General features: G+C 55.9%; 37 protein-coding genes. 19 read left to right on the forward strand and 18 right to left on the reverse strand.

The genetic code is table 11. The annotated features are described in order from the left end of the window. Positions 1–567: 567 nt before the first annotated feature. The 11 genes from AN476_RS19430 to AN476_RS19480 form a co-directional block, all read right to left on the reverse strand. A complete protein-coding gene (locus tag AN476_RS19430; RefSeq protein ID WP_054463443.1) occupies positions 568–1,704 on the reverse strand; it encodes an alpha-hydroxy acid oxidase in 1,137 nt (378 codons plus the stop codon). An 8-nt stretch (positions 1,705–1,712) separates the two neighbouring features. Further along, positions 1,713–2,267: a sulfopyruvate decarboxylase subunit beta gene (gene comE / locus AN476_RS19435; protein WP_009810899.1), complete on the reverse strand. Its 555-nt coding sequence runs from the start codon at positions 2,265–2,267 to the stop codon at positions 1,713–1,715. Next, positions 2,264–2,770 carry a Sulfopyruvate decarboxylase subunit alpha gene (locus AN476_RS19440; protein WP_009810900.1) on the reverse strand — a complete coding sequence of 169 codons (507 nt, stop codon included), beginning with the start codon at positions 2,768–2,770 and terminating at the stop codon, positions 2,264–2,266. The genes comE and AN476_RS19440 overlap by 4 nt, the downstream gene beginning before the upstream one ends. Positions 2,771–2,796: 26 nt before the next feature. Further along, on the reverse strand, positions 2,797–3,201 hold the full coding sequence (locus AN476_RS19445; RefSeq protein ID WP_009810901.1) for a universal stress protein: 405 nt from the start codon (positions 3,199–3,201) through the stop codon (positions 2,797–2,799). A gap of 3 nt (positions 3,202–3,204) precedes the next feature. After that, positions 3,205–4,203, reverse strand: coding sequence for a zinc-binding dehydrogenase (locus tag AN476_RS19450; protein ID WP_054463444.1), 999 nt, complete (start codon positions 4,201–4,203; stop codon positions 3,205–3,207). Beyond that, a complete protein-coding gene (locus AN476_RS19455) occupies positions 4,200–4,961 on the reverse strand; it encodes an SDR family NAD(P)-dependent oxidoreductase (protein ID WP_054463445.1) in 762 nt (253 codons plus the stop codon). The genes AN476_RS19450 and AN476_RS19455 overlap by 4 nt, the downstream gene beginning before the upstream one ends. After that, positions 4,954–6,261: a histidinol dehydrogenase gene (gene hisD, locus AN476_RS19460; protein ID WP_054463446.1), complete on the reverse strand. Its 1,308-nt coding sequence runs from the start codon at positions 6,259–6,261 to the stop codon at positions 4,954–4,956. The genes AN476_RS19455 and hisD overlap by 8 nt, the downstream gene beginning before the upstream one ends. A gap of 9 nt (positions 6,262–6,270) precedes the next feature. Then, a complete protein-coding gene (locus tag AN476_RS19465) occupies positions 6,271–7,599 on the reverse strand; it encodes a TRAP transporter large permease (protein ID WP_054463447.1) in 1,329 nt (442 codons plus the stop codon). An 11-nt stretch (positions 7,600–7,610) separates the two neighbouring features. Continuing rightward, entirely contained in the window at positions 7,611–8,123 is a 513-nt protein-coding gene (locus AN476_RS19470) for a TRAP transporter small permease (protein WP_009810906.1), read from the reverse strand. 99 nt (positions 8,124–8,222) lie between these two features. Beyond that, a complete protein-coding gene (locus AN476_RS19475) occupies positions 8,223–9,371 on the reverse strand; it encodes a TRAP transporter substrate-binding protein (RefSeq protein WP_054463448.1) in 1,149 nt (382 codons plus the stop codon). 21 nt (positions 9,372–9,392) lie between these two features. Beyond that, positions 9,393–9,584 (reverse strand): hypothetical protein, encoded by a 192-nt coding sequence (locus tag AN476_RS19480; RefSeq protein WP_054463449.1) that lies wholly within the window; start codon positions 9,582–9,584, stop codon positions 9,393–9,395. Positions 9,585–9,762: 178 nt separating this feature from the next. Here AN476_RS19480 and AN476_RS19485 point away from each other — a divergent pair, with 178 nt between their 5' ends. Then, on the forward strand, positions 9,763–10,770 hold the full coding sequence (locus AN476_RS19485; protein ID WP_054463470.1) for a LacI family DNA-binding transcriptional regulator: 1,008 nt from the start codon (positions 9,763–9,765) through the stop codon (positions 10,768–10,770). Positions 10,771–11,201: 431 nt separating this feature from the next. Here AN476_RS19485 and AN476_RS19490 read toward each other — a convergent pair whose 3' ends face one another. The 5 genes from AN476_RS19490 to AN476_RS19510 form a co-directional block, all read right to left on the reverse strand. Next, positions 11,202–12,065: a DMT family transporter gene (locus AN476_RS19490; RefSeq protein WP_054463450.1), complete on the reverse strand. Its 864-nt coding sequence runs from the start codon at positions 12,063–12,065 to the stop codon at positions 11,202–11,204. Next, positions 12,065–12,403, reverse strand: coding sequence for a tRNA-binding protein (locus tag AN476_RS19495; RefSeq protein WP_054463451.1), 339 nt, complete (start codon positions 12,401–12,403; stop codon positions 12,065–12,067). The genes AN476_RS19490 and AN476_RS19495 overlap by 1 nt, the downstream gene beginning before the upstream one ends. Positions 12,404–12,427: 24 nt before the next feature. Beyond that, positions 12,428–13,492: a tartrate dehydrogenase gene (locus tag AN476_RS19500; RefSeq protein ID WP_054463452.1), complete on the reverse strand. Its 1,065-nt coding sequence runs from the start codon at positions 13,490–13,492 to the stop codon at positions 12,428–12,430. 12 nt (positions 13,493–13,504) lie between these two features. Further along, complete coding sequence (locus tag AN476_RS19505; protein ID WP_253279941.1) at positions 13,505–14,428, reverse strand: aldehyde dehydrogenase family protein; 924 nt, start codon at positions 14,426–14,428, stop codon at positions 13,505–13,507. Positions 14,429–15,132: 704 nt separating this feature from the next. Next, the gene (locus tag AN476_RS19510; RefSeq protein WP_054463453.1) at positions 15,133–16,278 is read right to left on the reverse strand and encodes an acyl-CoA dehydrogenase family protein; all 1,146 of its coding nucleotides are present in this window, start codon (positions 16,276–16,278) and stop codon (positions 15,133–15,135) included. Positions 16,279–16,448: 170 nt separating this feature from the next. Between AN476_RS19510 and AN476_RS19515 the strand changes: the two genes are divergently transcribed. Both AN476_RS19515 and AN476_RS19520 read left to right on the forward strand, forming a co-directional pair. Then, a complete protein-coding gene (locus AN476_RS19515) occupies positions 16,449–17,435 on the forward strand; it encodes an AraC family transcriptional regulator (protein WP_054463454.1) in 987 nt (328 codons plus the stop codon). A 226-nt stretch (positions 17,436–17,661) separates the two neighbouring features. Continuing rightward, positions 17,662–19,044 carry a DUF3179 domain-containing (seleno)protein gene (locus AN476_RS19520; RefSeq protein WP_054463455.1) on the forward strand — a complete coding sequence of 461 codons (1,383 nt, stop codon included), beginning with the start codon at positions 17,662–17,664 and terminating at the stop codon, positions 19,042–19,044. A 77-nt stretch (positions 19,045–19,121) separates the two neighbouring features. Here the strand turns inward: AN476_RS19520 and AN476_RS19525 are convergent, their stop codons facing one another. Further along, on the reverse strand, positions 19,122–21,347 hold the full coding sequence (locus AN476_RS19525; protein ID WP_054463456.1) for a tetratricopeptide repeat protein: 2,226 nt from the start codon (positions 21,345–21,347) through the stop codon (positions 19,122–19,124). Positions 21,348–21,606: 259 nt separating this feature from the next. Between AN476_RS19525 and AN476_RS19530 the strand changes: the two genes are divergently transcribed. The 13 genes from AN476_RS19530 to AN476_RS19590 all read left to right on the forward strand — a co-directional run bounded on the left by AN476_RS19530 (position 21,607) and on the right by AN476_RS19590 (position 38,950). After that, entirely contained in the window at positions 21,607–22,689 is a 1,083-nt protein-coding gene (locus AN476_RS19530) for a GSCFA domain-containing protein (RefSeq protein WP_054463457.1), read from the forward strand. Further along, positions 22,676–23,467 carry a hypothetical protein gene (locus AN476_RS19535; protein WP_054463458.1) on the forward strand — a complete coding sequence of 264 codons (792 nt, stop codon included), beginning with the start codon at positions 22,676–22,678 and terminating at the stop codon, positions 23,465–23,467. Before AN476_RS19530 ends, AN476_RS19535 begins: the two co-directional genes overlap by 14 nt. Before the next feature lie 72 nt (positions 23,468–23,539). Continuing rightward, positions 23,540–23,737: a preprotein translocase subunit SecE gene (secE, locus tag AN476_RS19540; RefSeq protein WP_054463459.1), complete on the forward strand. Its 198-nt coding sequence runs from the start codon at positions 23,540–23,542 to the stop codon at positions 23,735–23,737. A gap of 296 nt (positions 23,738–24,033) precedes the next feature. After that, entirely contained in the window at positions 24,034–24,567 is a 534-nt protein-coding gene (nusG, locus tag AN476_RS19545; protein ID WP_054463460.1) for a transcription termination/antitermination protein NusG, read from the forward strand. A 330-nt stretch (positions 24,568–24,897) separates the two neighbouring features. Beyond that, positions 24,898–25,710 carry a class I SAM-dependent methyltransferase gene (locus tag AN476_RS19550; RefSeq protein ID WP_157063817.1) on the forward strand — a complete coding sequence of 271 codons (813 nt, stop codon included), beginning with the start codon at positions 24,898–24,900 and terminating at the stop codon, positions 25,708–25,710. Between the two features lie 208 nt (positions 25,711–25,918). Further along, the gene (gene rplK / locus AN476_RS19555) at positions 25,919–26,344 is read left to right on the forward strand and encodes a 50S ribosomal protein L11 (RefSeq protein ID WP_009810689.1); all 426 of its coding nucleotides are present in this window, start codon (positions 25,919–25,921) and stop codon (positions 26,342–26,344) included. Position 26,345: 1 nt separating this feature from the next. Continuing rightward, positions 26,346–27,044, forward strand: coding sequence for a 50S ribosomal protein L1 (gene rplA / locus AN476_RS19560; RefSeq protein WP_054463462.1), 699 nt, complete (start codon positions 26,346–26,348; stop codon positions 27,042–27,044). A 409-nt stretch (positions 27,045–27,453) separates the two neighbouring features. Then, entirely contained in the window at positions 27,454–27,972 is a 519-nt protein-coding gene (gene rplJ / locus AN476_RS19565) for a 50S ribosomal protein L10 (protein WP_039966257.1), read from the forward strand. Between the two features lie 81 nt (positions 27,973–28,053). Next, on the forward strand, positions 28,054–28,428 hold the full coding sequence (gene rplL / locus AN476_RS19570) for a 50S ribosomal protein L7/L12 (RefSeq protein ID WP_054463463.1): 375 nt from the start codon (positions 28,054–28,056) through the stop codon (positions 28,426–28,428). Between the two features lie 257 nt (positions 28,429–28,685). Then, complete coding sequence (gene rpoB / locus AN476_RS19575; protein WP_054463464.1) at positions 28,686–32,822, forward strand: DNA-directed RNA polymerase subunit beta; 4,137 nt, start codon at positions 28,686–28,688, stop codon at positions 32,820–32,822. 54 nt (positions 32,823–32,876) lie between these two features. Next, positions 32,877–37,118 (forward strand): DNA-directed RNA polymerase subunit beta', encoded by a 4,242-nt coding sequence (gene rpoC, locus AN476_RS19580; RefSeq protein WP_054463465.1) that lies wholly within the window; start codon positions 32,877–32,879, stop codon positions 37,116–37,118. A gap of 156 nt (positions 37,119–37,274) precedes the next feature. Further along, on the forward strand, positions 37,275–38,081 hold the full coding sequence (locus tag AN476_RS19585; protein ID WP_054463466.1) for a glycosyltransferase: 807 nt from the start codon (positions 37,275–37,277) through the stop codon (positions 38,079–38,081). Between the two features lie 2 nt (positions 38,082–38,083). Next, positions 38,084–38,950 carry a DMT family transporter gene (locus tag AN476_RS19590; protein ID WP_054463467.1) on the forward strand — a complete coding sequence of 289 codons (867 nt, stop codon included), beginning with the start codon at positions 38,084–38,086 and terminating at the stop codon, positions 38,948–38,950. On the opposite strand, the gene AN476_RS19595 is transcribed toward AN476_RS19590, so the two are convergent. Beyond that, a complete protein-coding gene (locus AN476_RS19595) occupies positions 38,947–39,756 on the reverse strand; it encodes a putative rhamnosyl transferase (protein ID WP_054463468.1) in 810 nt (269 codons plus the stop codon). The two genes, AN476_RS19590 and AN476_RS19595, sit on opposite strands and share 4 nt — an antisense overlap. A 365-nt stretch (positions 39,757–40,121) precedes the next feature. On the opposite strand from AN476_RS19595, the gene rpsL reads away from it, so the two are divergent. The 3 genes from rpsL to fusA are packed head-to-tail and all read left to right on the forward strand — an operon-like array spanning position 40,122 to position 43,118. Further along, the gene (gene rpsL / locus AN476_RS19600) at positions 40,122–40,493 is read left to right on the forward strand and encodes a 30S ribosomal protein S12 (protein WP_009810698.1); all 372 of its coding nucleotides are present in this window, start codon (positions 40,122–40,124) and stop codon (positions 40,491–40,493) included. 15 nt (positions 40,494–40,508) lie between these two features. Then, positions 40,509–40,979: a 30S ribosomal protein S7 gene (gene rpsG, locus AN476_RS19605; RefSeq protein WP_009810699.1), complete on the forward strand. Its 471-nt coding sequence runs from the start codon at positions 40,509–40,511 to the stop codon at positions 40,977–40,979. 21 nt (positions 40,980–41,000) lie between these two features. Further along, the gene (fusA, locus tag AN476_RS19610; protein WP_054463469.1) at positions 41,001–43,118 is read left to right on the forward strand and encodes an elongation factor G; all 2,118 of its coding nucleotides are present in this window, start codon (positions 41,001–41,003) and stop codon (positions 43,116–43,118) included. Positions 43,119–43,181 lie beyond the last annotated feature (63 nt).

Below are 43,181 nucleotides of genomic sequence, written 5' to 3' on the forward strand. Positions count from 1 at the left end.
TTTCGGGGGGCAGGTCACCACGGGTGACTGAAGCTTTTGATCTCGATTAGCGCAGCGTTGTTGTCGACGCTGTTCTTACACAAAAAATGTCCAATCATCTCACCCTTGCCGTCTATGCGCCGCCCACCGACATAGGACTGTCCATTGATTGACACAAACCACGGGATAGCCAAACGCGAAAGACAGCAAGAACGGATCATCCTCGAAGAACTTCTGCCACTTGTTTTCGTTGTGGTTCTGCGTCATCAGCTTTTCGAACTCGTGGATGGCAATCTCAAGCCGGGTCCGTGCTAGCTCTGAAATCAGCTGCTCCGTGGCTTCAGGATCGATCCCGGCTTTGGAAAGACATTTGCGTAGTACCGTTGATGCCGCATCCGCGCGCAGGGGGTCAAACTGCGCACTGTCGAAGTTGACTGGTGATCTGTATTGCTGCAGTGTGGCCCGTCATTCCGGACATTTACGCAGATCAGCAGCTTTCCTGCAGTGAGTTTGATAAAGAGTTCTTCTATTGGTATGATCACAAAAGAAGCTGTCAAAATGAACAAATGGAGCTGGTGTGATTAGCTGTTACCCGGCGTTTTCTGGAGACCATAAATGATAGGAATTCTTCAGTTCTGCGATGGTTTTGACACCCAGTTGAGCCATTGTAAGACTGACTTCTTGGCTTAGAATTTCCCAGAGCGCACGAAGTCCTTCAATACCGCCTGCTGCGATTGCAAATAACAAGATCCGGCCGAGGAAAACAAAATCTGCCCCCATCACATAGGCTTTGACGATGTCTTCGCCTGTGCGAATGCCAGAATCGAAGAAAAGTGGGAATTCTGGACCTAGTGTTTCGCGAATTTTTCGCAGGGCAAAGATCGCAGGTGGTGCGCTTTCCAGTTGGCGGCATCCATGGCTGGAAACCTGGATTGCGTCGACACCAGCATCGCGTAGTCGCAAGGCGTCCTCAGGGTTTAGGACGCCTTTGACAACCAGTTGGCCGGGCCAAGCCTGACGGAGGGTATCAAGATATGCCCAATCTGTTGCTGCGCGGCTTTCTGTACGGTCAAAGATGTAGTTCTTGCCATCAAAGTTGGCCAATTTTGGGCTGCCCTTTGCAAGCGATGAAAGAGACCAGCCTGGATGCATTGCGAAATCCACAAACTGCCGAGGCCCGATGCGAAAGGGCATCTTGAAGCCATGGCGCAATTCACGCGGACGTCGCCCGACTTCGGGAACATCTAGCGTTAAGATCAGTGTCCCATATCCAGCCTTTTGGGCGCGTTCTACAAGCTTCATTGTGCCGCTGCCGTCGCCACTGAAATACAACTGGAACCAAGCGGTGCCGCCGGACGCTTTGTGGAGGGTCTCGAGGTCGGTAGACGCCACTGTCGATACCCCATGTGGCACCCGGTATTCGCGGGCGATTTTGGCCAGCATCAGATCAGCCCCAGGAGCGGCGAGGTTACACATGCCCATTGGGCTTATGCCAAAGGGACGCAACATCAGCCTGTCAAACTGGGTCACTGACAGTTCTCTCTGAACCACATTGCATAGGACACGTGGGGTAAGTCTGATATCTTGCAGCGCCCTTTTGTTCAAAGTTGCGCCATGCTCTTGCCCCGCCGCTCCGTCTATATAGTCAAATACCATCCAAGGAAGACGTTTGCGCGCCAATCGGCGCGCATCCGCAGATGAGTGAATACCAGTGTCAAACAGCATGTGGTGCCCTAGGCCCGCACTGTTTTCATAAACCTGTCTCGGATCACCACTGGATCCATGGTGATCACCGGCACCGGTATATTTCCGCTTTTGCATTTGGCTACGATGATTGTCATCTGGTTGCCCTTGATGGCCTCCTGCAGAGCTTTTCCGGTATCTTCGGCAGCCACTTCAACGACGTTTTCGCAGCCACAGGCACGGGCTACAGCTGCGAGGGAGGTCTTTTTCCCCGCATAGGTTGGCTGATCGCCAGTCGATCCATAGCTGCCATTGTCGATGATCAAGAGGATATAGTTGTCTCGAGCGTTATTGGCTATCGTCGGTAGAGTGCCAAAATTGGTCAGAACCGAGCCATCCCCGTCGATAGAAATCACCTTTTTGTCTTGTGCCAATGCCAACCCAAATCCGATTGAGGATGAAAGGCCCATGGTGCCAAGCATGTAAAAGGTGCTTGGCTGATCGTCGATCATATGCAGCTCCTGGCTTGGCAGGCCAATGTTGCAGACCACTAGTTGGTCGCGCAGAATGGGGGCAATGTCTTTCAGAATATCAGAACGGATCATTGGTCGCCGTAGCCTCCCCAGAAATTGGCATCGGTCAGAATTGCGACCGGCTTGTTGCACATGAATGTGTACTTCAGGATGTTGTCGAATTCATCCGCATCGGATTGCTTGTGAAAATGATAAGTTGGGATATTCATCTGGGCGAGCAACGCCTTGGTGTGCACGGCCATTTCAACCTGGCAGGCGACGGGCTCTCGCAGCTCACCGCGATATGAGATCAGCATAGGCAGGGGCATCCGGTAGTACTGGATCAGGGTGGCCAGCGTATTGATGGTTACGCCGATGGCGGTGTTTTGCATGATGATGGCAGGTCGCTTTCCTCCCATCCAGGCCCCTGCACACAACCCCATGCCCTCGTCTTCTTTGTTTGAGGGGACGTGAAGAACACCTGGGCGGGCTTCGATCTCGTCGATGACGCCTGCTAATTGCTTACATGGGACTGTCGTGACGAAACTGATGTCATTTGCGACCAGATCATCAACAAGTTTTGTGTTGATAGACAAAAGGGGGTCTCCTTTGGGGTGAAAAATCAACGCAGTACAATGACCGCGCATGATGCTTGGCGAACAATTCGGGCGGCGGTGGTGCCCAGAAAATAGTCTCGCAAGCCAGGTTTATGGGAACCAACAATGATTGCATCGGCGCCTATCTCAGCGGCATAAGCCGTGATGGTGCGACTTGAATGCCCTTTGAGGATTACAGGCTTTACGTTTGCGACCCCATTGACCCGTGCCGCCAACATGCGCTTGGCGTCATTGTAAGCCTTTTGAACGAGATCGTCGTCGAGGTAGGTGCTGACAGATCCGCTGAGCGGCTCGTAGACATGCAGGGCAATGATTTCAGCGCTTTTGCCACCTAGGCGTTGTGCTGTCTCAATTGCCTGTTCGGCAAATCCATGTTCCAGAGACAGGGCGAGGATTATCTTGTCATACACGGGTTAGCTCCTTTCCGGCGCGGTTTCAGGTTGCAAAAGAACCTTCGGTGCAGCAACAACATCGCTGCGAATGTCCGAAAAGGCGTTTGCGCCATCCGCAAGCGGTCTGATTTCGGTCCAATCCAGAGACCCAAGGCGTCCATCAAAAATGGCCTGTGCAGTCTGTTCAAAATCTTTGGCGGTGTAGGTATAGGTACCGATAAAGGTGATTTCCTGTAGGGTCATCCGGCGAATATCCAAACCGCCGCCATCCTCTCCCAATCCGATATGTCCGATCACCCCGCCGGGACGAACACAGGAAGATGCGGTGGCCCGTGTTGCGGCATATCCGACACCATCTATGACGAGATCGAACAGATCACTATCCGGCGCGACAGCCAGGACAGACTGTGCGCAGACATCAGCCAGGTAAGCGCGTCGAAGCGGATTTGGTTCGACGATTGTGACGCTATCAACCCCCTGCGCTTTCAGGCTCAACGCTGCGCCCAGCCCAATGGCGCCGCCGCCCAAAACCAGAGCCGTGCTGCAGGAGCCAGAGAGGGTAGCCAAGGACAGTTTCACTGTATGCCATCCACAGGCGATGGGCTCGGCTAGAGCCGCTTTTGAAAGCGCAATGTCTTCCGGAACCGTCACCAGGTTTCTGTTTGGTATTGCAACCAGATCGGCAAATCCACCTTCGCGCGGCGGCATGGAGATAATTTGCCGCTCTGGGCAGAGGTTGTCGCGTCCCTCCATGCAGGCAGCGCATGAACCGCAAGTCACCAGAGGATTTACTGTTACCCGCTCACCATTGCGCGCTCCGCCCTCAATGACTCCCGAAACTTCGTGGCCAAGGATTAAAGGCGCTGGCCGACGATTATCATGGCCAAGATAGGCATGCATGTCCGACCCGCAGATCCCCACACAGGCAATTCTTATCAGCTGGTTTCCCAGCTCAAGCGCAGGTTCCTGAACGTCTTGATAACTCAGCGCCTCGGGGCCTTGATAAACTAAAGCCTTCATTTTGCTGTAAAACCTCCATCCACCATCAAAACTTGACCAGTCACATAGGCCGAGGCATCAGAGCATAAGAAGATAAGAGGTCCGTCCAAATCATCTAGCTCACCGTTACGACCAATACAGGTCTGTGCCGCATTGCCAGCCGCACGTGTGGGGTCTTCGAAAACAGCCGCTGTCAGTTCAGTCTGAAAGAAGCCGGGACCTATTGCGTTGGCGGTAATGCCAAATGGCGACCAAGCCTCTGCCATAGCGCGGGTCAATTGCCCGATCCCTGCTTTGCTGGCCCCATAGGCAATACCACCGGGGAAGGCCCGCGTGGTTTGTAACGATGCGAAGTTGACAATCCGACCCCAGCCCTTGTCCTTCATCGATGGAACCAGATGTTGGCTCAGGAAAAATGGGGACGTAAGATTCAAATTCAAAGTGGCATCCCACCCTTCGTAGGTGACGTCATCGGCGGCTTGTCGGGTGTTGACCCCGGCTGCATGAACCAAGATATCCGGGGCACCGAAGGGTTTAATCAGCTCATCCGCCAGGTCCGCCAATCTGTCACGGTCGGAAACATCGAATGTGATCGCTGCGGTGTCACCGTCAGCGCTTGCCCGCCAATCAGCCAGCGCAACCGATCGGCGGGCCACGCCGATCACACGTGCGCCTGCCTGAGCCAGAACCGTAGCTGCCTGACGACCTAGCCCCGAACTGGCTCCGGTCACGCAGGCGACTTTACCGCGCACAGAAAACAGATTTTGCAGCTCAGCCATTTGCGGTCAGATCAAAAGTTTCACCTGGGAAGTATTTTGCCAACCGCACGTCGGCAGCGCGGGCATGTCCTTCCATGCCTTCCAGCCGGGAAATTCGCGCTGTGGCTTCGGCTACCGGTTTGGAGCCTTCGCGGGTGGCTCGCTGCCAAGTAACGATTTTCATATACTTGTGGACAGACAGGCCTCCCGTGTAGTTGGCCGCACCAGAGGTGGGTAATACATGGTTGGTCCCTGCTGCCTTGTCGCCATAAGACACCGTCGTTTCTTCACCAAGAAACAATGAGCCATAGCATGTCAGACGGTTTAGCCACCAATCCAGACCGTCAGCCTGAACCGTCAGATGTTCGGGAGCGTAATCGTCTGACGTGGCGGCCATCTCCTCGCGATCCGCACAGACGATGACCTCAGCATAGTCGCGCCAGGCTGCCGTGGCATTCTCACGGTTCACCTGGGGTAAATCGTCAATCAGCTCTGGTACACGGGACATAACGTCTTGGGCTAGGTCCCGATCATCCGTGACCAACCAGACGGGTGAGTTGTAGCCGTGTTCTGCCTGACTAACGAGATCGGTGGCAACGATATGCGGGTCAGCAGTTTTATCCGCCAAGATGAGGCTATCTGTGGGTCCAGCGATCATGTCGATACCAACCCGACCAAAGAGGATGCGCTTTGCTTCCGCCACAAACTGGTTGCCTGGTCCAACCAGAATATTGGCCTTGGGCAGACCAAACAAACCAAAGGTCATTGCCGCCACGCCCTGTACGCCACCCATGGCCATAATCTTATCTGCCCCACAGATATGCGCGGCATAGACAATTGCCGGTGCAATCCCAGTGCCGGGACGAGGTGGAGAACAGCACGTGATATGCTTGCAGCCTGCGACTTTAGCAGTCGTCACTGTCATAATTGCGCTGGCCACATGGCTGTAGCGTCCTCCGGGCGCGTAACACCCGGCAGCATCCACAGGGATTGCCTTTTGACCTGCGACAAGCCCCGGCACGATCTCGTATTCCACATCTGCGACAGTGGATTTCTGTTTCTCTGCGAACCGCTTAACATTGTCGTGGGCGAACTGGATGTCAGCCTTCAGTTTGTCCGGAACCAAGGCGCAGGCGGCTTCGATCTCTTCCGCTGACAGCAAGACACTGCCGTTGTATTTGTCGAACTTGGCCGCATAGTCCAATGCAGCGGCATCGCCGCCTGTCTCGATGTCAGACAGGATCTTTACCACTGTGTCATGCACATCCGACGCATCGGATTTCGACGTCAAGGTTGCTCTTTTGAGGTATTCACGAGCCATTTTTGGATCCTATTTGTAGATATCGGGAAGCAGAGTTGTCGAAATCGCGGGCACATAGGCGATCAACAGAACAACCAAGAGCATGAAGAAGACAAAGGGGACTGCGCGTGCGGCAATCTTGAGGATCGATTCACCAGTGATCCCGGACACAACAAAGAGATTAAGTCCAAGCGGTGGTGTGATAAAACCGACACCCAGTGCAGTGATCATCATGATACAAAACTGAATCTCATTCATCCCGATGTTGTCGGCCAAAGGCTTAAGGATCGGTGCGAGGATCACGATATTCGGTGTGGTCTCCATCACACAGCCAGCGGCTATCAATATGCCGATCATCAGCAAGATCAGTAGATAGGGATCCTCGGTCAACGAAGTTACTGCGGTCACAAACCCCTGTGGCACCCCCATGATCGCAAGGGCCTCCGCTAAAGGCGCAGAAAATGCGATGATCGGCAAAATGATCCCGTTCACCTTTGCTGAACTCACGAGCATTGCCGGGAAGTCTGCCAGTTTTAACGTGCCGAGTAGGAACCCCATGATGATTGTGACGACGACTGCAGTTGCACCTGCTTCCGTGGGGGTCAGGCGGCCGGAAAAGATGCCATAGAAAATGATGCCGGGCACAATGAAGGCATACCAGTCCGAGGCCAGTGCTCGGCGGAGGTTCGTAAACCATTCGCCGATTCTTATGTTGCCGCCCCCTTCATATCCGTAGATCCGGTTCACCACGATATTGGTCACAAGGATTGAGATCAGGATGGCCAAACCTGGGATCACAGCCGCCAGAAACAGGGTTGATGCTGAAATGCCCAACACAAGGCCGATGATGATATAGGCGATGGAGGGCGGGATGAGGATGCCGGTGCAGGCCCCTGCTGCCACCAGGGCACAGGCATAGGGACGCGGGTAGCCGCTTTCGACAAGGCGGGCAATCGTCATCCTCCCAACAGCAGCTGCACCCGCTGCGTCAGAGCCAGAGATCGCCGCAAACATACCGCACACGAGAACTGTGGCCGAACCAAAGCCACCTTTGGCCCAACAGGTCAGCGCCTCGGCGACATTCAGGAATTTTCGACTTAGACCAGTGCGTACTAAAACGTCTCCGGTCAGGATAAACAGAGGAACGGCAGTCAATGCAAAGGCGTCGATGCCGGTGAACAGGCTCTCACCTACAAGGCTGAGCGGCAAATCACCTGACATAACCAACATCAAGATTGCCGCGGCTCCGATGGAGGCCCAGACCGGCACGGCCATTGCGATAAGCCCGACGAAAAGCAGAACAGGCAGATAAAAGTCCCAGCCGAGTTCGACCGTTTGTTGAAGATTGTTCCAGAGCATTGTGTCGTCCCTCAATCAAACAGCTTGTCGCCTTCGTAGACGGGGGTGCCGTTACGAAGAGATCTGAGGTCCCGCAAAAGGGATTGCGAAAGCCGGAAAATCATCAAAGAGAAACCCAAGGGAACTGCCGCAAGGAACCAGACTTTTGAGATCCGGAGGCCATCCGTTACCGACCCAAATTTGGCCGAGACCAAAACGGTTTCGAAGGACCAGTACAGCGCCACCAAAGCTACTGCGAACATCACCAGATCACCGAAGATATAGACAATCGCCTTAGGACGATTTCCGAGGTAATGCAGCAAGACGTCAATACGGATATGGGCCCGTTCTTTTACCGCAGCGGCCGCTCCGATCCAGGCTAGATAGATAAAGGAATACCGGACGATTTCTTCGCCCCATATCGAAGAATATGAGAAAACCTCGCGCCGCAGCACTTCGATCGCCATGGTGACGACAAGCATCACGTAGAAGACCAAGAGGAGCCAGCGCTCGGCGTTCTCATCAATATTTCTCAGAAATGACATAACAGGCCTCGACGACTATTGCTCAAAGGGTCGGGGTCTTCACCAACGCCGGTTGTGGGAAAAAAGTGGGAGCCCAATGCGGGCCCCCAAGGGAGTGACTTAGGCGTCGTGGACGAAGTACTTTCCTTGCGTACCTGCGGCCTCTTCCAGCTTTGCAAACGCATCCATGGATCCTGCGAGTTCTTTTTTGAACTCATCCCATTCAGGTCGCTGATAACCACCTGCCGCCTGCCATTCCGCCAGTTGATCAGCACTAAGGGAATGGAACTCCACACCAGATTTAGCCAATTCAGACATCGCATAGGCCCGCGCTGATGGGACTTTGGAAAGGTTCTGATGTGCGGTCATTTCAGAGCCCCACATCACGCCCTCTTGTACCTCTGCAGGCAGGCTGCTGAACCATTCCAGATTGCAAGAATAAACTTGGCTGTCAGGCACGGCTTGGGTGAAGGTCACATGGCTGAGGATGTCTTTGAAGCCAAAGACGTAGAGCGCGCCAACTGAAGGGTCGAGCGCATCTGCCACACCCTGTTTGATCGCCGAGGGTGTCTCGCCCCAGGCCACCGGAGTTGGGTTCGCCCCCACAAGGCGGTAGTATTGCTGCAGCATCTTGGATCCGGGGACCCGGAATTTTACGCCGCTCAGATCTCCGGGAGACAAGACTGCACCAGCCCCACCTTTGCGGACAGCCACTACACGGGGGTCAATGTTCACATAGAACAGCGCCTTAAACCCAGCGGCTTCGACCTTGGGGTGGACTTCGGTTTTCCAATGGTCAGAGTTCACTAGGTTGGTAAAGCGCTGATTGGAACCGCACAGATAAGGCATGTTGATTAGATCAACCGTAGAGGCGAAGGGTGCAAAATTGGAAAGCGAATGCTGAGCAGCCTGAATGGTTCCACCTTGCACTTTTTGCACCAACGCCCCGCCAGCACCCAACTGCCCACCCGGAGCCAGTTTCACGTAAACCTTGCCATTGGTGGCGTTTTGAATGTTCTCTTTGAGATCCAGCTGCATGATCGGATAGCTGCGTGATGCTCCTAACACATAGGCCGTGGCCAAGGTCATAATGTGATCAGCTGCCTTCTCGCGCTCGCGTTCTTCTTTATTCGTCTGCGCAACGGCCTCGGTAGACCAAAGCGTACCAGCTGCCCCAGCGACCAATGCTGCTGTAAAGCTGCCCGTCCCGGCCAGTTTTAGAAAATTCCGGCGTGACGCCGAGGCAAGTTCTTTGTTGTTCCGGTCCATGTTTTCCTCCCGATGGACAGTTCAGCGCTGTTGCTCTTTGGCAATTTTTTCAGCAGCTTCTCTTTGCAAGATTGCTGCGACAAATGAGATCGAGGCAGCGAGCAAAAATAGCATTTCGGACACATCCCCCAGGAATCCGCCCATACCCATCGACCCCAAGGCCACATTTGTTCCGAACAGGGCAAACAGACAAAGTGCTAGGATCAAGAGCATTGGTTTCTCCGGGCAAACAGCGAAAGGCTCGATTCGCACATGTAATGTAAGCGCTTACATGTGCGCAATGCAAGCGCTTACATTGACGGCAACCAACCTAGACACTTAGGCTTTGGGATGGGGTGTAAAAATCTAAGAAATGCGATACTGAGCCAAAATGACGACTGACGACAATAATATGGGCCGAACCCCAACCCTGGCTGATGTAGCAGGGCTGGCCGGTGTCTCGACAGCCACAGTGTCCCGCTGTCTGAACTCTCCAGACCAGGTTGTCGAAAGAACGCGTAAAAAGGTCGAGGATGCCGTTCTCAAATTGGGATACGCTCCAAATTTTAACGCACGTGCTTTGGCGGCCAAACGTACCAACACCATTGGTGCGATCATTCCAACGATGGAAAACGCCATTTTTGCGCGCGGCCTACAGTCGTTTCAAGAAGAACTGGGATGCAGCGGGGTAACTCTTTTGGTCGCGTCCTCTTCATATCGCACTGATTTGGAGGAAGAACAAATCCGCACCCTGGTTTCACGCGGTGCCGACGGAATTCTGTTGATCGGCTTGCATCGAGACCCAAAGATTTATGAGTTTCTCAAACGTCAAAATGTCCCCGTTGTTGTCGCTTGGGTGTTTGATCCGAACGCCAAGGTTCCAACAGTTGGCTTCGACAATTTCTCAGCAATGAAGGCTTTGGCGGACAGGGTGATCAGCATGGGTCATCGTCGCCTTTCAACAATCACAGCTAGCCCTCAGGATAACGACAGGGCCAGTGAGCGTTTAAGGGGCATTTATGCCTCAATGATGGAAGCAGGCATTCCTAAAACGGAGTTGTCGATCGTTGAAGCCGAATATGGGATAGACGAAGGAGGTGCGGCGCTGGAACAGCTTTTGTGCCAGACGGTTCGGCCATCAGTAGTTATGTGCGGCAATGATGTTCTTGCTGTTGGGGCCATCGCCAAAGCACAGGAATTAGGATTGTGCGTCCCTGACGATATTTCGGTGACTGGATTTGACGATATTGAGATCGCGAAAATCTCATCGCCAGCGCTTACCACTGTTCATGTCCCGCACCGGCGAATGGGCAAGGAGGCAGCCAAAATGCTTATCAATCTAGTTAATGCTGCTAAGAACCAAAACAGCATTTTGATCGAGACATCTCTGGTAGTTCGTGCCTCATTGTCTGGTGCCTGAGGGGAGATCAAGGATTGAGAATTTAACGCCCTTGAAAGGCCGCTAGTTTGGCGAAGTTTCTATGGTGTGCACTAGCATCGAATGTCGGTTCTCCGCCCCTCATGTAGGGTAACGAAAACGGCCCTGACCGGCCATTGCAAAGAACTGCCGCAAAAGTCCCCTTTTCATAAAAACACCGCCTTCATCGAACACTGGCAGACTACATAGACATGATCTGTTTTTTTTGTGGAGGCTAAACAACCGCCACGGCGGCAAAAACTGCCACAATAACCATAGTGCAGAAGCCGATTAAGAGCACATTTTGAGTCTTGGCAGGCAATGGATTTTTGTTCCTTGTCACATCTAGCCGTTGTTCCATAGTCCAAGTCTTCCAAAAAATTGAGACCAACACGCGCCCAAACAGGCCGCCACCTGCCGACGCACACGAACACTCATCTCTTTACGCCAAGCTGAACGACTACCCCGCCAAGGGTAATGAATGCGATCGCCACAAAGATTTCCCAACCAGGAGCGCCCATACCGAGTCCAAGCATCAGGAGTGTGGAAAGAACAGGGGCGGAATACCCAAGGATACCCAACAAAGCGGCATGCCCTTGGCGCATTCCCAGATCCCATAAAAAGAAGGCGCCACCCGCAGGGCCAACTCCAAGAGCAATAATAACCCCTATGTCGCGCAACGACAATTCAGGCCAATGAGCATCCGTCGCAACCCACCATACTCCGCAGAGTAATGACGAACCAAAACAGATTGTAGTGAGCGAGGCGATGGCATCGAACTGCTCATGCCGTCGAAGGTTCGAAAACAGAGCCCAGAGAACGGCACCAACAAAAGCAAGACCATAGCCCAGAGCCTCGGACGCTTGCAGCACCAGGCCGTCTTTCCCGACCAGCACCCCCACTCCGATAAACCCGAGTGCGGCCCCCAGATAGCCCGACCAACCACTGTGCAGCCGGAAGAATAGGTTACCGAGAACAATCAAGCATGCAGGCCAAAGGTAATTGATCAGTGACACAGGGATCGGATCAGCGTGATGGAAAGCCTCCAAGTAAACAAGATGGTAGGCAGACAACAGGACTGAGAATAGAGCCACATGTTTCGTCAGCAGGCGGGCGGGCGTTCTGCCGGTTAGTCGACAAATAGTCCAACCCATTGCAGCGGCAATGGCAAAACAGAAAGTTAGAACAAGATGCGGGGGCATCGAGGCCGACAGCGCGCCAAGCGCCCCCAGCGTACCCCAGGAGAGGATGGCCAGTGCGCCAAAGCCCGTGTGTCGCATTGAAAACAAGGCCGGCATCAGAAGACTTCGCTGCCCAGAACGGCATCGTCGGAAGGTTGCAACAGGATGGTATCGCCCGCTTCATTGGGCACACCCATGATCAGGATTTCAGATTTGAACCCGGCGATGTTTCGGGGCGGCATGTTGACAACGCAGACCACTTTGCGCCCCATCAGCTCTTCTTCGGAATAGTTCTTGATCTGGGCGCTGGACCAGCGTTGGCCCAGTTCCCCAAAGTCTACACAGACCTTGTAGGAGGGATTGCGGGCGCGGGGGAAATCCTTGACCTCGACGATCTTGCCCAGGCGCATTTCGATCTTGGCAAAGTCGTCATAGACGATCTGGTCTTTGTTCATTTCTATGTCCTCACTTTACAGCGTTCATGTCAGTGCGTTCAGAATGGCGTCTTCGGACCCTTTGGTATCGGCGGTGCCACCCAGATCTCGGGTCTTGGTGTCGGGGGTTTCCAGCGAGACTTCAATGGCCCGCTCGATTTCGGCAGCAGCCTCTGCCTCACCCAAATGCTCCAGCATCATGGCGGCGGTCCACACGGCGGCAACCGGGTTGGCGACGCCCTTGCCCGCAATATCCGGGGCCGATCCGTGCACAGGTTCGAACATCGAGGGGTATGTGCCCTCGGGGTTGATTTTGGCCGAGGGTGCGATGCCGATGGACCCTGCGACCGCAGGCCCGAGATCCGACAGGATGTCACCAAACAGATTCGAGGCCACCACCACATCGAACCAGTCGGGGTGCAGCACAAAATGCGCCGTCATGATGTCGATATGGAACTGGGCGGTGTCGATGCCGGGGTGCTGATCAGCGGCGGCGGCAAAGCGTTCGTCCCAGAACGGCATGGTGTGGATGATGCCGTTGGATTTGGTGGCAGACGCGACATGTCCCCGCTTGCGGGTCTTGGCCAATTTGAACGCATAGTCCATGATCCGGTCGGTGCCGCGCCGGGTCAGGATGCTTTGCTGAACGGCGGCTTCGTGTTCGGTGCCCTGATAGACACGCCCGCCGATCTCGGAATACTCCCCTTCGACATTTTCGCGCACGACAATCATGTCGATATCTTCCGGCCCACGCCCTGCCAGCGGCGAGGTGATACCCTTGAGCAGCCGCACCGGGCGCACATTGGCATATTGATCCAGCTCGCGGCGTAGTGGGATCAGCAGCCCCCAGAGCGAGATATGATCCGGTACGCCGGGGAAACCAACCGCGCCCAGATAGATGCTGTCGAACGCTTTTATCTGCTCAATCCCGTCCTCGGGCATCATCCGCCCGGTCTGGTGATAGCGTTCGCAGGACCAGTCAAATTCGGTCCACTCAATCAAGAACCCGTGTTTTACAGCCATGCGATCAATCACACGTTGGCCAACTGGCAGAACTTCTTTGCCGATCCCGTCACCGGGGATGGCTGCGATGCGATAGGTTTTTGTCATGGATGGACTCCTTCAGGCGATGCCGCCGAAATGCAGGGTTTTGACCTCGAGGTATTCGTCGATACCGTGATGGGCACCTTCGCGGCCCAGACCGCTTTCCTTGATGCCGCCAAAGGGCGCGACCTCGGTGGCAAAGCCGCCGACATTGATGCCGATCATGCCGGTCTCGAGCTCTTCGCTGACGCGGAAGGTGCGAGTCAGATCGTTGGTGTAGAAATATGCAGCCAGCCCGAATGGTGTGGCATTGGCCGCCGTCAGCACCTCTTCTTCGGTCTCAAACCGGAATAGCGGCGCCACCGGACCAAAGGTTTCTTCCCCGGCGACGATCATGTCGGAAGTCACGCCGGTGACCACAGCAGGGCTGATGAAGCGGGTGCTTTCATCCTGCTGTTCGCCGCCAACAATGACACGACCGCCTTTGGCCGTGGCATCGTCGAGATGCGATTTGATTTTGGCAATGGCGGCCTGGTTGATCATCGGGCCGATCTCGACCCCGTTTTCGAACCCATCGCCCAGTTTCATCTTTCCAACCACAGCCGCCAGTTTTTCGGCAAAGGCATCATAGACGCCGGCCTGAATGAAAATCCGGTTGGCGCAGACACAGGTCTGGCCGCCATTACGGAACTTCGAGGCCATGACGCCCTCAACGGCCAGATCCAGATCGGCATCGTCAAAGATGATGAAGGGAGCATTGCCGCCCAGTTCCAGGCTGAGGCGTTTCATGGTGCCAGCGCATTGCTCCATTATCAGTTTGCCTACTCGGGTCGAGCCGGTGAAGGACAGTTTGCGCACCGCTGTGCTTTGGGTCAGGGCGCCGCCCACACCAGCGGGATCGCCTGTGACGATGTTAATCGCACCCTTCGGGAACCCTGCGCGCTCAGCCAGCACACCCAAGGCCAGCGCAGTAAAGTGGGTGACTTTCAGGCCGAAAGGCACTGTAAAATGACGGCTTCAACCTCGTCACTCAGGTAAAGCGATTCATGTTTCTCTCCATCGGCGGAGAATACCTTCGCTCCTGCGGATCGCAATTTCTTAAGAAAGTTTATCCGGTTTTGAGAGAACTGACTTTCCAGGGTTGCTGGCGAGAATAATCGGTTATGAAAACTCTAGGCATCCTTTGGTGAGACATAGACACCTCGGGGTGTTGCTCTTGAGGTTTTTTGAATGTCGCTGGTGTGTGGTCCGCAAGCGTCCGTCGTCGCCCCTCCCCTTGAGTTCGCACACCAACCTGTCAGCCAAAGGCTAAGTTTGTCTGTGAACACCATGGCGAGAACTGCATCGGCGCTCAACCCTGTTCGAATTTTGGCTTGCAGCATTCCTACCGTCTGTGTGCCAGCCTCCCCTATAGGAAGAGCTTTCTTTTGCAATTGGGGAAGCAAATCGAGCCCGTCTGATAGTTGCCACGGAAATCTGATAGACGCAGTTATCACGGAACATGCAGTGGCGTTAACCCGTCGCGGTGCCCTCTAGCGCCAAGGCCCGTCCCTCGGGTGACTGCGCAGCTTTTCAAGACCTAAAAGCTGCGCAGTCATCGCACTGAAGCATCTGAAGCAAGAGGGATGCATCAGAAATTTTACAAGGAGCGGCCCCTGAGTATAACAACTTGGATTGGCCTTAAAATTTCGGTTCTTAGGCGCTGGCTAGCGCGGGCCCGGGTTGGCGATGAGATCGCGAGAGATGACAAGCCGCTGAATATCGCTGGTGCCCTCATAGATCTGACTGACGCGTACATCGCGGCACAGCCGTTCGACCTGGTAATCCCGCAGGTAGCCATACCCGCCAAAGGTCTGCATCGCGGCGGAGCAGACCTCTTCAGCCATTTCCGTTGCAAAGAGTTTCGCCATTGAGGCTTCGCGCAGCGCAGGCAGGTCTGCATCGCGACGTCGGGCGGCGTGATGGACCAACTGACGCGCGGCTTCGACCTTGGTGGCCATATCCGCAAGACGGAAACCAACAGCTTGATGCTGGGCGATTTCCTTGCCAAAGGCTTTGCGCTCTTGGGCATAATCGATGGCCAATTCCATCGCTTTGCGTGCCATTCCGACAGCCTGGGAGGCGATGCCGATGCGGCCTCCTTCCAGGTTTGCCAGGGCGATCTTATAGCCTTCGCCTTCGGCCCCCAGCAGATTTTCTTTGGGCACGCGCATATTCTCAAAGGACAGTTGGCAGGTGTCCGAGGAATGCAGCCCCAGTTTTTCTTCCACTCGGACCACTTCATAGCCGGGGGTGTCGGTTTCAACGATAAAGGCGCTGATGCCCTTAGCTCCGGCCTCTTTGTCGGTCACGGCAAAAACGATGATCAGCTTGCCGTTCTTGCCGGATGAAATGAACTGTTTGGAGCCGTTCAGAACATAGTGATCACCATCGAGCACCGCAGTTGTGCGCAGCTTTGACGCATCCGATCCCGCCTGAGGCTCTGTCAGGGCAAAGCCGCCGATCCATTCCCCGCTGGCCAGTTTGGGCAGGTATTTTTCCTTTTGTGCGTCGGTTCCGTATTTCACGATCGGGCCACATCCCACGGAACTGTGCACGGATAGGATGGTGGAACAGGTGCCATCGCCAGCGGCGATTTCTTCCACCACGCTGGCATAGGTCACGGTGTCCAGTTCGATGCCGCCATAGGCCTCGGGGACAAGCATGCCCAAAAAGCCCAGATCGCCCATTTCGCTCAGCTGTTCGCGAGGGAAGGCGCCGCTGCGATCGCGCTCTTCGGCGCCGGGCCACAAACGGTCCTGGGCAAACTGAGCGGCCATGTCACGAATGGCGGTTTGGGTATCGTCAAGCATCTTGGGTCTCCTGTCTGCCTGGGAGGGCATGTCAAATCCTTACCTGCGCGCGCTGAGGCGAGGTGCAGGCCCTAGCCTCAGCTGAATCCGGGTAGGTTCACGCAGGAGTGTAGTGTTGAAATCAATTGCAGACGATGCCAGTTTGTTTCAAATAGCTGACAGGAAATACCATGTCTGAGGTTGCCACCATCCCGCCTGCCTTTGTGAATGAGGCGATCGAGTCCGGGCGCATGGCCGGGGTGGACATGAGCGCATTGCTTAGACGGCTCGGCATACCAAACGATGATCTGCAACAATTGACAGCAGCGCAATTTGGCCAGATCTGGCTGGAGCTGTCCTTTTGCATGCAGGATGAGTTCTTTGGGCTAGCTGCGCGGCCAATGCGCCCCGGTAGTTTTACCATGCTGGGCCATGCCACCCGCCATGCACCCAATCTGGAAGTGGCCATGGCGCGGGCGCTGCGGTTTTTGACCCTTATTCTGGAAGACCCGGCCGGCCAATTGCGCATCGAGGGCCGACAGGCCACTGTGGTGCTGTCGGAACAGGGACCGGCAAAATCAGCCTATTCTTACCGGTTGTATTTCACCATTCTGCATGCGCTGAATTGCTGGCTGATTGGCACACGTATTCCCATACGCCAAATTCAGTTTCCCTGTGCTGAACCTGCCTGGACCAACGATTATGGCGACTTTTTTGGTGTCCCTGTTCAGTTTGAGGCCGCCTGCGCCCAGATGACCATCGAGCGCAAATATCTGCGAAAACCGATCAACAGGTCCGATCGCGCGCTCAAGCGGTTCCTGAAATCCGCGCCCACCTCCTTTTTGACCGGGTATCGTCACGGTGATGGCATCAAGGCACAGATCGTCGAAGAGCTGTCGACAGGCACAATCGAGGCCTGGGGCAATATTGACGAGATGGCGCAAAAGCTGGGTATGTCGACGTCGACCCTGCATCGCAGGCTGAAAGACGAAGGTCAGAGTTTTGGCGAGATCAAGGAAGAGCGCCGCCGCAACCTGGCGATCTCGCTCCTCAAAAAAACCGATCTGCCGATTGCCGAGATCGCTCGCCAGGTTGGCTATGCGGAGCCAAGCGCGTTCTTCCGCGCCTTCAATCGCTGGTTTGGTGTGACACCGAATTCAATCCGCAGTCGCGGCTGATCTCTTGGACAGTCGGGCAGAGATATGCGCCCCTGACCGATCTGTCAGTCTAGGGGCTGGGGGCTCCTGCAGGCGCCTGTCACGGTATTGAGAGGCTGCGCCAAAAGCCGCGCTGCAGGCTGCAGCAGGAGTTAAAGCAAACGTGACTCGCGCCGCCCCGTCGACGGCTGTCATAGTGAACGGGCTGAAACTGTGGTGTTCAGCCTGGCACTCAAGGAACGCGATTATGACACGGAAACCTGTTGCATTTCGATACTCTGGCATGGTTGCGGCTCTGGCCGGCTGCGCCTTGGTCGCGGGATCTGTCGTGCAGGCGCAGACATCGGCTCTGCCCAGCTATGTCATCAGCGAATATGGATCTTCGCCGCAATCCCCCTCTGGCGCGCTTTCCCCTGCGCTGGAGGCGGCGGTTCAATCGGTTTTTGTCACCAGTATGGCCAACAGGACATGGAGAGAGGATCAGACCGAAGCGCTGGCGCAGATCGCGGCGTCTAAGGATCCGCGCTTGGTCTGGCTGATCAGTGACCTGATGCGGTTTGTGCCGGATCCCCGTCTGAGTGCAGAGCTGTCCGGTGCCGCCTCGGAGTTGCTGGGGAAGAATTTTGGCTCTGGCAACAGTTGGGGCAAGATAACCGATCATCTGATCGCCTGGGACATCCCGGCCCCACCGGATTATCTGCAGGCCAAACGGGCAATGTTTGTCACTGTCTTTGACGGTTGGGATAGGATTTTTGTCAAAGGCGATGTGGACTGGCGGCTGGTGTCCTGGGGGGGGGTGCTGATCGATGATCGTGCCTATGACACCACCGATGAGCCCTGCAATTGCATCCCAGCGGCGGATAATCCGCCGGTGACAACTGCACAGGAGGCCAGCTGGCTCGATGATGATGACATCGTGTTTGGCATCGAGGTGAATGGAGAGTATCGCGCCTATCCCCGGCAGATTATGGAAGTGCGGGAAATGGTGAATGATACGCTTGGCGGCCGTGATCTTGGAATCCCCTATTGCACACTTTGCGGAGCCGCCCAGGCTTATTTCACCGATCAATTGCCGATTGGGGTGGATCGACCGATCCTGCGAACCTCGGGGCTTTTGAGCCGGTCCAACAAGGTGATGTACGATCTGAATACTTATTCAGTCTTTGACACCTTTCGCGGAGAGGCTCTGACGGGGCCGCTGGCGGAGAAGGGGCTGACGTTGGCCCAGGCCAATGTCATTACCAGTGATTGGGGCAGCTGGAAGGCGGCGCATCCTGAAACAACCGTATTGGCCGAAGAGCTGGCGCTGGGGCGCGATCCTGATTTTCGCAATGGTCGGGATGCAAACGGTCCGATCTTTCCCGTCGGCGATGTTGATCCGCGCTTGCCGATCCATGAGGATATCATTGGGGTGATCACAGGCAGCGGCCAGCCGGTGGCTTTTCAGCGCAGTGCCGCGCTGGTCGCGCTGCGCCAGGGCGCTAGCATTTCGGTTGGGGATATTCAATTGGAATTGGATGCGGGTGGTATCAAGGCGGTGGATGCCAAGGGGGCAGGGGTCGGAAGCCATCAGGCTTTTTGGTTTGCCTGGTCACAATTCCATCCGCAGACAACGCTTTGGCCGGAATAGGCATAAGCAGAAAGGCTTAAAAATATGGATCGAAAAAAGGGCTCATGCGCAGGGCGATGCCCTGCGCCTGCTTTTGATCAGGGGGCCAAATGGGGCTGGGCATGCGATGCCACGGGCGGAACCGCATGCGGAATATACAGATCTGCGCTGGTCGACTCCGAGACCTCCAGATGGGCGGGGGGCAGCCCCTGCAGGTAGCGCGCATAGGCCATGTCAAAGCCCTGTTCCAGAGATCGGGTGAACCCCTTGGTATCAAACAGAGGGGTCGAAGTTCGATTGCGCTGCAGCTTGCCGCGTAGAGAGGCCAGCGCGTCCGGATCCGAGGCCAGTTCCAGTGCGCGTGCCTCATAGTTGGCGGCGGATTTGGCGATCAGTTCCGGCAGTCCCATCGCGCTGACCAGGCTGGCGCCAACCCGAGAGGCAAATTGGCGCCCCGGTAGGGTCAGCACAGGCACGCCTGCCCACAGCGCGTCGCTGGCAGTTGTATGGGCGTTGACCACAAAGGTATCGAGAAACAGATCGGCGACCTGGTGGCGCGCGAGGTGATCTTCTTGGGCGACGCGGGGCGCAAAAATCAAACGGTCAGGGTTCTGCCCGCGTTTGGCCGCCTCTTTGCGCAGATTTGCTTTGGAGGTTTCGCTGCAATCCAGCAGCCAGAGCACGCTGTCTTCAACCTGATCCAGCAAGCGCATCCAGATGTCGAATTCCACAGGCGTGATTTTGTAGCTGCTGTTGAAGCAGCAGAACACAAATCCATTGTCGGGCAGGCCGCAGTCCTTGCGGGTGTATTGGCGACCTGACAGGGCCCGCTTGTCATCATTGACCTGATAACTATGCGGCAGGCGCAGCAGATGTTCTTCAAAATAGCGCTCGCTGCCAGAGGGGCAGGTGACATGGTCGCCAATTAAGTAATCTATGGCGGTACTGCCCAGGGTGGCGGGAAAGCCGAGATAGGACATATGCAGCGAGGCCAGACGGTTGGCAAACAGCGGTGTTCGGTTTTCTCCGGTAAAGCCTTTTAGGTCGACTGCGATATCCAGGCTGTCCTGTTTGGCCAGGGCCGTTGCCTCGGCGTCGGAAAGCTGGCTGATGTCCTTGAAGCTGGTGACCGCCTGACGGACCCGGGCGCGCATCGCGTCTTCGGGCGCTTTGTCATAGGAATAGGCAATGATGTCGAACCGGCTTTGATCATGAGCTTCAAACAGCCCGGCCATCAGTCGCATGGTTGCATGATCGTGGAAATCAGAGGAGAAATACCCAATCCGAAGCCGCTCGGGCCGGTCTGCTCCCTGCTGTTCACCGGAAAGGGCGCGCGCAGGCTCTACCTTGGGCAGGGCTGCATTTGCATAGGCTTGAATGCGCAGACGCAACAGGTCTGGATTATCCTCAAAGGTGAGAGAGGCAAAAGGCGAGCAGGGCTTGCCGGTGAGGCCAAGCTGACGGCGGGCCTGCTGATATTCATCCAGCCAGTTCCAGTCATTCAAATGCGCTTGGGCGTGCAGCTTGTCGGCGCGGGTGCGATCATCGCCGGGGGTTTCTTCCAGCATGGCTTCAAAGCGCAGGATTGCGGCCTCTTTTTCGCCGTCCAGAGATTGCAGTTGCGCCAGATTATACTGGGCACTGGCCAGATCCGGGGCGAGCACGGTGGCCCGTTCCAGCAGGGCTTTGGCTTGAACCATCTGACCAGTCTTCAGCAGAATATTGCTGTAGTTGAAGAGGAACACTGGATTCTCTGGCTCCAGCTCGACAGCCCGTTTCAACAGAGGTTCTGCCGCGCTCAGGCGCCCCAGCCCAACCAGGGTGTTTGCCTTGTTGCTGAGAGCGTTGAGGTTATCTGCGTCCAGAGACAGGGCCTTGTTATACAGCGCAAGGGCGTTGTCAGGGCGCCCCTGGGCATGATGGACCTCTCCCATGGCGGCAAAGGTCGAAGGGTCCTTGGGGTTCAGCTCGCAGGCCTTATTCAGGCATGTTGCCGCTTCGTCGAGATTGTTTGACTTCAGGTGGCATTTGCCAAGGGTGTTCCACAGGAAATGGGATCTTCTATGATGATTGAGAAGCGCGGCGCAGGTGGTGGCGACCTGGGCATAGTTGCCAGCACTGAAACTGTCTGCGAGCGTTTTTTGCTGTTCCAAAGTTGGGTTCAGGTCCCGCTGTATATCCGTTTGCAGGGCGTTTAAGGCAGCCTGAGCGCGGGTGTTTCTCGGAAACTTAGCGAGGATATCGCGGTAGATGCTGGCCGCGTCCTCATGCTTGTCTTTCCGTTCCAGTCGGTTTGCTTTGTTCATGGATGCAGCGATATTCATGGAATCCTATCTCATAGTAACGCAACGGGCGGCGGGTCATCTTTCTGAGACCTGAAAACCGCGGTTCTCCATGGATATCCCGAGTGAATTAAAATTGAGTTTCGACAAATTGAAAGATTCTACGGATAGGAAAAAGCAGACCTTTTTGTAGCGGGATTGAGTGATTTGAGGGCCGCGCACATGGGTTTCCTCGCGCAAGGCAATTGTTTTCCCGTCACAGCCCGCCTAGGCTGACAGAAACAAAAACAGGCATGAGCAGATGAGCGAGCAACACCCAAACCCCTATATCGGGTTGCCGGAAACGGCCTTTTGGAAAACGGCTGTGGCTGCGAAGAACCCGCTGCAGATTTCGCAGCTATGGCAGCCAAAGTTCCCGGTCGCACGCAAGCACAGGGTCATCACTGCCGGCTCTTGTTTTGCGCAGCATTTCAGTCGTGCCCTGGTCGCGCGCGGCTACGGATGGCTGGATGCCGAACCCGCGCCCAAACTGCTCACTGAAGAACAGGCGCAGGACTTCAACTATGGGATCTTTTCCTTCCGGACTGGCAATATCTATACGGCCAGAATGCTTCTGCAATGGCTGAGCTACGCCTTTGAACTCGAAGAGCCGCCTGTGGAAGGGTGGCAGAACGAGGGACGTTTTTACGACCCGTTGCGTCCGGGGATCGAGCCCAATGGCTTTGCTGATATGGACGATCTGTTGGCGTCGCGCAGGGCGGTACTCGCTGCGATCCGCAGGGCGGTTCTAGAGGCGGATGTCTTTGTTTTTACCATGGGATTGACGGAATGCTGGCGCCACCGCGATAGCGGTCTGGAATTCGCCATGTGCCCCGGGACGCTGGCAGGCAGCTTTGATCCGGAACAGCATGAGTTCGTCAATCAGCGGTTTGTGGGCATTCGCCGCGACATGCGGGCGGCTTTGAAAATCCTGCAAGATGCCAATCCCAAACTGAAAATACTGCTGACGGTCTCGCCTGTGCCGCTGACGGCGACGGCAACGGGCGGGCATGTGCTGACGGCGACCTCTCATTCCAAATCGGTTCTGCGGGCCGTGGCAGGCGAGCTGGCGGCAGAGTTCAAGGATGTGGACTATTTCCCCTCCTATGAAATCATTACCCACCCGGCCTATCGCGGCATGTTCTATGCGCCCAACCAGCGCAGCGTTGTGCCGCAGGGCGTCAACCATGTGATGGAGAGCTTTTTTGCCTGCCAATTTGAGGCCTTTCCCTGGTTGGCCCGACAGGCCAAGCGCGAGGGGCAGAAACAGGCCGGGGGCAAGGCCCCCAGTGCCAGCGCCCGTGCGGTGAAATGCGATGAGGAGTTCCTCGATGCCTTTGGCTAAACCCACCGTCTCAAAAAAGAGCAAGACCGCCAGCCGCGCCTCGTCGGCCGCGCGGCTGCGGTTCTGTGTCTTTGGCGACAGCCACATTGCCTGCGTCAAACATGCCCTGGATCAGGGGCTTCTGGACCTGGCGGGCGTCGATCTCGAGTTCTGGGGCGCGCCGGGGCCTCGGTTTCGCGATTTGCATCTCGAAGAGGGGCGCTTTGTCGTCACCAGTGACGGAGCGCGCGAGCAGCTGGCCAAGATCAACCCGGAGCGTAGCTCCGGGTTGGGGCCGGAAGAGTTTGATGGGTTTTTGTTTATTGGCTGCAGGCTGCGCGCCTCTGAATATCTGGTGCCGATGCTGGCCAGCGTGCCGGGGGCGCCCGGGTATTTGAGCCAGGCCGTGCGCGATCTGATGTTGCCGCGTTGGCTGGAAAGCTGCCGTTGGTATCGCGCGGCTCGCGAATTTGCCAAACAGCGCCCGGTTTTCTTTTCCCCGGCGGGTTTTTTGAATGATGAGATCGTCAGCGAAGCGGAGGTCGCCCGCAGCGTCAATACTGCGGCAACCGCAGCAGAGCGGGAGGCGCTTTGGGCGCAAATCGCCGAAGCTATGCAGCGCGACAATATCCAGCTGATCCGCCAGCCAGAGGAGACGGTGACTCGTGGCGGCTTGACCTGTGCCGCCTTTGCAACTGATCTGGGCGATCAGGGCGACGACAGCGTGCATAAGAATGGCGCCTATGGGGCCTTGATCCTGCACCAGGCGCTGGCCGAGATGCGCGCCTTGCAGAAATAACCCTGGGGCTTGAAATTGGGCTCTGTTGGCGTTAAATGCCGCAGACCCTGCTAGCAGAGAGACACTAAGGCAATGGCCACACTCAATCCCGTTCAGTTCATCCAGCAAGTTCGCGCCGAGGTGAGCAAGGTCGTTTGGCCTACCCGCCGCGAAGTTCTGCTGACCACCGTCATGGTTTTCATCATGGCAGCCCTTACAGCCGTGTTCTTTGCTCTGGTTGATCTTTTGATCCGCTTTGGCTTGCAGGGCATTCTGGGCATGTTTGGCTAGGCAGTCCCTTGGGAGGCGCGGCTTGGTTTGCTTTGCCAGCCATCGCGAGATCCAGGATTTGCTGAGCATCCAGGTTGTGGGCCTTTAGGGGCGCACAAATCCCTTCCAGGCTCTTGATCTTGCCCCCATTGGCGGGTAGTTGAGCCGGAACCTCTGATGTGGGCGCGCGGCGATTCGTGTTGCGCGCCGATTTTTGTTAAGCCACTCTATGTGCTTGCAATGGTTCACGTTGGAAATTCTAACTCACTGGTGGCGCAGATACTCTCTCGCCCGGTAAAACAAGGACGGTCAGGTTCATGGCGAAACGGTGGTATTCGGTCAGCGTTCTTTCGAACTTCGAAAAGAAAATCGCAGAGCAGATTCGCACCTCGGTTGCCGAACAGGGGCTTGAGGACGAAATCGACGAGGTTCTGGTCCCCACCGAAGAGGTGATCGAGATCCGTCGCGGCAAAAAGGTCTCGACTGAGCGTCGCTTTATGCCGGGTTATGTTCTGGTCCACATGGAAATGTCTGACCGTGGCTATCATCTGATTTCTTCGATCAACCGGGTTACCGGCTTCCTGGGTCCGCAGGGCCGCCCGATGCCAATGCGGGACGCCGAAGTCCAGGGCATCCTGGGCCGTGTTGAGGAGGGTGTCGAAGCACCACGTACCCTGATCTCCTTTGAGATCGGTGATAAGGTCAAGGTCAACGACGGTCCCTTTGAGGACTTCGACGGTATGGTCGAGGGTGTCGACGATGAGGCGCAGAAGCTCAAGGTTTCGGTCTCCATCTTTGGCCGCGAAACCCCGGTCGAACTGGACTACACTCAGGTGACCAAACAGAGCTGATCCTGTTCGCCGAGCTGGAATTTGAACGCCGCGCAGCCCCCAAGGCTGGCGGCGTTTTTGTTTCAAACAAGGGGGAGGTGTGAGCTTGCCCTATTTGCATAAAGGGCGACACGGCCAGGACCTGCCTGCAGTCAGCCCCTGACGAAGCGTACTGAACGCTCCAAAGGTCCAGCCTAGCCCAATCAGTGATGAAAAGCATCTAGCTCCAAACTGGATTAGGGCCGATCACAGCTCCATCACTTGTTTGTATGCAGCACCTCTCACGGCGTGCTATGAGGGCTCATGTTGCACTGGGTGCAGTCTAATTTATTTGGAAGGGGGGGGCTAAGCATGTCGCTTCGGGGTCGATTTTTCTATAAGTCACGCAAGTTTTATGATGATGATTTTGATTGGAACACCTACACGGCGGACTCTTACGAGCGCAGGTTGGTTGGAGTTGTCGAGCAAGAAAATCAAGCGGTCGCTAAGTCTGGCGAATTGAGCTTTGATGGTGCCACCGGTCGTGTTGTTGCATCTGGTCGGCCTATTCACCCCAATCAGCAGGCAATTCTTGAGGCAATCGGGCAGCTCCAGCCCCGGTCTGTCCACGAGGTTGGCTGCGGTGCAGGAGATCATTTGGCCAATGGTAGGGCCCTGTACCCAGACATCAGTTTTTCAGGTGCGGACCGGGGACAGACGCAGTTGGATCTGGCTGCAAAGCGGCACCCTGAATTGGCCAAGAGCCTTTCTCTGCAGGATCTTACTATGCCGTTCTCCCACCACTGGCCACGCGCAGACTTTGTTTACAGTCAAACCGTGCTGATGCACATCCACACGGCTGTGAGCCACTTTGTTGCCTTGGCGAATATGGTTAATTCGGCAGACCGGTTTGTTTTGCTGATGGAGAACCAGCAATGCCACAACTTTGTCTCCGATATCGGGAACCTATGGAGGGGCGGACACTTTAGCTGGCAAACCATGCATATGTACCGGTTCGACGGTTCAACGGGAGCGCGGACAATTTTGTTGTCCAAAGAGGAGCGCGACCTTCCTGTCCTCACGAGTGATGATCAGCTACGTGAGGGGCTTGAGCCATCGAAGCGGCGACTTAAGCGGGCTGACGAAGGCAGTGCCCGGGGCATGTTTGGGGTGCCGATCGCCTGAATGAGCCGCCAAATTCAAAGAGGGGCGAGTATATCCAGGCTTTTGGTGTGCTTGTCCGCTTGCCAGCTGCATTATTCCCCTGTAAACGCCGCCTTATCGTCTTAGGGCGAGATTCTCTCGTGGGAGATTCGGAGATCGCGATCTCTGGTCGGACCACGCAACATCCACTGGGTGAAACGCGTTTCACCCGAGTTGAAAGGACAACCAAATGGCTAAGAAGCTTGTTGGTTCGATGAAACTGCAGGTTCCTGCAGGTCAGGCAAACCCCTCCCCGCCAGTTGGACCCGCCCTGGGTCAGCGCGGCATCAACATCATGGAATTCTGCAAGGCGTTCAACGCCAAGACCGCAGATATGGAGCCAGGTGCGCCTTGCCCAACCGTGATCACCTACTATCAGGACAAGTCCTTCACCATGGACATCAAGACGCCGCCTGCGTCTTATTACCTGAAGAAGGCTGCCAAAGTTAAATCCGGCGCCAAGACACCTTCGCGTGAAACCGTTGGTACCGTGACCGCTGCTCAGGTGAAAGAAATCGCCGAAGCAAAGATGAAAGATCTCAACGCCAACGATATCGAAGCGGCGATGAAGATCATCCTGGGCTCCGCCCGCTCCATGGGCATCGAGGTGAAGTAAGATGGCAAAGCTCGGAAAACGTACCCGCGCCGCACGCGAAGCAGTTGCTGGCAAAGCCAACCTCACCGTTGCTGAAGCTGTTGCTCTGGTGAAAGCCAATGCAACCTCGAAGTTCGACGAGACCATCGAGATCGCTCTGAACCTCGGCGTTGACACCCGTCACGCGGACCAGATGGTTCGTGGCGTTGTTGGTCTGCCAAACGGCACCGGCAAATCCATGCGCGTTGCAGTCTTTGCTCGTGGCCCCAAGGCTGATGAAGCCAAGGCGGCTGGCGCAGACGTGATCGGCGCAGAAGACCTGATGGAAAGCATCCAGGCCGGCAATCTCGATTTCGATCGTTGCATTGCCACCCCTGACATGATGCCCATCGTTGGTCGTCTGGGTAAGATCCTTGGCCCACGCAACCTGATGCCAAACCCCAAAGTTGGCACCGTGACCATGGATGTCAAAACCGCTGTTGAAGCGGCCAAAGGCGGCGAAGTTCAGTTCAAAGCTGAAAAGGGCGGTGTTGTGCACGCTGGCGTCGGCAAAGCCTCCTTTGACGAAGCCAAGCTGGCAGAAAACGTTTCGGCCTTCATTAGCGCCGTTGCCAAGGCCAAGCCTTCGGGCGCCAAGGGTGCCTACATGAAGAAGATCGTTCTGTCTTCGACAATGGGCCCTGGTGTGACTCTGGACGTGGATGCTGCTGTCTCTGAGTGAGACCGGCAATCTGCCAATGTGAATAGGGACTGGGCGGCGCTGATGGCGTCGCCCATTTTCTGTTTAGCAGGGGCGATCTGCTAAGGCAGGTGCAAGTTTTCCTGATGAGACCTTGCTTCTGCGCTGTAGAGCGATTTACCACTTGGAAATTCCTCAAATTGGCAGTAATACGACCAAGAGATAAAGCGTGCGATTCGTCGTGCGCTTTATTTCATTTCGTCCAAGATGGTGGGTGACCTGTCGATCGGGTCTTAATTTCCCTCCTGAGACGGGTAAAGACAAATAAGATCGAGGGTTTTCATACTCTCGGGCGACGTTGGCTACCCCGTAAAACGGACTTGAACGTCAGGCAGTTTTGTCTGGCACATCAATGAGCCGGGGTGTTTACACCCCAGATTTGGAGAGAACTGTGGATAGAGCCCAGAAAGAGAAATTGGTCGAGGAACTCGGCCAGATCTTCGAAAGCTCTGGCGTCGTGGTGGTTGCTCACTACGCCGGTCTGACAGTTGCTGAAATGCAGGACCTACGAGCGCGCGCAAGCGATGCTGGTAGTGCCGTGCGTGTTGCCAAAAACAGGCTCGCCAAAATCGCCCTCGAGGGTAAGCCGTGTGAAAGCATGTCTAACCTGCTGACAGGGATGACCGTTCTGACCTACTCCGAGGATCCTGTGGCTGCGGCCAAGGTTGCCGAGGATTTCGCCAAAGAGAACAAGAAATTCGAAATTCTTGGCGGCGCAATGGGTGAGAACGCTCTGGACCGGGCTGGTGTTACAGCTGTGTCGAAAATGCCTTCGCGCGACGAGCTTATTGCTCAGATCGCAAGCTGCATCGGCGCACCTGCAAGCAACATCGCTGGGGCCATTGGCGCACCTGCAAGCAATATCGCAAGCATCCTTTCGACCATCGAAGAGAAGGCGGAAGCTGCGTAAGCGGTTGGCACTGAATGACTGGCGTGGGGAAATATCCCGCACGTTGGAACACATACACTGAAAACGGAAAGAGCTGATAAAATGGCTGATCTGAAAGCACTCGCAGAAAGCATCGTGGGCCTGACCCTGCTGGAAGCACAAGAACTGAAAACCATCCTCAAAGACGAGTATGGCATCGAGCCCGCCGCTGGCGGCGCAGTTGTAATGGCAGCTGGCGGCGACGCCGGTGGCGACGCAGCTGAAGAGAAAACCGAATTCGACGTCGTTCTGAAGAACGCCGGCGCTTCGAAAATCAACGTGATCAAAGAAGTTCGCGGCATCACCGGTCTGGGCCTGAAAGAAGCCAAAGAGCTGGTCGAAGCTGGCGGCAAGATCAAAGAAGGCGTGTCGAAAGACGAAGCCGAAGAAGTCAAAGGCAAGCTGGAAGCAGCTGGCGCCGAAGTCGAGCTGGCCTAAGCCACTATGGAAAGCGCCCTATAGGGGGAGCTTTCCAAACGAATGTCAGGCTGGATCCGAAGAAATTCGGGTCCAGCCGAATCTGTCTTAGCAAGGGCCTTTGTTAATGGCCCTTTCTCAGGCGCGGTTCATGGGATCGGGAGGCCACCTTCGGGACGGTGGCCATGAATAGATCCAACCCCGCTGTCTCGTATGGGCAAGATGCTGTGGCCCGGCAGCAGTCTTGACCGGTGAGAACTCGAAAGGTGACATCTGACATGGCTCAAACGTTCCTTGGCCAGAAACGTCTACGTAAATACTATGGCAAAATCCGCGAAGTGCTGGATATGCCGAACCTTATTGAGGTGCAAAAATCCTCTTACGACCTGTTTCTCCGTTCCGGAGATTCCCCAGAGCCGCTCGACGGTGAAGGGATCAAAGGCGTCTTCCAGTCGGTCTTCCCGATCAAGGATTTCAACGAAACCTCCGTTCTGGAATTCGTGAAATACGCGTTTGAAAAACCCAAATACGACGTCGAAGAGTGCATGCAGCGCGATATGACCTATTCAGCACCGCTGAAGGTCACTCTGCGTCTGATCGTGTTTGATATCGACGAAGATACCGGCGCCAAGTCGGTGAAGGACATCAAGGAACAGGACGTCTTCATGGGCGACATGCCTTTGATGACCCCCAATGGCACCTTTGTCGTCAACGGCACCGAGCGTGTTATCGTTTCCCAGATGCACCGTTCGCCCGGCGTGTTCTTTGACCACGACAAAGGCAAGACCCATTCTTCGGGTAAACTGCTCTTTGCCTGCCGCATCATCCCGTATCGCGGCTCCTGGCTGGACTTTGAATTCGACGCCAAAGACATCGTCTATGCGCGGATCGACCGTCGCCGCAAGCTGCCTGTGACCACCCTGCTTTATGCACTGGGGCTGGACCAGGAAGCCATCATGGATGCCTATTACAACACCGTAAACTACTCGCTCGATAAGAGCCGTGGTTGGGTGACGCCTTTCTTCCCTGAGCGCGTCCGTGGCACCCGCCCGACCTTTGATCTGGTCGATGCGGCCTCCGGTGAGATCTTTGCCGAAGCTGGCAAAAAGGTAACACCGCGCGCGGTCAAGAAGATGATCGACGAGGGCGCGATCAACAATCTTCTGGTTCCATTTGAGAATATCATTGGCAAATTTGTCGCCAAGGACATTATCAACGAAGAGAACGGTGCGATCTACGTTGAGGCCGGCGATGAGCTGACCATGGAATACGACAAGGATGGCGACATCATTGGTGGTACCGTCAAAGAGCTGATGGATGCCGGTGTTACCGACATTCCTGTTCTGGACATCGACAACGTCAATGTTGGCCCCTACATGCGCAACACCATGGCGGCGGATAAAAACATGGGTCGCGACACCGCGCTTATGGATATCTACCGTGTGATGCGCCCAGGCGAGCCGCCCACCGTCGAAGCAGCTTCGGCGCTGTTTGACACCCTGTTCTTTGATTCCGAACGCTATGATCTCTCGGCCGTTGGCCGGGTGAAAATGAACATGCGTCTGGCTCTGGACGCCGAAGACACTCAGCGGACCCTGCGCAAGGAAGACATTGTCTCCTGCATCAAGGCCCTGGTGGATCTGCGTGACGGCCGTGGTGGTATCGATGACATCGACCATCTGGGCAACCGTCGTGTGCGTTCTGTTGGCGAGCTGATGGAAAACCAGTACCGCGTTGGTCTGCTGCGCATGGAGCGCGCGATCAAAGAGCGGATGTCTTCTGTCGAGATCGACACTGTGATGCCACAGGATCTGATCAATGCCAAACCAGCCGCAGCTGCGGTACGTGAATTCTTTGGCTCTTCGCAGCTGTCGCAGTTCATGGACCAAACCAACCCGCTGTCGGAAGTCACCCACAAACGCCGTCTCTCGGCGCTTGGGCCTGGCGGTCTGACCCGTGAGCGTGCCGGTTTTGAAGTGCGAGATGTTCACCCGACCCACTATGGCCGGATGTGTCCAATTGAAACGCCGGAAGGTCCAAACATTGGTCTGATCAACTCCCTGGCGACCTTTGCCCGTGTGAACAAATATGGCTTCATTGAGACGCCCTACCGCGTTGTGAACGAAGGTCAGGTGACTGACGAAGTGCACTACATGTCGGCGACCGAAGAAATGCGCCACACTGTGGCACAGGCCAACGCTTCGCTGGATGAAAACGGTAAGTTCACCAATGATCTGGTCTCGACCCGTCAGTCTGGTGACTACACGCTGGCGCCAAGCGAAAGCGTTGATCTGATCGACGTTTCGCCCAAGCAGCTGGTATCGGTTGCGGCTTCGCTTATTCCGTTCCTGGAAAATGACGATGCGAACAGGGCTTTGATGGGCTCGAACATGCAACGTCAGGCGGTTCCACTTCTGCGCGCCGAGGCCCCATTGGTTGGCACCGGTATCGAAGAAGTTGTGGCCCGCGATTCTGGTGCGGCGATCATGGCGAAACGCGGCGGTATCATCGACCAGGTCGATGCCCAGCGTATCGTTATCCGCGCTACATCTGATCTCGAACTGGGTGACGCAGGCGTAGACATCTACCGCATGCGCAAGTTCCAGCGTTCGAACCAGAACACCTGCATCAACCAGCGTCCGCTGGTGCGTGTGGGCCAGGAAGTCCGCAAGGGCGAAGTTATTGCTGATGGCCCCTCCACCGATATCGGTGAACTGGCGCTGGGTAAAAACGTCGTCGTGGCCTTCATGCCCTGGAACGGCTACAACTACGAAGACTCCATTCTGATCTCCGAGCGTATCGCCCGTGATGACGTCTTTACTTCGATCCACATCGAAGAATTCGAAGTCGCCGCCCGTGATACCAAGCTGGGCCCAGAAGAGATCACCCGTGACATCCCCAACGTTGGTGAAGAAGCGCTGCGCAACCTCGACGAGGCTGGCATCGTGTACATCGGCGCTGATGTTGAACCCGGTGATATCCTGGTCGGCAAGATCACACCAAAGGGCGAAAGCCCGATGACGCCAGAAGAAAAACTGCTGCGCGCCATCTTTGGTGAGAAAGCCTCGGACGTGCGTGACACCTCCCTTCGGGTGAAGCCCGGTGACTACGGCACAATCGTCGAAGTCCGCGTCTTCAACCGTCACGGTGTGGAAAAAGACGAACGTGCGCTGCAGATCGAGCGGGAAGAAGTTGAGCGTCTGGCGCGTGACCGCGACGATGAGCTCGCGATCCTGGACCGCAACATCTACGCCCGTCTGCGCAGCGTGCTGCTGGGTAAAACCGCCGTCAAAGGCCCCAAAGGTGTGCGCACCGGTGCCGCCGTCGACGAAGATACCCTGTCGCAACTGAGCCGTGGCCAGTGGTGGATGATCGCCCTCGAAGAAGAAGAGGACGCCAAGATCGTCGAGGCTCTGAACGAGCAGTACGAAGCGCAGAAACGCGCTCTGGATGCCCGTTTTGAAGACAAGGTCGAAAAAGTCCGCCGTGGTGACGATCTGCCACCCGGTGTGATGAAGATGGTCAAAGTCTTTATCGCCGTGAAGCGTAAGCTTCAGCCTGGTGATAAAATGGCTGGTCGTCACGGCAACAAAGGTGTGATCTCGAAAGTGGTTCCCATGGAGGACATGCCGTTCCTTCAGGATGGTACCCCTGTCGATTTCTGTCTGAACCCGCTCGGCGTTCCCTCGCGGATGAACGTTGGTCAGATTCTTGAAACGCATATGGGCTGGGCCGCACGCGGTCTGGGCATCCAGGTGGATGATGCGCTGCAGGAATTCCGTCGCTCCGGCGATCTGACCCCTGTTCGCGACGCGATGAAGCATGCCTATGGCGAAAACGTCTATGAAGAAGGTCTGGCGGACATGTCCGAAGACGATCTTCTTGAGGCGGCAGGCAATGTGACCCGCGGTGTGCCAATTGCGACACCTGTCTTTGACGGTGCCAAAGAGGCTGACGTGAACGACGCGCTGGTGCGCGCTGGGTTCGACTCCTCTGGTCAGTCGGTTCTGTATGATGGTCGTACCGGTGAGCAGTTTGCCCGCCCAGTGACCGTCGGCATCAAGTATCTGCTGAAACTGCATCACCTGGTTGACGACAAAATCCACGCCCGTTCCACAGGCCCATACTCGCTGGTTACCCAGCAGCCATTGGGTGGTAAGGCGCAGTTTGGTGGTCAGCGTTTCGGGGAAATGGAAGTCTGGGCTCTGGAAGCTTACGGCGCCGCCTATACCCTGCAGGAAATGCTCACCGTTAAATCGGATGACGTTGCCGGTCGGACCAAGGTCTATGAATCGATCGTCAAGGGCGAGGACAACTTTGAAGCGGGCGTACCCGAAAGCTTCAACGTTCTGGTCAAAGAAGTCCGTGGCCTCGGCCTGAACATGGAACTCCTGGATGCGGAGGAAGAGGAGTAAGGGCGCCCGCCCTTACTTCCCTCCACCCTTCCGCACAAATTTGAGGAAACACAAATGAACCAGGAAATCACCAACAACCCGTTCAACCCGTTGACGCCCACAAAAGTCTTTGATGAAATCAAAGTCTCTTTGGCGTCGCCGGAACGGATCCTGTCTTGGTCCTATGGCGAAATCAAAAAGCCAGAAACCATCAACTACCGGACCTTCAAGCCTGAGCGCGATGGTCTGTTCTGTGCCCGTATCTTTGGCCCGATCAAAGACTACGAATGCCTGTGTGGTAAATATAAGCGCATGAAGTATCGCGGCGTTGTCTGCGAGAAATGTGGTGTTGAAGTTACCCTGCAGAAAGTGCGCCGCGAGCGCATGGGCCATATCGAACTGGCCGCCCCAGTTGCGCATATCTGGTTCCTCAAGTCGCTGCCATCGCGCATCGGCCTGATGCTGGACATGACCCTGCGCGATCTGGAACGGGTGCTGTACTTTGAAAACTACGTCGTTATCGAGCCAGGTCTGACTGATCTGACCTATGGCCAGATGATGACCGAAGAAGAGTATATGGACGCTCAGGATGCCTATGGCATGGATGCTTTCACCGCCAATATCGGTGCAGAAGCGATCCGCGAAATGCTGGCGGCCATCGATCTGGACTCCGAGGCAGAGCACCTGCGCGCCGAACTGGCTGAAGCCACCGGCGAGCTGAAGCCCAAGAAGATCATCAAACGTCTGAAAGTTGTGGAATCCTTCCTGGAATCCGGCAACCGTCCAGAGTGGATGATCATGACCGTGATCCCGGTTATCCCACCAGAACTGCGCCCGCTGGTGCCGCTGGATGGGGGCCGTTTTGCGACCTCGGATCTGAACGATCTGTACCGTCGTGTGATCAACCGGAACAACCGTCTGAAGCGTCTGATTGAACTGCGCGCCCCTGACATCATCGTCCGTAACGAAAAGCGGATGCTGCAGGAATCTGTCGATGCGCTGTTTGACAACGGCCGCCGTGGTCGTGTGATCACCGGTGCCAACAAGCGTCCGCTGAAATCGCTCAGCGACATGCTGAAAGGTAAGCAGGGTCGCTTCCGTCAGAACCTTTTGGGGAAACGCGTCGACTTCTCCGGCCGTTCGGTCATTGTGACCGGTCCTGAGCTGAAGCTGCATCAATGTGGCCTGCCCAAAAAGATGGCGCTCGAACTCTTCAAGCCCTTCATCTATTCGCGCCTGGAGGCCAAAGGTCTGTCCTCCACCGTGAAGCAGGCGAAAAAGCTGGTGGAAAAAGAGCGTCCTGAAGTCTGGGATATCCTGGATGAGGTGATCCGCGAACACCCTGTCATGCTGAACCGTGCGCCGACGCTGCACCGTTTGGGCATTCAGGCGTTTGAACCCACGCTGATCGAAGGCAAGGCGATCCAGCTGCATCCGCTGGTCTGCTCGGCCTTTAACGCTGACTTTGATGGCGACCAGATGGCTGTTCACGTTCCACTGAGCCTTGAGGCCCAGCTGGAAGCCCGTGTTCTGATGATGTCCACCAACAACGTTCTGTCGCCTGCAAACGGCGCGCCAATCATCGTTCCTTCGCAGGATATGATCTTGGGTCTCTACTATGTGACCCTGGACCGTGAAGGCATGATCGGTGAAGGTAAGGTCTTTGGTGACATCGAAGAAGTACAGCACGCTCTGGACGCTGGTGAAGTTCACCTGCACAGCCGTGTGACCGCGCGCCTTCCTCAGATCGACGAAGAAGGCAACGAGGTTCTGACCCGCTTTGAAACCACCCCTGGCCGGATCAAGCTGGGCGCATTGCTGCCAAAGAACGCCAAGGCGCCATTTGAGCTGGTCAACCGTCTGCTGCGGAAGAAAGAAGTGCAGCAGGTCATCGATACCGTCTACCGCTACTGTGGTCAGAAAGAGTCGGTGATCTTCTGTGACCAGATCATGACCATGGGTTTCCGCGAGGCCTTCAAGGCCGGGATCTCCTTTGGTAAGGATGACATGGTCATTCCGGAAACCAAATGGCCCATCGTCAACGAGACCCGCAGCCTGGTGAAGGACTTTGAACAGCAGTACATGGACGGCCTGATCACTCAGGGCGAAAAGTACAACAAAGTTGTTGATGCCTGGTCCAAGTGTAACGATCGCGTCACTGATGCGATGATGACCACGATTTCGACCTCCAACCGGGACGAAGATGGGTCCGAAGCAGAGCCGAACTCAGTCTATATGATGGCTCACTCCGGTGCGCGTGGTTCGGTTACGCAGATGAAACAGCTGGGCGGTATGCGTGGTCTGATGGCCAAGCCAAACGGCGACATCATCGAGACACCGATCATCTCGAACTTTAAAGAAGGCCTGTCGGTTCTGGAGTACTTCAACTCCACCCACGGTGCCCGTAAAGGTCTGTCGGATACGGCTCTGAAAACCGCGAACTCGGGTTACCTGACCCGTCGTCTGGTTGACGTCGCACAGGACTGCATCGTGCGCGATCGTGACTGCGGCACCGAAAACTCGATCACGGCTTCGGCTGCGGTCAATGACGGTGAAGTGGTGGCAAGCCTTGGCGAGCGCATCCTTGGTCGTGTTGTGGCAGAGGACGTCAAACGCCCCGGCTCCGACGAGATCCTGGCCTCTGCGGGTCAGCTGATCGACGAGCGCCTGTCCGACACCATCGAAGAAGCTGGTGTTCAGACCATGCGTATTCGCTCACCTCTGACCTGTGAGGCCGAAGAAGGCGTCTGCGCCATGTGTTATGGTCGTGACCTTGCACGCGGCACCATGGTCAACACCGGTGAAGCTGTCGGCATTATCGCCGCGCAGTCGATTGGTGAACCTGGTACACAGCTGACGATGCGGACCTTCCACATCGGCGGCGTTGCTCAGGGTGGTCAGCAGTCCTTCCAGGAAGCCAGCCATGAAGGTAAGATCGTCTTTGAAAACGAAAACACTCTGAAGAACTCCGATGGAGATGTTCTGATTGTTGGTCGTAACATGAAGATGATCATCCAGGACGAGCACGGTGAAGAACGCGCCAGCCACAAGCTGAGCTATGGTTCCAAACTCTTCGTCAAGGCGGGTCAGCAAATTGCCCGTGGCGACAAACTGTTTGAATGGGATCCCTATACCCTGCCAATCATCGCCGAAAAGGCCGGTACGACCAAATATGTCGATCTGGTTTCGGGTATCGCTGTGCGCGATGAAACCGATGAAGCAACCGGTATGACCCAGAAAATCGTGATCGACTGGCGCGCCGCCCCCAAAGGCAGCGAACTCAAGCCAGAGATCATTCTGGTGGATGCCAATGGCGAGCCTATGCGTCTCGACAATGGTAACCCTGTGACCTACCCGATGTCCGTGGATGCTGTTCTCTCTGTTGAGGACAACGAAGCGGTTCAGGCTGGTGACGTTGTCGCGCGTATCCCGCGTGAAGGCGCCAAGACCAAGGACATTACCGGTGGTCTGCCACGGGTTGCAGAACTGTTCGAAGCCCGTCGTCCCAAGGATCACGCGATCATCGCCGAATTGGATGGTTACGTGCGCTTTGGCCGCGACTACAAGAACAAGCGTCGCATCGCCATTGATCCTGCGGATGAGTCGCTGGATGCCGTTGAATACATGGTGCCCAAGGGTAAGCACATTCCTGTTCAGGAAGGTGACTTTGTCCAGAAGGGTGATTACATCATGGACGGCAACCCAGCACCGCATGACATCCTGGGCATCATGGGTGTCGAAGCCCTGGCGAACTACATGATCGACGAAGTGCAGGACGTCTATCGCCTGCAGGGTGTGAAGATCAACGATAAGCACATCGAAGTCATCGTGCGCCAGATGCTGCAGAAGTGGGAGATCTCGGACTCGGGTGAAACCACGCTGCTCAAAGGTGAACATGTCGACAAGGCCGAATTCGTCGCAGCCAATGAAAAGGCGCTGTCGCGCAACAAACGCCCTGCCAAGGGCGCGCCGATCCTGCTTGGGATCACCAAGGCATCGTTGCAGACACGTTCCTTCATCTCGGCGGCCTCCTTCCAGGAGACCACCCGGGTTCTGACCGAAGCCTCGGTTCAGGGTAAGAAGGACAAACTGGTTGGTCTGAAAGAGAACGTCATTGTTGGTCGCCTGATCCCAGCCGGGACCGGTGGTGCAACCCAGCGCGTGCGTCACATCGCGCAGGGCCGTGACAATGTGGTTCTTGAGGCCCGTCGCGAAGAAGCCGAAGCCGCCGCCGCATTGGCCGCGCCTGTGGTCGAAGACGACCTGGCAAGCGACACCTTCGACAATCTGGTGGATACACCAGAAAGCCGCGATTGATTTCAGACCCCTGAGGGCTCTGATGGTTAAGACTGAAACCCCCGCAGTTCGCTGCGGGGGTTTCTTTTTGTGCCGGGGGCAAGCATAGGCTATCTACCCTGAGGGCAGACCGCCAAAAGCCATTTTGTTTTGGCACGTCAGAGGGCAGGGGGAAGAATGACGCAGCGCATGAACATGGTCGGGCTGGTACGCTTTTCGGTGCTGACGCCCACCTATTACTCTGAACGGTTTTCCAATCTGAAACAGACAGCCCGGCATCTGTTTGACGAAGACCGCATGGAGCTGCGCTTTAGTATCTTTGAAAAGCTCTGCCTGCCGTCACTGGTGCAGCAAACTGATGGCGATTTTGATCTTGTGGTGCTGACCGCCAAAGCAATGCCAGAGATCTATCTCAACCGCTTACAGGATCTATTGGCCCCCTATGACAACATGCACCTGCGCCCGGTTGGCACCCGCAATCACTATCGGCTGTTGAAACAGGGGTATGACTCAATTCCGGTAAATGACGCCAGCCACCGTATCCTGTTTCGGCTGGATGATGATGACGCGGTGGATCTCGATTTTGTCCGCCGCACCCGGGCGCTAGCAACCGGGCTTTTGCCGCTGCAGCCTGCCGAAACTTCGTTTGTGATTGCCCATAACCGCGGATTCTATTTGCAGGCCACCCCGGAGGGGGCAGAGATCTTTGATGCCATCGAACAGGCGCCATTGTCGGCGGGCACCGCGCTGGTGACGCCTCTGGGCAGTGGCGCCAACCCCTATAAGTTCAACCACCGCAAACTGGCGCGCCATTTCAATCTTTACTCAGATATGCAGGCGCCCGCCTACATCCGCACGATCCATGGCGACAATAAATCCGAGCCGGCGCAGAGCGGGATCACCCGACGCATGGAACCCGCCGAGATGGATGCCTGTTTGAAAGCCCATTTTGGGCAGAGCCTAGACGCGCTAAGGGCGCTGTGAGGATGACAGCCAACCAAAGAGGCGCGTTTTTGATGATGGGGGCGATGGCCGCCTTTACCTTTAATGATACCTTGATCAAGGCGATTGGCACCAGCCTGCCCCTGTCCCAGATTCTGGTTCTGCGGGGGGCGATGGCCTCGCTGTTGATCTATGCCTTTGCCCGCTATCAGGGCAGCCTGCACCTGCGGCTTGACCGTCGGGACTGGGGCTTGGTGGCCCTGCGCTGTCTGGCTGAAGGTGGCGCGACTTTTTTGTTTCTCACGGCTCTGATGCGGATGCCCATCGCCAATATCACAGCTGTTTTGCAGATGTTGCCCCTCACTGTGACCCTGGGCGCGGCCCTGTTGTTTCAGGAGGCCGTGGGATGGCGGCGGATGCTGGCGATCCTGGTCGGTTTCTGCGGCATGCTGTTGATTGTGCGCCCCGGCCCCGAGGGCTTTGACGCGGCCTCGCTCTATGCGCTGGGGGCCGTGGCCTGTGTCACCCTCCGGGACCTGGTGACGCGTCGCATGTCGGCGGCTGTACCCTCGATGACGGTGACAGTTCTGGCCTCTCTATCCGTGCTGATGTTTGGCATTGGCTACAGTTTCTTTCAGGACTGGGCGCCTGTTTCGGCAGGGCAGCTGAGCCTGCTCGCCGGGGCGGCCTGCATCATCTTGCTGGGCTATCTGTGTTCGGTGATGGCCATGCGTGTGGGTGATGTGGCCGTGGTTTCCCCCTTTCGCTACACTGGTTTGCTCTGGGCGCTGATCCTAGGCTGGTTGGTTTTTGGCGACTGGCCGGATGTGCTCACCCTGATGGGGGGCAGTTTGGTGGTGGGCGCTGGTCTGTTCACCCTGTACCGCGAGCGCCAGCAGGCCCGCCGCTAGGCCTTTGGGGCAAAGATCTGGCGCACCTCGTCCTGACGCAGGGCAAACCGCGCCTCAAAAGCCGCCGCAAGCGCGTCATCAATCGGGGTGACAGGCACGGGTTTTACCTTTTTCTGCCGTGAATCATTATAGCCATTGTGGCTGCGTACAAACATCGGCGCATCGCTGATGGTGACCGTGGGCATAAAGCGCAGGATCTTTTCGTGGGCAAAGTTCATGATCGTCAATGGACAGTTCCCGCGCACATACATCCCCAGGGAGGCGACATAATAGGGCCGGTGGATCTCGGTGGCGGCGATACCTTCGGGGCCCAGCTCGGCGATGTAGCCGCGGTTGAAATCCACCGCCAGAGTTTTGTTTTTGGCCACCAGCCCAGGACAGTCGTCTAGCGTCTGGCGAAATCGCTCGACGAAATCCACCGAGATGGCGTCATCGTCGTCATGGCGAAACTGTAGGCAGGGGGCTTTGGGATCGCGCCGGGCCCGGTTCAGGATTTCCTTCATCACCTCGCGCTGCTTGCGCGGTGGTTCGGCATGAATGGTGATCTGGGGAATATCAGCGCAAAGATCGCGCAGCCGCGAAACGTGATGCGCGGGTAGGCTGTCCCCGATAACTATGATCAGCTCAAAGTCCTGATCGGTTTGTTCGCGCAGGCAGGGCAGGGCGATGGCTTCCATCAATTGAAACCGCTCCTCCAGGCGCTTTTCAGCGTAGAGGAAGGCAATGCGCTCTTCTATCGAGGCGTGCTCAACCTGAAAACCGCCAATGGCGGGATAGGAGAAGCGGCAAAGACCAATAACCTGCATGTACGATGTCCTGAAAAGCTGTATAGGGGAACTGCCTGCACAACTATGCATGGCAGCGAAGGGCGCGCAAGCTGCTCTGCCTTAGCGGACTTGCCGCGCTGCAGTTGACAAGCCCCGCGACTCCCCATATACGCGCGCCTATCCGGCAACTCGGGGGTCGCCCCTATAGCCGAAATCTATATTGTTGTGGACCAAGGTTCGGGAACTTTTATCACCCGGATCCTCTGAAAAACCACCGCGTCGCTTACCTCGGAATGGAAGCGATTGCGGTTTTTGCGCTTGCGGACGCTCAAGCGCATGAAGACCTAGCCGTATGCTCATCCGAGCATGCATGACCAAAGTTGCGAAACGGGGAAAGAACCGGAATGCCAACGATCCAACAGCTGATCCGCAAGCCGCGCCAGCCAAAAATCAAACGCTCCAAGTCGATGCACCTGGAGCAGTGCCCGCAGAAACGCGGCGTATGCACACGTGTTTACACCACCACACCTAAGAAACCAAACTCCGCGATGCGGAAAGTTGCCAAGGTTCGCCTGACCAACGGTTTCGAAGTGATCTCCTACATCCCGGGTGAAAGCCACAACCTTCAGGAGCACTCTGTGGTTCTGATCCGTGGCGGCCGTGTAAAAGATCTTCCAGGTGTTCGTTACCACATCCTGCGCGGTGTTCTGGATACCCAGGGCGTCAAAGACCGTAAACAACGTCGTTCGAAGTACGGCGCGAAGCGTCCTAAGTAAGAAGGAGAGGCTGATATGTCACGTCGTCACGCCGCTGAAAAACGCGAAGTACTGCCAGACGCAAAGTTTGGTGACCGCGTTCTGACCAAATTCATGAACAACCTGATGATCGACGGTAAGAAGTCGGTTGCAGAAAAGATCGTCTACAACGCGTTTGACCGCGTTGAAGGCAAGATCAAGCGCGCTCCTGTGGAAGTTTTCCACGAAGCTCTTGATAACATCAAACCTTCGGTCGAAGTTCGCTCCCGCCGTGTGGGTGGTGCGACTTACCAGGTTCCCGTCGAAGTTCGTCCCGAGCGTCGCGAAGCCCTGGCCATCCGCTGGTTGATCACCGCAGCGCGCAAGCGCAACGAGAACACCATGGAAGAGCGCCTGGCAGGCGAGCTGATGGATGCTGTTCAGTCGCGCGGTACTGCTGTCAAGAAACGTGAAGACACCCACAAGATGGCCGAAGCGAACAAAGCGTTCAGCCACTATCGTTGGTAATTTCCAAAGGACATTAGACCAATGGCACGCGAGTATACACTCAACCATTACCGTAACTTCGGCATCATGGCGCACATCGATGCAGGTAAAACCACCTGCTCCGAGCGCATCCTGTACTATACAGGCAAGTCCCACAACATTGGTGAGGTGCACGACGGTGCGGCCACCATGGACTGGATGGAGCAGGAGCAGGAACGCGGTATTACCATTACTTCGGCTGCGACCACCACTTTCTGGGAACGCACCGAAGATGGCGCCACGGCTGACACGCCCAAGCACCGTCTGAACATCATCGACACCCCTGGCCACGTTGACTTCACCATTGAAGTTGAGCGTTCGCTGGCGGTTCTCGATGGTGCTGTCTGTGTTCTGGACGCCAACGCTGGTGTTGAACCCCAGACCGAAACCGTGTGGCGTCAGGCTGATCGCTACAAGGTTCCACGTATGGTTTTTGTCAACAAGATGGACAAAATCGGCGCGGACTTCTTCAACTGCGTTCACATGATCGAAGACCGTACAGGGGCAAATGCTGTTCCTGTTGCCTTCCCTATCGGTGCCGAAACCGAGCTGGAAGGTCAGGTTGACCTGGTCACCATGGAAGAATGGCTGTGGCAGGGTGAAGACCTTGGTGCCTCCTGGATCAAAGCGCCTATCCGTGACAGCTTGAAAGAGCTGGCTGACGAATGGCGCTCCAAAATGGTCGAGGCTGCCGTCGAAATGGACGACGACGCCATGGAAGCCTACCTGGAAGGCGAAGAGCCCGACGTTGAGACCCTGCGCAAACTGCTGCGCAAAGGTACTCTCGAGATGGCCTTTGTTCCTGTTCTGGGTGGTTCTGCCTTCAAAAACAAAGGTGTTCAGCCGCTGCTCAACGCTGTGATCGACTATCTGCCCAGCCCGCTGGACGTTGTTGATTACATGGGTTTTGCACCAGGTGACGAAACAGAAACCCGTAACATTGCCCGCCGCGCGGATGATGAAATGGCGTTCTCTGGCCTGGCGTTCAAAATCATGAACGACCCCTTTGTTGGCTCGCTGACCTTCACCCGGATCTACTCCGGTGTCCTGAACAAGGGCGACACCCTGCTGAACTCGACCAAAGGTCGTAAAGAGCGTGTTGGCCGGATGATGATGATGCACTCGAATGACCGTGAAGAGATCACGGAAGCATTTGCGGGCGACATCATCGCGCTGGCGGGTCTGAAAGACACCACCACAGGTGACACGCTCTGTGCTGCCAACGAGCCGGTGGTTCTGGAAACCATGACCTTCCCCGATCCGGTTATCGAGATCGCGGTTGAGCCAAAGACCAAAGCGGACCAAGAGAAAATGTCTCAGGGTCTGGGTCGTCTGGCGGCTGAAGATCCATCCTTCCGTGTGGAGACCGACATTGAGTCCGGTCAGACCATCATGAAGGGCATGGGCGAACTTCACCTGGACATCCTGGTTGACCGTCTCAAGCGGGAATTCAAGGTTGAGGCCAACATTGGTGCGCCTCAGGTTGCCTACCGTGAGACCATCGGTCACGAAGTTGAACATACCTACACCCACAAGAAACAGTCTGGTGGTTCCGGTCAGTTCGGCGAAGTGAAGATGATCATCTCGCCCACCGAAGCAGGCGAAGGTTACTCCTTCGAATCCCGCATCGTTGGTGGTTCGGTTCCAAAAGAATACATCCCAGGTGTCGAAAAAGGCATCAACTCGGTGATGGATTCTGGCCCGCTCGCCGGCTTCCCCGTGATCGACTTCAAAGTTGCTCTGATCGACGGTAAGTTCCACGACGTGGACTCCTCGGTTCTGGCCTTTGAAATCGCGGCACGTATGTGTATGCGTGAAGGCATGCGCAAAGCTGGCGCCAAGCTGCTTGAGCCAATCATGAAAGTGGAAGTGATCACACCAGAAGAATACACTGGTGGTATCATTGGCGATCTGACCTCCCGTCGTGGTCAGGTTTCCGGCCAGGAACCACGTGGCAACGCGATTGCGATCGACGCAAACGTGCCGCTGGCCAACATGTTTGGTTACATCAACACCCTTCGTTCGATGAGCTCGGGCCGCGCCCAGTTCACCATGCAGTTCTCGCATTACGATCCCGTACCGCAGAACATCTCGGACGAAATCCAGGCAAAATTCGCGTAAGCGACAAGATATTGGAAGGTTCGCAATTTTCGCGGACCTTCCTCAATCACAAAGGAGGCCATC

This window comes from Phaeobacter sp. 11ANDIMAR09, assembly GCF_001294455.1.
In the GTDB taxonomy this organism is placed as follows: Bacteria; Pseudomonadota; Alphaproteobacteria; order Rhodobacterales; family Rhodobacteraceae; genus Pseudophaeobacter.

Coding starts and splice junctions, on each gene's coding strand:
- AN476_RS19490 (WP_054463450.1), bottom strand. CDS start 12,065: ATGCCGGCCTTGTTTTCAATGCGACACACGGGCTTTGGCGCACTGGCC.
- rplK (WP_009810689.1), top strand. CDS start 25,919: ATGGCTAAGAAGCTTGTTGGTTCGATGAAACTGCAGGTTCCTGCAGGT.
- AN476_RS19530 (WP_054463457.1), top strand. CDS start 21,607: ATGAGCGAGCAACACCCAAACCCCTATATCGGGTTGCCGGAAACGGCC.
- AN476_RS19450 (WP_054463444.1), bottom strand. CDS start 4,203: ATGAAGGCTTTAGTTTATCAAGGCCCCGAGGCGCTGAGTTATCAAGAC.
- AN476_RS19455 (WP_054463445.1), bottom strand. CDS start 4,961: ATGGCTGAGCTGCAAAATCTGTTTTCTGTGCGCGGTAAAGTCGCCTGC.
- comE (WP_009810899.1), bottom strand. CDS start 2,267: ATGATCCGTTCTGATATTCTGAAAGACATTGCCCCCATTCTGCGCGAC.
- rpsL (WP_009810698.1), top strand. CDS start 40,122: ATGCCAACGATCCAACAGCTGATCCGCAAGCCGCGCCAGCCAAAAATC.
- AN476_RS19520 (WP_054463455.1), top strand. CDS start 17,662: ATGACACGGAAACCTGTTGCATTTCGATACTCTGGCATGGTTGCGGCT.
- secE (WP_054463459.1), top strand. CDS start 23,540: ATGGCCACACTCAATCCCGTTCAGTTCATCCAGCAAGTTCGCGCCGAG.
- AN476_RS19595 (WP_054463468.1), bottom strand. CDS start 39,756: ATGCAGGTTATTGGTCTTTGCCGCTTCTCCTATCCCGCCATTGGCGGT.
- AN476_RS19590 (WP_054463467.1), top strand. CDS start 38,084: ATGACAGCCAACCAAAGAGGCGCGTTTTTGATGATGGGGGCGATGGCC.
- rpsG (WP_009810699.1), top strand. CDS start 40,509: ATGTCACGTCGTCACGCCGCTGAAAAACGCGAAGTACTGCCAGACGCA.
- AN476_RS19480 (WP_054463449.1), bottom strand. CDS start 9,584: ATGCTCTTGATCCTAGCACTTTGTCTGTTTGCCCTGTTCGGAACAAAT.
- AN476_RS19525 (WP_054463456.1), bottom strand. CDS start 21,347: ATGAATATCGCTGCATCCATGAACAAAGCAAACCGACTGGAACGGAAA.
- AN476_RS19465 (WP_054463447.1), bottom strand. CDS start 7,599: ATGCTCTGGAACAATCTTCAACAAACGGTCGAACTCGGCTGGGACTTT.
- AN476_RS19585 (WP_054463466.1), top strand. CDS start 37,275: ATGACGCAGCGCATGAACATGGTCGGGCTGGTACGCTTTTCGGTGCTG.
- nusG (WP_054463460.1), top strand. CDS start 24,034: ATGGCGAAACGGTGGTATTCGGTCAGCGTTCTTTCGAACTTCGAAAAG.
- AN476_RS19495 (WP_054463451.1), bottom strand. CDS start 12,403: ATGAACAAAGACCAGATCGTCTATGACGACTTTGCCAAGATCGAAATG.
- AN476_RS19485 (WP_054463470.1), top strand. CDS start 9,763: ATGGGCCGAACCCCAACCCTGGCTGATGTAGCAGGGCTGGCCGGTGTC.
- AN476_RS19430 (WP_054463443.1), bottom strand. CDS start 1,704: ATGCTGTTTGACACTGGTATTCACTCATCTGCGGATGCGCGCCGATTG.
- fusA (WP_054463469.1), top strand. CDS start 41,001: ATGGCACGCGAGTATACACTCAACCATTACCGTAACTTCGGCATCATG.
- AN476_RS19515 (WP_054463454.1), top strand. CDS start 16,449: ATGTCTGAGGTTGCCACCATCCCGCCTGCCTTTGTGAATGAGGCGATC.
- AN476_RS19475 (WP_054463448.1), bottom strand. CDS start 9,371: ATGGACCGGAACAACAAAGAACTTGCCTCGGCGTCACGCCGGAATTTT.
- hisD (WP_054463446.1), bottom strand. CDS start 6,261: ATGGCTCGTGAATACCTCAAAAGAGCAACCTTGACGTCGAAATCCGAT.
- rplL (WP_054463463.1), top strand. CDS start 28,054: ATGGCTGATCTGAAAGCACTCGCAGAAAGCATCGTGGGCCTGACCCTG.
- AN476_RS19500 (WP_054463452.1), bottom strand. CDS start 13,492: ATGACAAAAACCTATCGCATCGCAGCCATCCCCGGTGACGGGATCGGC.
- AN476_RS19550 (WP_157063817.1), top strand. CDS start 24,898: ATGTCGCTTCGGGGTCGATTTTTCTATAAGTCACGCAAGTTTTATGAT.
- AN476_RS19535 (WP_054463458.1), top strand. CDS start 22,676: ATGCCTTTGGCTAAACCCACCGTCTCAAAAAAGAGCAAGACCGCCAGC.
- rplA (WP_054463462.1), top strand. CDS start 26,346: ATGGCAAAGCTCGGAAAACGTACCCGCGCCGCACGCGAAGCAGTTGCT.
- AN476_RS19510 (WP_054463453.1), bottom strand. CDS start 16,278: ATGCTTGACGATACCCAAACCGCCATTCGTGACATGGCCGCTCAGTTT.
- AN476_RS19470 (WP_009810906.1), bottom strand. CDS start 8,123: ATGTCATTTCTGAGAAATATTGATGAGAACGCCGAGCGCTGGCTCCTC.
- rpoC (WP_054463465.1), top strand. CDS start 32,877: ATGAACCAGGAAATCACCAACAACCCGTTCAACCCGTTGACGCCCACA.
- rpoB (WP_054463464.1), top strand. CDS start 28,686: ATGGCTCAAACGTTCCTTGGCCAGAAACGTCTACGTAAATACTATGGC.